Origin of the sequence: Phycicoccus sp. Soil802, from assembly GCF_001429605.1 — a bacterium.
Classification (GTDB): Bacteria; Actinomycetota; Actinomycetes; order Actinomycetales; family Dermatophilaceae; genus Pedococcus.
Genome location: NZ_LMSS01000007.1, coordinates 454,311 through 509,091 on the forward strand (window position 1 = coordinate 454,311; position 54,781 = coordinate 509,091).

Genomic DNA, 54,781 nt, shown 5'->3' on the forward strand with positions numbered 1-54,781 from the left:
CTCGCGAAGCTATGTCCACTCCGGCCGTCGGGTTGTCCAGCACGAGCAGCTTCGGTCGCGAGGCCAGCGCCCGGCCGAGCACGACCTTCTGCTGGTTTCCCCCGCTCAGGCTGGCGACCTGCTGGGCGGGAGAGGACGCCACGACATCGAGCTCGGCGGTGATGGCCGACACCATCTGGTTGCGCCGACGTTCGTCCACGAAGCCGAAGCGGCTCACCCTCTTCAACACAGCCATCGCCAGGTTGTCGGTGATGCTCATGCCCGGAACGAACCCGTCGAAGTGACGGTCCCCGGATATGTAACCCACGCCGGCGTCAAGCATGGTGCGTACCTTCGTCGCGTTGACCGGCTTCCCCTCGATCTGGATGACTCCCGATCTGGGTGGCGCCAGACCGGCCAGCACTTTCCCCACCTCTTGGTTGCCGCTGCCCTTGAGCCCCGCCAGCCCAACACACTCACCGGGACGGATCGCGAAGCTGACTCGGTCGAGCAGTGAGGTGGTCAGGTCGCGAACCTGCAGGACGTCTCGAGGGGCGCCGTTCGTGCGCCCACGCGTTCCATCGATGACACCGGCGAAGGAGACGGCGCCGCCACTCATCGCTTCCGTCAGGTCAGGAACCGTGATGTCGCTGGCTGCACGAGTCCACACGTTCTTGCCGTTACGCACCACCGTCACCGTGTCGCATACCTCCAGCACCTCGTTGAGGTGATGGGAGACGTAGACGAACGAGATGCCTCGAGAGCGAAGGAGCCGAATGTGCTCCATCAACACGATGGCTTCTGCCCGTCCGAGCTTGGCCGTCGGCTCGTCGAGCACGATCACCTTGGGGCCCAACATCATGATCCGCAGGATCTCGAGCAGCTGTTGCTGTCCGATGGTGAGGCGACCTGCCGCTGCATCCAGGTCGACTGCTATCCCCCATTCCTGCAAAGCGGACGTTGCTCGCTCTCGCATTGCCGACCAGTCCACGACGCCGGCCCCTCGAACGATGGGCGCCCCGAGGAAGAGGTTCTCGAGGACCGAGAGTTCGCGGGCGATCATCGGCTTCTGGAAGACAGTGCCGATGTGGGTGCGCCAGGCTCCCACGTGGCCGGCCTTCGGGGCGACGTCCTCCGAGAAGCGGACCTCACCACTGTGGGGATGCAGGAGTCCGCTGATGACCGAGACCAAGGTCGACTTGCCGGCGCCGTTGCGTCCGATGAGCCCATGCACCTCGCCCGGCTGGACGGACAGCGTGGCACCATCCAGCGCCACGGTCTTGCCAAAGCGCACCGAGACTCCAGTCGCCTGCAAGGCAGGCGGCCCAGAGAGGTCAACGTGGGTCACGGCTACTCCTATGCGCCTGGGTGGTTCTTGTTCGTGGAGCCTGGCCTCCCTCGGCGCACCTGGTGGATCGATGCGCCGAGGGAAGTGTGGTTGAGGCGTCCGTGTGCGGATTCCGCCACGGGCTGAGAGGGTGCCTCAGTTGCCGGCCGCCAGATTGCCCCAAAGGTTGGGGTCGCCGACGTTGTCCTTCGTGACCGTGTCACTGGGGACGAAGTTGGTGAAGAGCCCATTGACGTTCTTGACCGGCCCGTGGTCGGTGTCGCCCTCCTTCTGCTTGACGCCGGCCAGGGCGTCCTTGATGTACGCAGCTCCGTACTTGGCGTACTTGTCCAGAGGCTGGGAGATGGAGACGTCGAGCTTTCCGTCCTTGATGCCCTGCAGACCTGTCGGCGAGCCATCGATGCTGGCCGTGAAGATGTGGCCGGGCTGACCGGCAGGATGCGCCTTGCCGAGACGGCCGAGCACGGACCAGACGGGCGTCAGGTAGAGGGTGTCTGTGGCGAGGTAGATGCCATTGATGTCCGGGTGTGCGGTCAGCACGGTCTGCGCGATGCTGGCAGCCTTGGCAGAGTCCCAGTCGGCCACCTCGTTGTAGAGCTTGACGTTTGGGTAGTCCTGCTTCATGCAGTTGGCGAAGCCCTGCTGACGCTGGAGGCCGCTGGAGTTCTTGAGGCTTCCGTTGATCATCAGCACCTCACCCTTGCCGCCGATGCTGGTGCCAAGCTCCTTGCAGGCCCTCGCCGCCATATCGACGTTGTCGGCTTGAACGAGCATGTACACCTCGCCACCTGCCGGCGCGCTGTCGATCGCCACGACGGGGATGTTCTTCTTGTTGGCGAACTCGATCGCCGGGATGATCGCTTTGGTGTCAACGACGTTGATCACGAGGCCCTTGGCGCCAGCTTGGACCATCGACTGCATTCCGGTGAACTGCTTCTGGGAATCCTGGTTCGCATTGTTCTGAATCACCTTGAGCCCTTGACCCTCGGCATCCTTCAGGAACAGCTTGCTGAGGGTCACCTGGAAGGGCTCACTGAGTGAGAGCTGGGAGTAGCCAATCGTCTTGTCCTCGGCCCCTGCAGCACCCGATCCGCCACCACCGCAACCCGACAGCGCCATTGCTGGCACGACCGCTGCGGCGGCTGCCAATGCCCACTGCCGGGCGTTCAGTCGAATCATGTTGGACTCACCTTCTCGTTCGTTTGGCCTGCCGCCGAGGCACCTCGGGGCAGTGGTTCTTGCATCTCTGGCGCCGCCCAGCGGCTGGAACGGTCGTGTGCAGGCCACTTCGGCTGGCCATGAGAGGCAACGAGCGGCAGCCCTACGTGCTGGTTCACGCGCACCCACGGCTCGTGCTGCGCCCTTGGGGGCTTCCCGCGTGCTGCGGCAGGCAACCCAAAGCGTTCGTAATATCGAATGTCGGAACGATATTATAAACGGCACTGGGTGTCAAGAGTTTCTTGCTAAGCCCTCTGGGGAGAGGCGCGACGCGCACGACGACCTCCCGGCACTCGAGGCGGGAGGCCGGCGCCAGAGGCCGCCGGGCAGCAACAAAGGACGACAAACGAGGCTCGCGCCTGGCTCGTCAGCCGCCGCTAGGCCGGACCACTCGTCCGGACCGTGGGTTACTTCGCTCCGGCACCGGCGTCCACGGGCAAGGCCGCACCACTGATGTAGCGCGCCTCGTCACTGGCCAGGAACAGGACTGCGTTGCTGACGTCGATCGGGTCGACCCAAGGAATGGGCATCGCGTTCTGCCCCTTCATCGCTTCCCGAACGTCCGCCTGCGCCGGTTCGTTCACGCCGGGCACGAAGAGGCGCCACAAGGTCGGGTGCTGGATCATCGGCGTGTCGACGTTGGTGGGATTCACGGAGTTGACCCGGATGAAGTGTGGGCCGAGTTCGATCGCGAGAGCACGCATCAGCCCTTGGACCCCATGCTTGGCGGCGACATAGTGCGCGAGGTTCGCAACGCCCTTCTCCGAGGCCAACGAACCCGTGAACACGATTGACCCGCCCTTGCCCGCCTCGATCATGTGGGGCACGCACGCGCGGGCAGTCAGCCACGCCCCCGTCAGGTTGATGTCGATGAGCTCGCGCCATTGCGCCTCGGCCAGCTCCCACGCGCGTCCGAACTCTGCGATGCCGGCATTCGCCACGACCACATCGAGACCTCCCAGGACCGATATCCCATGCGTGACGGCTGCCTCTAGTGCGCCCAGGTCCCGCACGTCCAGCTGCCGCACCACGACCCGCCGACCGTGCCGGCGCACGGCCTCGGCAGTCTCTTCGAGGTCGGCCAAGGTAGGCGGTTCATAGGAGGTAACCGTGTCGATACGGTCACAGATGTCGACGGCGATGATGTCAGCGCCCTCTTCGGCGAGGCGGATGCAGTGGCTGCGTCCCTGCCCTCGGGCGGCACCCGTGACGAGGGCTACTTTTCCGGCTACTCGTTGCGACATTCGTACTCCCGGGGGTTGGGCGATTCATCCAGATCCGTCAGCATCCTGTTGACCTCTACGGCTTGCCCGCCCCTGGCGCGTCCACCTCGACCGCCTCGATGAATCCAGCAATGTCGTCCACCTTGATCCGCTCGAAGTCGGTGTCGGCGGTCAACAGGAACAACGTGCGGCGATCTGGGCCACCCAGTGCAGGCGCAAGCGCCCATCGCCCGGGGGTGGGGATGCGGTGGGTGATTCGGCCGCCCTCGACGACCCTGACGAACTCGTGCGTGAAGCACGAGCCCATCCACACGCCACCTTCCGCGTCCAAACAGATTCCGTCAGGATTGGTCCCCGGCAGGTGCGCCCATTCCCTGCGAGGTCCGAGAGAACCGTCGTCTCGTCGGTCGAAAGCCGAGATCGCGTCTCCGTAGGTCTCGGCCACCAGGAGGACACCGCCGTCTGGAGTGACCGCCAAGCCGTTGGGCATTTCGAGACCCGTTGCGACGACACGACTTTCGCCTTCAGGTGTCGTGAGGACGATGGCCCCCGGGCCGGGTGGTTCGTTGGCGAGCAGGTCATGGCCCAGCGTGCCCGTGTAGGTGAACCCGTCGTCGGCCGTGACCAGGTCATTCACCCAATAGCGCGAGACGGCCCTGAGGTCCGCAAAGGGCTGCAACGGCTCGTCGCCCTGGGGCAGCTGCCAGATCATGCGAGAGCGCTGTTCCGAGACCAGCCGCCTTCCGTCCGGCAGCTCACCGAGCCCGGAGGGGCCTTGATCCATCTCGACGATGGTGGCGAGCTCGGATCCGTCGGCTTTGACGGTGTGGAGCTTGCCGCCATAGACGTCAGAGAAGTACAGCCTCTCGTCCCACCACCTCGGCGACTCAGGAAACTTTAGCCCGGCCGCGATCCGTTCGGGGTGCAGGTCGTTCACTCGCTCTCCTCGGATCGGGCACACGTGCCTCCTTGGCGGCGGCATTCTCCGCCCGCGCACATGGGCAATCGTCTGCTTTCGTAAATAAGTACGCCTGTACGCTATGGCGAAGAGTGTGTAGGGTCAAGACACGGCCGCCTCATTCCCGGCCGAAGAGCACCTGCGTCCCGGTGATGTAGCTTTCCAGGCCGATGACACCAGCGAGCTGCAGGACCTCAAGGATCTCGCCAGCGGTGGCGCCGTGCCCCAGGGCGTTTCGGATGTGGCGCCGCAGCCCCGGCTCGAAGAGGTGGTTCACGGTGGAGTCGATTCCGATGCACACCAAGGTTCGATCCTTGGGCGACAGCGGCCCGCCCCTCCAGGCCTCAGTGGAGAGGCGGTCGAGCGCCGCTGAGTAGTCGGGGATGAGCTCGGCGATCAGATCGCGACGTTGTTCCCAGAAGCCCCGCGATGCGATGAAAGCGTCCTTGGCCGCTTGGTACGCCGGGCTCGGGGCAGTGCGCTCGGCGACGACTCCCGCCGCCTCGAGCTCTTCGTCCAGGATCGGCACGGACGTGTAGAGAGCGTGGTTGGCCAGTCCGACCACGGTGAAGACCACATCGATGACTTCGTCGTGGGTCGCTCCGGCCTTTAGCGCCCGTTCGATGTGGCGTTCCACACCTGGGGCATGAAGGGACGCTGGCGACGCGTGGATGCCCACGAGGACTAGCTCCCTCATCCGGCGGTCCAGGTGGTGGCCGGTCATGGACGCCCGCCAGTACTCCGAAGCGGCGCTCAGAGCACGCGCACGCCAGGCGCTGGCGCCCAACTGGTCGGCCTCGCAGGTTTCGTACAGCAGCCGCTCGAGCGAGTCGGGCTCTCCTGCTGGTGACACTTCCCTTGCTGCTTCGTGTGCTGACATCGTCCCTTCCCATCCACAACCGACCATGCGGGTCGTTCGCCGCGACGTCGACGTCGCAATTGGTCGCGGTCACACGAGCGTTCGCGCGAACTCTGCCCTGAGTCCGTGAGACCGCGTCTCCGTGTACGAAGCCATGCCTTCGATGCCGGCCTCACGCCCGATCCCGCTGTTCTTGAATCCGCCAACGGGAGCTTGCAGGCCAACAGGGTTGCCGTTGATCTCCACAACGCCGGTCCGCAGCTGAGATGCGACACGAAGCGCTTCCCTCTCGTCCGCTCCGAAGACCGCTCCGCTGAGGCCGTACGCCGAGTCGTTGGCGAGCTGGATCGCCGCGTCAACGCTGTCGTAGGTCAGAATCGCGACGACGGGACCGAAGATCTCCTCTTGGGCGATCCGCATGGTCGAGTCGACCTTCGAGAACACGGTGGGCTCCACGAACCAGCCCGTGTCGAGTCCGACCAACGAGGCACCGCCAGCGACCACCTCGGCCCCTTGGGCGTGTCCGGAGGCGATGAAATCCCTCACGACGGTCTGTTGGCGCCGGGTCACCATCGGGCCGATCTGGGTCTTCGGATCCCTCGGGTCGCCCACCGGCATCGATTCGACAAGGCCCTTCATCCTGTCGACGAACTCGTCGTGTAGCTCGACGGGCACGATGAGGCGAGTCTTCAGGCTGCAGATCTGACCGTTGTTGCGAAATGAACCGAGTCGGAGGGATTCGACTGTGGCGTCAAGGTCGGCGTCCCTCAGGACGATCGCTGCCGACTTGCCTCCCAGCTCGAGCGTGACGCGGGTGAGGTTGTGGCCGCAGATCGACGCGATCCGTCGGCCGGCGAGAGTAGAACCCGTGAAGGCCACTTTGTCGACAGACGGGTGGGCGACGAGGTATTCGCTGACGTCGCGCTCAGCACACACGATGTTCAGCACTCCGCGTGGAAGCCCAGCCGCATGGAAAAGGCCGGCCAGGGCCAAGGTGCTGAGTGGCGTTTCAGGCGCAGGCTTGAAGACCACCGTGCAGCCAGCAAGCAGGGCCGGGGCGAGCTTCTGGATCGCAGCGATCAAGGGAACGTTCCATGGCACTACGGCGGCCACCACCCCGAGCGGCTCCTTCGTCACCAGGGCGCTTCCAGAGTCGGTGATGCGGACGTCGCGGAAGGGAAAGTGGTCCGCCACATCGAGGTACGCATCGATCAACCCCAGGGGGGCTCCGAGCTGGATGGCCTTTGCTTGCGTGATGGGACAGCCCATCTCGTCGGTGATGAGCTCCGCGAAATCGTCCCGAAGGAGTTCGAGCTCGGCGCGGACACGTCGGAGCACCTCGCCTCGTTCCGCCACCGTCATCCGTGGCCACGGGCCCTGGTCGAACGCCACCCTTGCAGCATTCACGGCTCGGTCGACGTCGACCGTCGACGCATGCGGAACCGATCCGAGGACTTCTTCCGTGGTCGGAGAGACCACGTCGATGGAACCACGCCCCGTCGGCTCGACCCACGAACCGTCGATGTAGAGCGACTCGTAGCTTCGTTCCAAGCTCATGTGGTCAGTCTCCTCGGCGCTAACGTTCGAATTTCCGAATGCTTGTACGTTATGAAGAACGCTGATCTCTGTCAAACGACTGCGTCAAGCGCCCCACCAAGGTCGAACCCCACGACCACCCCACGGCGGCCGCATTCAGCCTTCTGCGGCCTACACCTGTGCGTCACGCAGGGCCCGAAGTTCGCCGAGAACCTCGTCCGGCACCTCCACGAATCCTTCGGATCGCGCGCGGTCGCGCCTCTTCGAGCTCTGCTCACCCGGTATGCGTACCGAGGCGGCACCATCCCGGAGGTAGTCGATCAGGAGGTCGAGACGGTCCTGGAACTCTCCGGGTGCGAGAAAGGTGTCGGCCCGTACGAGAACGAAGATGTAGCCGTGGTTCGCCGCCTCGTTGGGCAGGGCGGCCCCACCTGCCAACACACCGAGCGCCGCTACGGCCATGGACAACGCAAAGCCCTTGTGGCCACCCCACGGAAGGATGGCTCCGGCCAGTGCCGCCTGCGGGTCGGAGGTCTCACGGCCGAGCCCGTCGATGGCAGCTCCCGGTGGAAGTTCCTCACCTGTCGCTGCCGCGAGGCGTACCGCACCCTCGGTGATGGCGGCTGTGGAGAAGTCGACAGTCAGCTCGCCTTGGTTGGTGGGAAAGGAGATGCAGAAAGGGTTGGTGCCCAGCACCGGCCGCGTGCCACCCGGCGCTGCCACCGCCGCAGACGAGCTATTCGTGTGGATGACGACGTGTCCCGCTCGGGCTGCTTGTTCTGCGTAGTACCCCAAGCGACCGCTGTAGTAGGCGTTGCACGCACCCACGATGACGACCGGCTGATCGCGCCCCTTGGCGATCCCCAGCTCGATTGCCTTCTGACAAGCGATGTATCCCAGGCTTCCCTTGCCGTCGACCCACGCTGTCGTTGCCGTTTCGCGGATGACCTCGGGGTCCTCGAGCACCCCACCGGTCAGCTCGCCGATGCCCTCCAACAGGGTCGGGATCCGCGGCAGTCCAGCAAATGTGTGGCCGGTGCAGTGCGCGTCGACGAGGTGGGCCGCCACGACCTCCGCACCCTGCCGGGAAAGGCCACCGCCCCTGAGTACCTCTACCGCAAGGTCGAAGGCCTCACTGATGGGCATCTTCATGTTGGTCGCTCAGCGTTCGAGTTCTTCGAGCCACAACAGAGCGCGCGCGACCGGGAAGATGACCGTCGACCCGCCGAGTGGGACCACCACGGCTTGCTTAAGGGCTGCCATCGGCACGTCGGCGTCCAGGAGCCGCTTGGCATGGATCTTGAAGGAGTCCTCGTAGCCGGCGCTGGCCAAGTTGGAGATCATGATCAGCTCGCAGGTGACCCGGTCGAGAGGTCCAGAGTCCAGGAGTGCGTTCCTGAGGGCGCGGAAGGCCTCGCCGGCCTCGGCCGAGACGCTCCCCAGGTACTCAGAGGGGGCCTTGCTCAAAGATTCAGCCATGGTTCCAGATGCCTTCCTGCAGCGGGAGTGCGTTTCTGCGGTCACGCGTGAGACGACCGACTGCTTCACCCATCGAGCAGCTGTCGGGCCGAGGCGGCCGCCAAGCGGGCCCGATCGACCAGAGGAAGCGTGGAGCGGGACAGCGACGGGACTTCAATACTGGCAGGTAGATCAGCAGGAAGGGCGCGGAGCAGCGCATCCAGTGGCAACTGCCCCTCACCGGGGAACAGGCGGTCTTGTCGAGCCTCCGCGACCAGGTCCTCGGGGGGGTCGGCGGGTCCGTCGCACAGCTGGATGCAAGCCAGGCTCCCCGGTTCGAGCGACGCAAGGTCGTCGATCACGCCGCCACTCCTGAAGAAATGCAGGGCATCCAGGGTGATGCTGACGTTCGATGAACCTGATGCGGCGATGACTCGTGCAGCGTCCGCCAGGGTGCGCAGGCCACGAAAGGCCATGAACTCCAGCATCAGACCCATGTCGTACTTCGCAGTGAGCTCCCCGATCTCACCCAGGCGTTCGACCAGCACTGGCTCATCCTCGGGCCGGTAGTCCTCCAGCGATAGAGACGTGGCTGCCAGCCACCGAGCGCCCAGTCCCGCCGCGAACTCGAGGACGGCCTCCACCGACCCGAGATCGATCCCCGGCGAGACCCTGATGACCTCGATGTCGAAGACCTCCAGCCCGGTCTCAGCAACGCGCTTGGAGATCTGGTCCTGCAACGCCCGATCGGCCATCACGTCCACGTCGGTGCTGAGCGAGGGCACCACGCGCAGCCCGGTGGACTCAAATCCCGCTGCCAACGCGGCATCGAGGTGCTCGAGAGGGCTGCACGGCAAGAGGGTCGAGGGAGAGAGTGAGAGTCGGCGCATCATTGCCCTTACTGTCATAGTTCTCTTATACGAACTTGTGAACCGTATTGTGAACAGCTACCGTCGTCAAGCAAGTGCCTGCGTCCTGCGCCAGGCAAGTCGGAGCCCCAAGGAGTGGAGATGCTCGGAGCGGACGCCGCCGTGAGAAACAGGCTGGCCGAGATTGCCCACGCCGCTGATGATGGTCGAACGGACGACTACATCGACATGTTCACTGAGGACGCGGTGTGGCAGGTCCCGTCGGGTACCTACGTCGGCCGCCAGCAGATCCACGAGGTCCTTGCTGCGATCGCGCCCACCAGCGCACAACGTCATGTCGTGGTCAACACCGTCATGCGCGAACATGATGACCACATCGCCACCATCAGTGACTTCGTCTTCCTGACCCATGCCGAGATCGGGTGGACGGTCGCAGCCGTGGGTCGGTACCACGATGAGTTCGTGGCGCAGGACGGCGTATGGAAGCTGAACCGCCGTGTCGTGCGCGACCAGGTGCCCGCCGCATACATGCCCGCGCGTTGACCATGCGCGCCTTCGCGAGGCTCACGTAGTCGCCCGGTCACGGTCGGGCAGGTGGCCTTCAGAGGCGATACGTGGAAGAGGCGGTCCCGGCGAAGAGCTGGCTCCTCTCCGGGCGTGAGTACGGTGCCGCGATCAGCTTGAAGGCGTTCCACAGCGTGACGTAGTCGCACAGGGCGCGGTCGACCGGAAAATTGCTCTCGAACATGCAGCGGTCCGGACCGAACGTGTCGATGCAGAAACGGATGTCATCGGCCCAGTAGTCCGCGATGGCCTGCGCCGACGCGGGCCCGCCATCGAAGAGCTCCGCGCCCGTGAAGGCGCGCATACCCACAGCCCCCAGCTTGATCACGACGTTGCGCTGACGACTTGCGGCGATGATGCCGGCACGCCACTCCTCGCGCACGTCGTTACGCCGGTGCGCGTGTCGACCGGTGACTGCCGGCCCACCGAGGTGGTCCAGTACGACGGTGAGGTCGGGGTGGTGCGCGGCGAAGGTCACCAGCTCCGGCAGTTGGTGGAAGTTGAGCCAGGTGTCGAAGGTGAGCCCCCGCTCGGCGAGCTGGCCCGCACCGGCGAGGAAGGCCTTGTCGAGCAACAAACCGGCGGGGGGGCGGCGATAGGTCGCGAAGACCTCTGGATCGCTGTCCCAGGCCACCGAGTGCCTGATCCCCTTGAACCGCTCACCCCCGACCTCCTGATGCTCGTCGAGGACCTCGCCGACCGCGGAGCCCAGCATCAGATCGGCGAACGCCACGATGCCACTACACAGTCCGTACGGGGACGCCAGACGCGCGACCGCCTCCGTCTCCCCCACAGGTCTCGAGCGCTCCGGCCCCTCGGACCGATAGAACGCCGAGCACTCGACGAAGACTGACCCGACGACCCGGTGCCCGGCTGTCGCATCGGTGGTGAAGTCGGCCAGGGAGTACGCCTGGGAGTCGGGGACGCGGGAGCCCTTCTGCACTTGTTGCCCCGGCCCCGGCTGCAACGAGACCACGGCCCCGGCAGCCGGCCACAGGTGATGGTGGGCATCGACGATCTCGAGGTCGACGTCCAGGACCTCGATCTCGGGCTGAGCCATGTCCACCTCCGGACTACCGTGCGTGACCGGCACGCGAGCCCCGCACTCCCCCGGCCGCCTCACTGGTCTTCTACTTGAGCATGCAGCCTGCGTCGACCGGAAGCGCCACTCCAGTGACGAAGCGGGCCTCGTCCGAGGCCAGCCAGAGCACGGCGTTGGAGATGTCCACGGGGTCCACCCAGGGAATCGGCATCTCGTTGTCGGCCGTGGCGGCCGGAATCATGTCCTCCGCGGTCGGCGCGTCCAGATCCGGACGGAAGAGCCGGTAGAACGTCTCGTTGTGCAACAGGTCCGTGGGCACCGCCGTCGGGTGGACGGTGTTCACGCGGATGAACTCAGTGGCCAGCTCACGTGCGAAGGTGCGGGCGATCCCCACGACCCCGTGCTTTGCGGCCACGTAGTGACCCATGTTGGGAAACGCCTTGAGCCCGCCGATGGAACTGGTGAGGATGATCGAGCCACCGCGCTTTCCGGCGCGGATGTGTGGCAAGGCGGCTCGGACCGTGCGCCAGACGCCCGTGAGGTTGACGTCGAGCATGTCGTTCCACACTTCCTCGGAGAACTCGTCGGCACGCTTGGGGATGGCGCCGATGCCGGCGTTGCCCACGACGATGTCCAACCGGCCGAGCTTCTCGACGCCTTCGTCCACCGCCGCTTTCAAGGCAGCGAAGTCCCGGACGTCGGCCTTCCTCGCGATGATGCGTCGGCCGAGTGCGTCGACCGCCTTCACAGTCTGCTGCAGGTCATCTTCGGTGGCGCCGGGGTACGGCAGGTTCGGCTGATCGGCGCAGGCGTCGATCGCGATGATGTCCGCGCCCTCCTCCGCCAGCCGAATCGCGTGCGACCGGCCCTGGCCGCGCGCCGCTCCGGTGATGAAAGCGACCTTGCCTTCGACACGTCCCATGACGCCTCTCCTCCTGCTTGTGGGGGGGTTCACTGTCCTGCTGCTGCCCGTGTGCTGACCCGATGACCGGCCACTCCAAGGCTCACGCTGAGCCGGGCGACGACTGCGCCCGCTACTTCTACGGCCTGACTGCCGCCTCTGGTGGCTCTTCGAGCGCCGGAAGTCCGGCGTGGATCCGGTTCCCATTGATCGTCTTGAACACGCCGGCTTCCATGCTGTGCCGAGCCCGGTATCCGAAGGCGGCGGTTGCACCGCTGGAGTCCGTCTTCATCTCGAAGTTGAGCGTCGCTCCGGGCGCCAGCGGCAGGTCGTCGTCATTCAGGTCGATCTGCGCTTCCGGCAAGAGGCGTCGTACGAACTCGACTGCCTCCCGGATCGGACGGTGATCACCATCGATGAGGTAGTTGCCGGAGCCCTCGGGCTCCTTGAAGTCCAACGCACTCACCATCGCCGAGACCAGGTCCTCGACGTAGAGGAACCCGAGGCTACGTCTGCCAAATGGCACTTCGACCGGACTCTCTCCGACCGCAGGCTTGTAAAGCAGGTTCGAGAGCCACGAGCTGCCGCCGCCTCGACTGAGCTTCACGTGCTCCCCAAAACCGTACACACGCATGGGTCGAACACCCGTGATGTTCAGGTCGTGCTTGCGAGCGTAGGCGCGCGCCATGCGCTCGCCCATGATCTTGGCGGCGCCGTACGCGTTCGGAGGGTCGTACATGGACTGGTCGCTGACCACTCCGGTCGGACCCGCGGAGCGCGAACCGAACACACTGCTGCTGCTCGCCCAGACCACCTTCTCCATCTCCAGCCGTGCGGCCACCTCGAAAGCGTTGGCCGTCCCCATGACGTTGACGTGGGCGCCCAGCCACGGCTGCGCCTCCGCGGTCCCCGGCAGCATGGAAGCGAAGTGCATGACGGCTCGGGCACCGTTGTCCTCGGCTGCCTTCGTCATCTGCTTGAGGTCGCCCACGTCTCCGACCACGATCTTGACCTTGTCCCGCAGGCCGCCGCCGATGAGGTAGTCCAGGTAATCGACCTCCGGCAGCTCACCCGCGGCGTCGCCGGTTCCTCCGAGGTACCCGAAGAGCACGACGTCCCTCCCCGTGGCAAGGAGCTCCTTGACGGCGTGTCCGCCGACGAATCCGACTCCGGTGACCAGAACCGTCACGTCACTCTCCTTGGGTTGAGGGCGTTCATCACTACGAACAACCGTATGTTATAGCGAACGCAATTGTCGGTCAACCAGTGCGCGCGACCGTCTCGTCAACTGTCGAAAACGATGACGCCCTTGCCGGCGTCCTGCTGCGCGAACCACTCGTAGGCCTCGGCGACCTGCTCCAGTCGCCAGCGATGGGTGAAGAGCCCGTCGATGTCCACGTTTCGAGAGACCACGAACTCGGCGCACTGCCGCTGGGCCATGATCGACATGGAGATGGAGGGAAGGACACTGATCTGCCGGCGGTGCGCCCCCAGCACCGGAAACCGGACTTCGCCCCCCAGCCCGACCAGCGCGATGCGTCCCCAGGGAGCCAAGAGCTCAAGGCCGTCGGCGATTGCTCGTGACGCCCCGGATGTCTCGAGCACCGAGGCCACACCTGCACCGTGGGTAACGTCCTCGACGGCAGTCCGCACGTCGCATTCCTCGGGGTCAAGGGTTGCGTGGGCACCGGCGCGCAACGCGCTGTCGCGTCGGCCGGCGACCGGATCTATGGCGATGACGCGAGCGCCAAGGGCAGTGGCGAGCAAGGTCGCCGAAAGCCCCACCGGGCCTTGGCCGAAGACGGCCACTGTGGTTCCCGCGAGGTCACCCAAGCGATGCAGTCCACCCCAGGCCGTACCCGTACCGCAGGCGATCGCGGCCCCTGCCTCGAACGACAAGGAGTCGTCGAGCGGCACGATCGTGGCGGCCGGCGCACGTAGCAGGGGAGCGTGGGCTCCGTGGATGTGGGTACCGAACACGCGCAGAGCGCGGCGGCACATCTGGGGCCAGCCGGACCGGCAGAGGTCACACACGCTGCAGCCGACGTAGTGGTGCACCATCACCCGGTCGCCGACGGCTGCAACGCCGGGGTCGACACCGGGGCCGACGGCGTGCACGACACCCGCCGGCTCGTGGCCGGCAATGGTGGCGCCTGTGGTGTTGTCCCCGCCCGGAGGGTCACGGTAAAAGCGCAGGTCGCTTCCGCACATACCCGAGGCCCGCACAGCGACGACCACCTCGCCCGGCCCGGGGGTGGGATCGTTGAACTCCAGAAGCTCCACGGTGCGGTCACCGGTGAATACTGCGCCTCGCACTGTCACCCTCCTGGGTCGTCCATCCCCGCTTGTCGGGGACCGTTCGTTGAGTCGTCGGCGCCATGGCCCGCCGAGCATGTCCTGCGTCCGGTCAGGCAGTCCTGCGGGCGCCGATCATGATGGCGACTGCCACGGCATCTCGGTCACTGCGGTTCTGCCAGGTGTGCTTGGTTCCACGCTGTACGAAGGTGTCACCGGGACGCAGGAGCGTCTCCCCCGTCTCCGAGACAGCCCACAGCTCGCCGGAGATGAGCGTCACGATGTCGACGGTGTCGGTCGCATGGAGCCCCGGGATGTCGCCCCTGACGAGCGACTCGCTGGCACCGCCGGCGGCGAGCGCATCGCCATAGCCTTCGTCGTAATCCCAGCTACTGTCCGGGTGGTAGGTCGTGACCATGTACTTGTAGCCGCACGGCGGAGGGAGGATGACCGCAGAGCCGGTCAGCGTGCTCTCCGCCATCACGTCGTTGGGGACACGGTCCGACTCCCACAGGTGGTTCAAGGTCCACGCGGGCGTCACCAGCCGGGTCTCGGTGTAACCGTCCTGCACCACAGTCGAGCGGCCCTGCGCGTCCAACCCCATCACGACACGCCGTGCCCGAACCTCGCGTCGCTCATCCATCGCCGGCTCCACACGAGCGCTGGCCTCCACGCACTGGGACCACATGGACCGGTTGTCGCATCATCGGTTGTTGTAGGCCGCTCGGGTCCCACCGTCCACCGGCAGGACGACACCGTTGACGTACTTCGCGGCGTCGCTGAGCAAGAAGAAGATGACGTCCGCGACGTCGTCAGGCGAGCCGATCCGGCCGAGCGGCGAGGTACCTGACGCGCGATAGCCCGACTCGGCGCCCGCCTTTGTCGCGGCGGCGATCATGGGGGTGTCCGTAGAGCCCGGTGCCACGACGTTGACCGCAATGCCCTGGGGCCCCAGCTCGGCCGCAGCGACCTGGGCCAGGACGTGGGCCGCCGCCTTCGTGGCGCCGTAGATGCCGCCGGAGACCTTCGGCCGGATTCCGCCGATGGACCCGATCACGATCACGCGAGCTGGGTCGTCCGGCGCTGCAGACTCGCGCAACATGGGGATGGCTTCTCGCAGCGTCAGCCAGGGACCCTTGAGGTTGATGTCGAACATGACGTCAGCGTCTTCCAGGGATATGGTCCCGAGCTCGCCGGTGATATTGACCCCGGCGGAGTAGATCAGCGCACGAAGCGAGGAGCATGACTGCCGTATGCGGTCGAACGCCTCACGGATGGCGTCGGCACTCCTGACGTCACACTGCACATAGGTGAGACGTTCCTCATCCGCGACAACAGCGGACAGCCGCTCCCGGCTGCCGAGAGCCCACACTGTCCAGCCTTGCTCTAGCAGACGCTCGACAGCTCTCAAGCCGATGCCCGAGGTTCCGCCCACCACCACAACCGTCTTGTCCACTGGCTCCTCCTCGCTTGTCTGGTCATCACGGTGAGCGCGCTACCGCGGGCGCAACTCGACCTGCATCGTGGAGAACCCGTTGAGGACGTGGTCCACGATCCACTGCGGCTGGTCGGCGTTGGGAATGGAGAAGTGTGGAAACTGGGCCAGGAACTTTGTCAGGAAGACGCCGAGCTCCAGGCGGACAAGGTGCATCCCGAGGCACTTGTGGATGCCCTCACCCAGCGACACATGGCTCTTGCGCTCCCGTTGTATGTCGAACGCATGGGGGTCAGCGAAGACGGTCTCGTCACGGTTCGCTGACGAGAGGAACGGGACGACCCAGTCCCCCGCGCTGATGCGCCGGTCGCCGATCGTGGTGTCGAAGCGTGCAACTCGAAGGCGCGACCTCACGGGAGTGATCCACCTCAGTACCTCCTCGACTGCTTGATCGATGAGGGCCGGTTGTGCGGCCAGAGCAGCGCGTTGAGCGGGGTTCTGGTGTAGGAGCCAGAGGGCCGCGACCGCAGTGTTCCGAGTCGTCGCGATGCCCGCGGCAAGGAGCAACGACAGCCACGCTCCCGTCTCGTGGTCATCGAGCCGCGTGCCGTCGACCACGGTCCTGGCCAGGAGACTGCCGAAGTCATCGGCCGGGTGGCTGCGTTTTGTCCTGGCCAGCTGGGCGCTGTAGTCCGCGATGGCATGGCGGGCGTCACTGACGATCTCCTCGGCGGATCGGCCCTCCACCGCATACTCCGGGTCGTCCGGGGTGAAGATCCTGGACACCTGACTGCGCAACCACTCCCAGTCGTCGCGCGGAACGCCCAAGAAGCGCATAAGCACGTACATCGGCATGTCGGCTGCTGGTCCCTGCATCAGGTCGAACCGGTCGTGCAGTGCGGCCGTGCCCAGCAGTTCGTCGACGACGGCCTCGACGTCCGCACGCATGGTCGAGATGGAGGCCGCTTGAAAGTGCCCCTCCACCGGTTGCCGGTGCAAGGTGTGCAGGGGCGGGTCCAGATGGGTCAGGAAGACGTCAGTGCCGCGCTGGTAGAGCTCGGAGGCAGTCAGCCTCGCGGCCACCCGGGGAGGTTTCGTGTCGCGGTAGTTGCTGAAGTTCCCGGGATCGTTCAGGACGCCGACGACGTGCTCGTACGTGGTGACGGCCCAGAAGGGTCGCCCGTAGTCGGACGGTTGCGCCCAGTGCACCGGGTCTTCTTGACGCAGCAGGGTGAACGCGTCGTGAGGCTCACCGGCGGCGTACCACTCGGGGTTGAGGAGGCCGTCGTCGATGTCCGACCAGCTGGATGCCACCACTCAACCGCCCAGTCCGACCGACTGCCCGCCGTCGACCACCATGGCGCTGCCAGTGGTGAACGCCCCGTCGGTGGAGCTGAGCCAGAGCACGGCAGAGGCGATCTCCTCGGCCTTGCCCAATCGTCCGATCGGCTCCTGGGCGACCATGCTGTCGTACCCGTTCGCGGCCGTCTTGGAGATCCGCTCGATCATCACGGTGTCGATCACGCCGGGGCAGATGGCATTCACACGGATGTTGGCCTTGGCGTGTTCCAAGGCGACGCTCTTGGTGAGGCCGATGACGCCAAACTTCGTGGCGCAATATGCCGCCTGGCCGGCGATGCCGATCACGCCCGCCGTCGACGCAGTGTTCACGATGGACCCTCCGCCGTTGCGCAGCATGACCGGCACGACGAACTTCATCCCCAGGTAGACGCCGCGCAGATTGACCGCGACCAGTCTGTCCCAAGCCTCTTCCGAGACGTCTTCGATCTTGCCGTAGGGCTGTTCGATACCCGCGTTGTTGAAGCAGACGTCGATGCGCCCGAACCTGTCGACAGCGCGGTCAACCGCGGCTTGAACGTCGGCGGCCTTTGTCACGTCAGTGGTGACGGCGAGGACTGCTGCGCCTTCCTTCTCCACGAGCTGCTCAGACTCCGCCAGGCCCTCCGCGTCGATGTCGACCAGCACCAAGTCCGCGCCGGCCCTGGCGAACGCCACTGCCGTCGCACGCCCGATTCCGCTGCCTGCCCCGGTGACGAGGGCTACCTTCCCGGCGAAGCGCTGGTCCTCGGTTTCAGCCATGACATGCTCCTTCGATGTGGGGTGCTGATGGAACGGGGTAGTGACAAACCTGTTTCACGCGTGTGCCGTGGGGCGACATGAGGGCTGATCGCGGTGTGGACACCGGTCACCTGCCCCGGCCGTGGCCGCGTCGTCGCTCAGCCACTGCATAGGAGCCGACAGCCACGATCAGGATGAGCCCATAGGCCGCCTGCTTGGCACCGTTGGGTACGTCCAGCAACGGCGTCGCATTGTCGAGCAGGGAGAGGAAGAGGGCGCCCAGCAGGGCGCCAACGAAGGAACCACGACCTCCGCTGAGTGCTGCACCGCCGAGGAAGACAGCCGCGAAACAGGGCAGTGTATAGCCGCCCCCCACGTCGTTGGTCCCGATTCCCGTCAGGGACGCCACACAGATACCTCCCAGGACAGCACCGAAGGCGCAGACCACCAGCCCGACCGATCGGACGATCACGGCCCGACGCCCTACCCGGTCGCTGGCCTGTGCATCGAAGCCGACGGCCCGAAGCGCCAAGCCACCCCGCCCGCGGTGCAACCACACTTCGAGTGCGACAGCGAGGGCGACGAGCAGCAGGAAGGCCCCGGGGATGAACCCCACGCCCTGGCTGAAGGCGGTGGTCAGCTCCGGAGCGATGAAGCCACCTGGCTCCGGTCGCAGGACGATGGCGACGCCCTGCACGATGCCTGTCGTCGCGATGGTGGCAACGATGGCGTTCACCTTGAGCAGACCGATGAGGACCGCGTTGAAGGCTCCGACGACCAGGGCGATCAGGAGGAAGGCGCCGACGGACCTCAGCAAGGAGAGAGGTCCCAGGTCTGGCAGGGTGATCGACGCGGCCACCACCGTCAGGCTCATCGTCGCCCCGATGGACAGGTCGAACCCACCGGAGAGCATGGTGTACTGCTGGCCAAGCGCGACGAACCCGAGCGGCAACGTCAGCAACAACAGGTTGGCGAGGTTGGGGCCCGTCCAGAAGACATCTGACTGGGAACCTGTGTACAGAGCCATCAAGGTGCACAGTACGGCGAGGGCGACTATCGGGATGCGTGATGAGAGCCCACCGAGGGCGCGGTTGACGAAGGAGGAGACGGCAGCTTGGCCACCTCCGTCCTCCTCCACTCCGGCGGCGCTCACGAAGCTACGGACGATCTCGGCCTCGGTGGTCGGTCCCTCCAGCTCCTGGCTGATCCGCCCTCGCGACATCACGTAGACGCGGTCGCACAGCCCCGCGAGCTCTGAGGAGTCCGAGGAGTTCACGAGCACGGCGACTCCGTGGTCGGCGGCGTCCGCGAGCATCCGGTAGATGTCCATCCGGGCCCGAGCATCGACGCCTTGGGTGGGTTCGTCCACCACAAGGACCTTGGGCTGGCGCAGCGTCGGCCGGGCCAACACGATCTTCTGCTGGTTCCCGCCTGAGAGGGCACTGATCGGCTGGAACGGTGACGCCGCGACTATCCCGAACTGCCGCGAGGCCAGGACGAACATGGCCCGCAGCCGCTGCAGGCGTGCGACACCAAGCGGACCCATCGCCGACCCAGACTGCGCCGTGAGGTTGTCCACGAGTGGCAGGGGGGCAAAGATCGACTCCGCTGCGCGATCTCCACTCTGGAAGCTGATGCCAGCCGCCAGAGCCTTGTCAGGCCGGTTGCGCCTCAGGGGCGCACCGTCGACGAGGATCTCGCCGGCCTCGTGCCCGGCTCCGATGAGGCCCCGGAGGACGGCTCGCTGGCCATTGCCTTCGGCACCGGCGACACCGACGATCTCACCGCCACGGACAGACATTGACAAGGGTCCGTAGCCCGCTCCGGCGAAGTCGCGCACCTCGAGCCGGACGGCCCCCGTGGTGGGGGTCACCCGCGGGGGGAACTCGAGCTCGGTAGGTGCCCCAACCATCAGCTCCACTATGTCGTCGACGTCCCAGGTGTTCGTGTCGTGCGTTCCACGGATGACACCGTCCCGCAGAACCGTGAGACGGTCGGCGAGCCGACGCACCTCCTCCAACCTGTGACTGACGTAGACGATGGCGGTTCCGTCGTTCCGCGCCTCGCGCACCAAGTGCTCGAGATGACCGGCCAACCGCATGTCTAGGGCAGCCGTCGGCTCGTCCAGAAGCAGCACCTTGGGCTGGTGGCTCATGGCTCGCGCGACTTCCAGGAGCTGTCGGGCGCCGGGCCCGAGCGCCGATACCGTGGCGTTGATCGGAAACGGAAGGTCGAAGCGTCGCAGGAGCTTGCGCAGGTCAGGGGGCCTGGGCTCGTCAATGGCGTCGAAGGAGAGTGCCAGGTTCTCCTCGACCGTCAGCTCCGCGACCAGGGCAGTGTCCTGGTATGCCGTCATGAGGCCCAGCTTTCGGGCCTGCTTGATGCTGCCGCGGGCGACCGACTGACCGGCGATCGAGACTGTGCCGGCGTCGGGCGTGAGGACACCGGCTGCGATCTTGATCAAGGTGGATTTCCCGGACCCGTTCTCGCCGACCAGTGCATGCACTTCTCCCGGCCGGCAGTCGAAGTCGACATCCGACAGCGCCTTGACGCCGGGGTAGGACTTGCTGACGCCCCTGAGGACGACACCGGTTTCCACCATCGGCTGGGTCACCACAGTGGTCATGGCCTACAGCTCCATCCGTTCGGGTTTCGAAGGTCGGTGGCCCGCCATTCCAGCGGGGTCTGGTGGGTGAGGTGCCCGGTCGGCCCCCGTAAGAGCCGACCGGGCCTCAACCCAAGCGATGCCGGCTCGGTCTACTGAGCGGCTAGGGCGAGCTTTACCAGCTCGGGCGACAGCAGCGTGGGGATGGGCACGTTCGCAGGCATCCCATCGATCTTCGGCACGTCCGTGAAAGCGACCACAGGAACAGGCGCCATGATCTTGTTGGACACCGTCTTTCCGGACTTTGCCATCACTCCAGCGCTGACCGCCAGCCTCACGTACCAGACGTGTCCGTTGGAGACGTAGCTGACCGGCTTGAGACCCTTGGCCACAGCGCTGTCGTGGATCGGGTAGGCAGAGAACCAGGCGGTGTCGGTGAAGGCGGCCGGGAGAGGCTTACCCGCCTTGATGTAGGGCGACAGGAAGTCGTCCAGGCTGGAGTCGTACAAGATCGCGGACGGGTTCTTGCCTGAGGCGAGCAGCCCGTTAGCGGCCTGCGCCTCGCCCTGAGCCGTCCACTGCGTGTAGCCCGTGGCCACCTTCTTCCATCCGGCTCCCGTCATGGCCTTCTCCACGCACGGCCACCACACCGACGCGATGGCGTTGCCCGGTACACCGGTGTAGAGCGCATAGGTCTTCTCGCCCGTGGTGACACCTGCTGCGATCTTTGCGGCAGCTGCAGTCCCCATGGAGCACAGGTCGTAGGGGAACTGCACCGCGACCGACGACTCGGCCTCTGCCGGAAGCGGAGAGTTGGCGGTCACGAAGGCGATTCCGGCAGCCTTCGCCTGCTTGGCTGCGGGGAGGATCGCAGCGCCGAATACCGGGTCCTCGACGATGACGTCAACCTTCTGGGCAATCAGGCTGCGCAAGTTCGCGAGCACCTCGGAGATCTCACCGCTGGTGGCACTCGTGAAGATGATCTTCTTGACCTGAGGGTAAGCGATCGCTTGGGCCACGGCCTCAGCACGGCGGATGTTCCACCACGGGTTGTTGGTGAAGTCCGCGTTGATCCCGATGGTGAGCGTGCCGCGTCCGGTCTCGCACGAACGCTGCGACAGACACTTCTTGAGCAAGGCCGTCTGCTCGGGCGTCAAGGGCTCTGACGCCACGGCCAATGCATCCGCCACCACAGGGTCGAGGTCGGAGGCAGGAACGCTGTCCAGCGTCGCCCTCTTGATCGCCGCGTCCAACTGGGCGGCAGGGACGTCAGCAGCCGTCACCATTTTTTCACTCGCGGCGGGCGCATCATCTGACGGTCCAGACCCGCCGCCCGTGGTGCTCGAACAGGCCGCGAGCAGCGCGACAAGCGCTGCGACGGCCACTGCGGTCGCCGGTCCCCGATAGCGGACCGACCCCCGTCGCCTAGCCTCGATGGCATTCATGATGTCTCCTTCTGGTGCGTGTCCGGGGTCAGCGACGGAGCGCTGGATTCGTTGTCTTCATTGAGTGCTCGTGGAACGGCGCTTGATGGGCGCAGCCGCGAGAAGGCGAACTGGCTCAGCGTGATCGCCGCTACGGCCAGAACCAATGCGATGCCTCGCACAACCACGCGAGGTCCCGCGGAGAAGCCATGGATTTCCATCGCCTGATCGAGCAGCTGCAGGAACAGGCAGGCGCTCAGGATTCCGGCCACACTGGCCGGCCCCCCGTTGAACGTCGTTCCCGCGATGGCGATCGCCGTGATGGTGAGAAGTTGGTAGGGCTCCCCGATGGAGACGTCCGGCGTACCGACGACGCCCGCCACGAGGATGCCGGCCACGGAGTAGAAGACCCCTGCGCCGGCGAAGGCGGCAAATTCCACCCGGGTGACCCGCATGCCCTGCAGGGTTGCGGCACGCCGGTTGGCCCCGATGGCAGCAACCTGGCGCCCAGCGCGTGTCTTTGACAGGGTCAGGGCCAGAATGAGCCCGCCGGCAACCGCTACCAAGAAGCATGCGCTCACGTTGAGCACCGAGAAGTCACTGAAGTCCTGGATGGCCTGCGGCGCCAGACCGGACTCCGAGAAGGACACCCCGGTCCAGATGCTTATGCCGCCGGTCACCAGCCCCAGCGTGCCCAGGGTGACGATGATGGAGTTGAGCCTGAGCACCGAGATGAAGAGCCAGTTCCACAAACTGATGGCCACGCCGAGAGCCAAGGTCGCCAGGATCACGAGGGGCAGATTGGCCCCCGGTGTGCCGTAGTGCACAACCATGCCCGCCGCGACGATCACGATCGACGAGACGGACAGATCGATGGCCCCGAGCATCACGATGAGCATCTGACCGAAGGAGGCCAGGGCCAGGACCGCCGCCAGGGCGGTCACAATCCTGACGCCGTTCGGCTGGAGGGCGACGGGCACCACGGCGACCACGACGGCGAGGAGGACCCCGAGGGCCCCCCAGCTTGCCAGGTAGCGGGCAGGGAGTCGGTACTTCAGGTCGGTTGCGAACTGACTCATGTCTCAGCCACCTCCGTTCCTCATCACGTCTTTGTGTTCGGGATGCCGTACGGGGAGCAACCTACGACCAAGCAGTGATCGTGTCAATGGCCGATCATGGGCGAAGGCGCAAGCGTGCTCAGACGGTCGCCGCGACAGCCGAGCCACGCAGTGCGCGCGAGAGGGCCACTGCGTCGCCCCATCGGTCGCACCTCGAGCCGCAGGGCCGCAGGGCGCGACGCCCTCACGGCATGTCTGGAAAGGTCGAAGGTGGGTCAGGCCGAGGCGGCCAGCGGGACGTCCACTCGGCACGCCTGCACTGTCCCGGCAGGTGCGTCCCGGTCGGGGTCGTAGTCCCCTGGGGCGGCGCAGAGGAACAGGGTTCTTCCGTCTGCTCCACCAAGGGCGGGGCAGAAACAGTTGAGGTTGCGCGCCGTCGTCACGGTGTCCGCGATCCTGCCTCCAGGCAGCACGCGGATGGCTCGGTCTCCGGTGAAGTCAGCCACCCAGATGGCGCCTTCGGCGTCGGGCTTCGATATGCCGTCACACCCGACCACCATCTGCCCGAACCGTTCTGCCAAGCTTGTCGCGGTGGGCATGGGGCCGAACGTGGCCCAGTCCCTTCGGTTGGTGAGGGCGCCGTCAACACCGACGTCGTACACCGACATGCGGTTGCCGAAGGACTCCGCCACGACCATGGCCTGTCCGCCGTCGAGCAGCGCACAACCGTTCGGGAAGAACGACGGTTCCCCGACCAGGGAGGCATCCCCGTCCGGGCTGACGCGCATGAGGCGAGAGGTGCGGAAGTCGGCGTTGCCGTGGATGTCGAACCCGAAGCATCCGACGATCGCGCTGCCGTCCGGCATGACGATGAGGTCGTTGAGCCTGGAGTCGCATAGGGCCGAGAGGTCGCTGTGGACGACGAAGTTGCCATCGGGTTCTCTGCGCAGCAGCGAGGCTGGCTCCCATTGCGTCACGAGCAAGCGACCATCCGGTAGCCAGTCGATCCCGACCGACACAGCCGGCAGATCCCCTTCGACTCGCAGGTCGGTTCCGTCCTCGAGGACCGACAGCACTCGACGGGCATACATGTCACTGAACCAGACGCGCCCGTCATGCCAGCGCATGCCTTCGGGCAGGGTCAGTCCATCGTGGATGACAGTGGCTTGATCCATGTGTGGCTCCGGTTACGTGACGGGCGGTCCTCGTGTACCTGATCCGTATACAGGAACGCTCGTACGTTATATTGTCCGTCTGTGGCGGGTCAATGGCACCGCCCTGCTCCCCGACCACCGTGTCGCCGGGTCCATGCTGGAGGCCGCGACGGGGTGTCAGGGGCAGCCCCCGACAGGAGTGATGATGGAACTGGATCTGCTGGATCACCACGAGGCAATCTTCATCGGCGGCGCGTGGGTGCCATCGGCTTCCCGCGAGCGGATCGACGTGGTATCGCCCTGGAGCGAGGAAGTCATTGCCTCCGTGCCTTCGGGCTCACGTGCTGACGTGGACCAGGCCGTCTCGGCGGCGCAGCATGCGCTCACCACTGGGCCCTGGCCCGCCATGGCTCTCGAGGCCCGCGTGGCGATCATCCGGCGCTTGCGGGAACAGCTGGTCCAGCACAGCGAGACACTGGCGCGATTGATCACCGAGGAAATGGGCTGCCCGATCGCCCAGAGCCGGGCGATCCAGGTCGTCAATCCGGTACGCATCCTCGATGGCTACCTCGAGGCCGTCGAGACCTACCCGTTCCGCGAGCTGCGGCACACCGTCGCGGGTCATGCCCTGGTGACACGCGCGCCAGTTGGCGTGGTCGCGGCAGTGGTGCCGTGGAACGTGCCCGCGTCCTTGACGATCCAGAAGGTCGTCCCAGCCCTGCTGACGGGTTGCACCGTCGTCCTGAAACCGGCACCGGAGACGCCCCTCGACGCCTACCTGCTGGCGCACATGCTCCGCGAGGCCGGACTCCCCGACGGCGTGGTCAACATCGTGCCCGCCGACCGTGACGTTAGTGAGTACCTCGTGACGCACCCGGGCGTCGCCAAGGTGACCTTCACCGGCTCCAGTGCCGCCGGCAAGCGGATCGCTTCGCTGTGCGGCCAGGATCTGCGGCGAGTCACGCTCGAGCTAGGCGGCAAGTCAGCGGCGGTCATCCTGGACGACGCGGACCTTGACCTGGTCACGTCGTCGTTGCGCATGGGGTCCTTCCGCAACAACGGTCAGGTGTGCAGCCTGAAGACCCGGCTCGTCGTTCCTGAGCACAAGCAGGCTGAACTGGTCGACCGTCTCAACGGGATGATCGACACGATGGCCATAGGCGACCCGCACGACGAGCACACCGAGATCGGCCCTTTGGTGAGCTCACGACAACGTGAGCGGGTCGAGGGCTACATCGCCGCAGGCCGAGCCGGAAACGGACGCCTCGTGCGGGGCGGTGGGCGCCCCGCCGGGCTGGACCGCGGCTGGTTCGTCGAGCCGACGGTGTTCGTCGACGTCGATCCGGACGAGACCATTGCCCAGGAGGAGATCTTCGGGCCCGTCGTCGCGGTCATCCCTTATCGGACGGAGCAGGAAGCGGTCGACATCGCCAACAACTCGACGTACGGCCTGAACGGCTCTGTCTTCACGACGGACATCGAGCGCGGCCTGCGTGTCGCCAGCCGTATCCAGACCGGCACGGTGGAGCTGAACGGCAGCCCGGCTGGGTTCGGTGTGCCGATGGGTGGGGTGAAGTCCAGCGGCTTGGGACGCGAGTTCGGCCCAGAGGGCCTCGAGCCCTTCGTCGAGCTCAAGTCCATCGGGGTCTCGGCCGAGGTCGCGGACAGGCTGCAGACGCCAGCACTCTGAGCAACCTGCCGCGGCCGGGCACTGTGCGGTGCTGACCTCTGCAGGTGGGGTCACCCCTCCCTTCTCGTGTCACCCTTCAAAGGCGGGTCGCGATGGACCATTCGCGGGAGCAGCACGCGAGTCGACCTTCCGCGCACCGCCCCGGCCCAGAGCCCTGCCCCGTAGGCCAGGTCGTCCAACCTGCGACCGGCTGCGTAAGACCCCAGACCGATCTCGCGTCGGTGGCGGCCATGCGAGACGAGGGTGTCGACGACGACGGCGACCGCCACCGCGCGACGCAACCGCCGCGAGAAGGGAAGAGCAGCCGCGGTCAGGGGCCACCAATGACGCAGCATCAGACCAGACTCCTGACGCACCGCCCAGCCCAGTCCCTCCACGGCGAGCCGCACCGCCAGCCGTCCGCGATCGCAACCTGCCGGGAGCTTGCGGTGGACGACCCATGTCGCGTGCGCCAGCGCGGCCGCGACGACAGCTGGAGACCACCGGCGCTGCGCCAAGACAGCCAGCGCCGCCGCGGCATACGTGATCGTGAACGCCGCGGGGGCGACCAGGTCACCGTGCCGGGCTGCGAGCGGCGCACCTCCGGTCCCGTAGTCGAACTTGCGGGCCAGCCAGCTCCTCAGGGAGCTTCGCGCCTGGTGTTCCACCACCTGATCCGGGTCATACCTGGCTCTCCAGCCGCGCTGCACGAGCCGCCAGACGAGGTCCACGTCCTCGCCGATCCGCATGGTCTCGTCGAACCCCCCGATTTCCGCGACCGCCATGGTCCTGGCGATGATGCACGCGCTGGGGACCCAGGCGACCGCGCCACCGGGCCGCACGCCGGACGGCTTTCCACCGAGGTCGAGCGAGGACGCGACTGCGTCGTACCTCTCGAACCACGGGGGGTCGACAGGGCGCGACTGGCCCTTCACCAAGGGCGCCACCAGGCCCAGGTCCGGATCGGCGAAGTGAAGGGCAAGGCGCCGTAGCACCCGAGCGTCTGCTGTGACGTCGGAGTCGACGAACGCCACCAGTGGTGTGTCGACATGAGCGAGGCCAGCATTGCGAGCCCCCGCGGGCCCGAGATTTTCGTGCAACGCCACCAGCTGCGCTCCATGCCTGGCCACGACGGAGGCTAGCGCTGACGGGTCAGTTGAGGCGTCGTCCACGACGAGGCAGCGCAGCTCAGGGCGAAGGCCACCCAAGAGCCGATCCAGCTCACCAGCGCGGTCACGAGCCGGAATGACGACAGTCAGCTCCGACGAGTCGCTGACCGCGCCGTCTGGCAGCAGGGGGACGCCAAGGTCCGTGGCGAGCAGGCGGTCGGCGACCAGCTGTGAGGCACCATCCCGGACCTCGACGATCCCGCAACAGAAGACCTTCATCGCCTCGGCACTGAACCGCAACGCTCTCATCGGCGCGCCACCGACCACTACACGTCCCGAGTCGACGACTCGGACGTCATCGCGCAGCCGCACCCGGAAACCGTCAGGCAGTCCAGCTTTCACGCGTGGAACCCCCCATCAGCGTGCAGCACGCTCCCATTGACCACAGCACCTTCCAGCGAGCAGCAGAATGCGATGGCGGCAGCGACTTCCTCCGGGTCGAGCAGGCGCTTGAGCAGCTGGTGCGCGGCAAGCTGGTCTGGGCTGTTGAGGTCGTAGAGATCGGCCGATGCGCTCAACATCGCGGTCCGCGTGGAACCCGGCGACACGGCCGCCGCCGTGACACCGGTACCGACAAGGTCGGCCGCGAGCCCTTTCACCAGTCCGACCACGGCGTGCTTGGCCATGCCGTACCCACCGAGACGGTAGAGACCGCGCGTTCCCGCGGCGGAGGCGACGGCCACGAATCGACCCCCTGAGGGGTTGGGTCCGCCGAGCATCACGGGGAGGGTCTCCGCAGCGGTGTTCCAGACGCCCCGGACGTCGATGTCCCACAGGAGGTCCAGGTCCTCTTGGCTGCTCTCCCAGAGGGGGCCGCCACCGTTGACGATCGCGGCTGCCGCAACCACACAGTCGAGCCGCCCCCAGCGGTCGAGGGCCTGCGTGACGGCGGCACGCAGTGATGCCCGGTCACGGACGTCCGCGATCGTGAGCTCGAGCTGCCCGGGAAACTCGGCGGCAAGGGCGTTGAGCTCCTCGGGCGTCGCCATCGGATAGCCGATTCCTGGGGGAACGTCCTCACCCACACACCAGTCGAGGGCCAAAACGGCATATCCGTCGCGCGCCAACCGGCGGACGGTGGCGGCGCCGATTCCACGGGCAGCGCCCGTCACGAGAGCGACACGAGCACTCACGTGGGGATCACCTCCGGGACCAAGAACATCCCTCGGTGGTTGACCAGCCCAGCCCTGGTCGCGAGCGCGACGTCGAGTGCCATGTTCTTCAAGAGGCGAAGCCCTTCCCGGGCGGTGGCCCCCGTCGGGTCGCCCAGCACGCCGTTCGGCGAGAGTGGTCGCACGCCGTGCTCGACCAGAGCGGGGAGCAGTTGCGCAATGGGCGTGGTGTTCCCGGCCTGCGCCCGGCGCAAGCGCACGGAGCGCGGCCGGAGGTGCAGCATCAGGGAGGTCTCCGTGAAGCCCGCGTGGGCGTCGACGTGCTCGGTCGCGCAGGGGGACCACCCGACCTCATGGCCCTCACGGCGCAGCTGGATGACAGCCGCCGAAAGCGCGGCGATGTTGCCACCATGGCCGTTGACGAATACCACGCGGTCCGACCAGGTCAGTAGAGACCGTGTCACCTCGACGAGAAGGAGTGTCAGAGCATCGCCGCCGATGGACACGGTGCCCGGGAAGGCTTGGTGCTCACCGCTGGAGCCGTACGCCAGGACAGGCGCGACGTAGACATCGGGCCCCAAGAGGGCCGCCGCCGCCTCACTGACCGCCCTGGCAATCACGGAGTCGGTGTCAAGTGGGAGGTGGGGGCCGTGCTGCTCGAGGGCGCCGACCGGCACCAGGACCGTGGCGCCGTTGGGTACCTCTGGCCAGACTGCTTCGGCCAAGCCGAATGCCGTCGGGGCCTGCGGTCCGGACGTCATGGACGAGTCGAGGGGACGCCCGCTCCCCCAGCGGGTGCCATGCTGTCGCTCACACCGAGAGCGCGGTGGAAGGACTCCGGCACCAGCAGGTGCTCGAGGCCCAGCTCCTGCACCGAGCCGACCCCCAGGCCACGTAGCGCAGAGTCGATTCCTCCCTGGAGGACATCGAGGACGTTCTCCACGCCAGCCTGCCCGTTCGCGGCCAGCCCCCACAGGTAGGCACGTCCGATCATGACGGCCTTGGCGCCCAGAGCGACCGCCTTGACCACGTCGGAGCCTCGGCGGACACCGCCATCCATGACGACATCGATCTGGTCGCCCACAGCGTCGGCGATGGGCTTGACCATGCGGACGGCAGCGGGGGTGCCGTCGAGGTTGTTGCCGCCATGATTGGAGACGCTGATGGCCGTGGCTCCGGCGTCCACCGCGCGAAGCGCGTCGTCGACGCGGCACACGCCCTTGAGCATGAACGGGCCTCCCCACTGCTCGCGCATCCACTCGACGTCGGACCAGGTGGGCGGCGGAGTGGTCATCCACTCGTAGTAGGCCTCAAAGAAAGTCGGCGCATCGCCGCCGGGCGCAGCCAAGTTGGGTGCGGTGAGATCGGGCAAGCCCCCCGCCATGGCGAAGTCGCGCAGCCAACGTGGCCTGCTGATGACCTTGGGAGCAAAGCGCAGCATCGTCCGAAGGTCCACTCGCTCCGGGATCTCAGGACTCCCCCAGTCACGGCCCATCGAGAAGGACCAGTCCAGGGTCGCGATCAGGCCGACTGCGCCCGCCGCGCGGGCTCGCTCCATCCGTTGCACCATGACGTCGCGGTTCCCGGTCCAGTACATCTGGAACAGGGTCGGCGCACCGGTGGCCACGACATCCTCGACCGACCTGCTTGCGAAGTTGGACAGTCCCATCACCGTGCCCCTGGCGGCGGCAGCGCGAGCGACGGCCACCTCCCCATCAGGGTGCACCGCCTGGACTCCCGTGGGGCTGATCATGACCGGCAGGCTGAGCGACTGACCCATGACGGTGGTGGACAGCGTGCGCGAAGCATGCTGGCCAACCACGTGTGGCGCGAACCCGATGTCGGTGAAGGCTCGCTCGTTGTCGTCGATGGTCTGCCCCCGCTCGGAGCCTGCGACCAGCGCGGCGTACACCGGCGCAGGGAGGCGCTTCTTGGCACGCGCCTGAGCCACGGCGACGGACTCGAACCAAGGGTTCTGCTTCCACGGGTTCTGAAGGGCGGCGCGTGACAGCCTGGGCAGCTTGGTCATCGTTGTCCTCTGTCGAGCGGGATGAGTTCGGGTGGACGCTGACCGTCAGCCAGGCGCGGCGTAGCCGGCAAGTGGGCTAGTTGCGCACGCCGAAACCGGTGACGTCGTCGGCCTTCCCCGAGTCAACTGGACGAGGACCGGAGCGTTGCGGGTGGGAATGGTCCGCGAGTGGTCCTGGCTGGGCGCGGGCCGCGTGCGTTCGCTGGCGAGGGCCTGCTCGCCGTAGCCCTGGACGCATTCGGGGTCCGGGCCGTCGAGGGGCAGGCCGGTGAAGAACTTCGCCGCCATGCAGCCACCGCGGCAGGAGTCATAGAAGGAGCACGACGCACACGCACCACCGGTCTGTGGCGACCGCAGACTGAGGAAGAGTTCCGACTCACGCCAGACGGACCCAAAACCTCCGTCGTCAAGCACGTTGCCAGCGAGGAAGGACTCGTGGATGGCGAAGGGGCAGGCATAGACGTCCCCCACCGGGTCGATCAAGCACACCACCCGGCCTGCGCCACACAGGTTCAGTCCGGGCAAGGGCGCACCGAATGCCGACAGGTGGAAAAAGGAGTCGCCAGTCAGCACGTCGTCCCCGTGGGCCACGAGCCAGTCGTAGAGCAGCCGCTGTTGCTCGGGAAGGGGATGCAGTTCGTCCCAGACCTCGGCACCCCGTCCGGAAGGCCGCAGGCGCGTCAGCCGCAACGTCGCGCCGTAGCGCTGCGCCAACGCCTTGAACTCGTCCAGCTGCGTCACGTTCTGCCGAGTCACAACCACGGAGATCTTCGCGTCGCGGAATCCTGCGGCGGCGAGGTTCTCCAAGGCCGAGATCGCGGTGTCGTAGGACCCCGGGCCCCGGACGTAGTCGTTCACCTCGGCGGTGGCCCCGTCCAGCGAGATCTGCACGTCGACATAGTCCGTCGCGGCCAGGAACTCGGCGCGATCCGGCGTGAGTCGGATACCGTTCGTGGAGAACTTGACCCCGACCTGGTGGTCGACGGCGTACTGGAGCAGGTGCCAGAAGTCGGGCCGGATCGTCGGCTCGCCACCGCCGATGTTGACGTAGAAGACCTGCATCCGCTGGAGCTCGTCGATGACCGCTTCGCACTGTGCGGTACTGAGCTCGCGGGGATCGCGGCGTCCACTGCTAGAGAGGCAGTGCGCGCACTCGAGATTGCAGGCGTAGGTCAGCTCCCAGGTAAGGCAGATAGGAGCATCCAGGCCCTTCTCGAACTGGTCGACCAGGCGAGCCGGTGCCGTCGTGGCGGCCGGGCGAGGCTGGGTCTCCACGGTCATGCCGCCGCTTCTTTCGCTCGTCGCTGCACCACGCCCGCGTGCTCAAGCCCGGCCAGCGCTGCTGCATAGGTCGCGTGCTGCTTCGGGTCTACACCCGCAGCGACCATGGCCGAGCGCGCACATGTCTGGTCGGCGAGCAACCGGACGACCTGAACGAGCTGCGGAGTCTTCAGGAAGGTCAGCGTGCGGGTGCCGAAGTGGTACGCCAACGCCCCGAAGGGTTCGGGTCGCAGGGCTACCGACGCACTCAGGGTCCAGGCGTCGTCCAGGATCGTGCCGTCCTCCATCGCTCAGTACACCCCGCACATGCCGTCGATCGAGACCTCCTCGATCAAGTCCTCCGCCACCAGATGGTCGTGCTGGTCGGGTTCGTCTTGGTGCAGTTGCTGCGGGTCATTCACGTCCTCGTGCTGGGACATCGTCGTCCCTCCCATACCTGTAGAGAAGCAGATTTGGCATCAAGTGCCGTTAGCCAGTAGACAGTACTGGCTCGGAGAGGCAGAAGGGAAGGCCAATCGTGCACTTGTTAAGTTCACGGGGTGACGAGCCAGACCCAGGGCCGACCGCCGATCACCAGCCACGCGGCCATCGAAGCCATCGCCTTCGCCATGTTCGAGGAGCACGGCTTCGAGATGACCACGATGGACGACATCGCGGCCGCGGTGGGTGTCGGCCGGCGCACCCTCTTCCGGTACTACCCCTCCAAGAACGACATCCTGTGGGGTCAGTTCGACGACAGCCTCGTCGAGTTTCGTAACAGCTTTCGTGAGGTGTCGCCCGACACACCTCCTTGGGACGCCGTCCGCAGCGCGATCCTCGCCTACAACAGCTACGACGAGGCTGCGCTGCCCCAACACAGACGGCGCATGCGTCTGCTCCTTGGCACCCCGGCACTTCTGGCGCACTCAGAGCTTCGGTATGCCGCCTGGCGCGCCGTCGTGGCGGATTTCGTCGCCGAGAGGACCCACCAACGCGCCGAGGACCTGGTCCCGGTTCTCGCCGGCCGACTCGCACTGGCCGTGGCGATCTCCGCCTACGAGCAGTGGCTCGCTGACGGCGCCACCAGCCTGCTCGACCACATCGCCCGGGCGGCGGACGGAGTGAGCCTCCACTTCACAGAGGACTTCGGCTGAAATCAGCCCGGCTCCGTCGGGTTTTACTGCTGAGGTGCACCCGCCGGCGGGCCGCCTGTCAGCTTGCCCACATCATCATGGCGCCTGGGCGATGAGCCTTGGCCGCCTCGACGTGCTCGGGTGGGATGCCCGTCGCTATAAGGAGGTCGGTGTAGCGCTGCTGGCGGCGGTAGTGCTGGATGGCGGCGGCGGCGTCCAGCCGAGCCGGACTGCCGGCCGCGGCAGCCTCGTTGTCGAGGGCTTGCGTCGCGGAGATCTCGGCGCCGGACGTGGCGAGCACCTTCTTGAGCACCTCATCGACCGAGACAGGGTCGCCGAGGTCGTGTGCTGTATGGGACCTCATCGGCCGGCGAGGTGGGGTGGTTGGCGTCGGCCGGATCCTCGTCGATCTCGTCGAGGTCGACGAGCAGCTGCGGGTCTGGCCGGAAGGCGGCGAGAACCTCTAGCAGGCAGGCAAGGAGGCCCTCTTCGGCGTAGACGGTGCGGAAATTGCCGGCCCTGTCGTCCCACCGGCCGTTGAAACGGCCGCCGGTGGCCCCTTCCGCTTGCCCGGACCACGCCCAGGGGTCAGGCTTGAAGCCGACTCGCCACACACGCTCGGCCGGGGCCGGCACTATCCGGAGTTCGGGCACCCGTCAGGTTCTCAGTTCGCAGCGGCCCAGACGCGTGCGGCCGCGAGGACCGAGGGGCCGACCTCAGCCAGTTCCCCTTCGCGAAGCACCCGGGCCGGGGCGATGTCGTCCAATAGCGGGTTCATCCCTTGGAACCATGCCTGCACCACGGCGGTCGCGTCCTTGCTCCGCAGGAGTGCAGCCACCTGGTAGGCCGCTCGAAGACGAAGCAACACTGCCGCCGAAGGGGCGCGCTCACCCTCAGCAGTCTCCCTTTGGCTGAACGCCGGCGTCCCGGCAACTCAGCTCGCGGAGTGGGCAGGCCACAGCGTGAACGTGCTTCTCCGCGTCTATGCCACGCGCATCTCGGGACAGGACGAGGCGGCACGTCGGCGGATCCAGTCGGCCCTTGCGTCCACCGAGACTCCGTGAACGCCAAGGGCCCGAGACAGGGGCCAGGCCCGAATTTCCCCACCAGTTCCCCACTGGCACCCGTAGAACACCGTTCAGGGCCGCTGTCAGCCGGACACGAGACGGGGCAACGAAGAAGGCCCCAAACCTGCGTTTCCGCTGGTCAGGGGCCCTCTTGTGCACTGGGTGGCAGGTGAAGGATTCGAACCTTCGAAGCTTTCGCGATGGATTTACAGTCCACTCCCATTGGCCGCTCGGGCAACCTGCCTTGGTGCGCGTGGAAGGATAGCAAGGACAACCACGAATGCCGAAACCGGTATCCACCCGACCGGGTGGGAGCCGCGTGACGCCCAGGAAGGACACGCCACCATGGCCGACAGCTCGTTCGACATCGTCAGCAAGATCGACCACCAGGAGGTCGCCAACGCCCTCAACAGCGCAGCGCGCGAGGTGGCCACCCGCTACGACTTCAAGAACGTCGGCGCGTCCATCGAGGCCAGCGGCGAGGACAAGGTCGTCATCAAGGCGAACACCGAGGAGCGCGCCAACGCCGTCCTCGACGTGTTCCAGACCTGGCTGGTCAAGCGAAAGGTCTCCCTCAAGCACCTGGACGTGCCGGAGCGCGGTCCGCAGCTGTCCGGCAAGGAGTACCGCCTCGAGGTCGGCCTGCAGGAGGGCATCTCGCAGGAGAACGCCAAGAAGGTCGGCAAGATCATCCGTGACGAGGGCCCCAAGTCAGTGAAGTCGCAGATTCAGGGCGACGAGCTGCGGGTCACGAGCAAGTCGCGCGACGACCTGCAGGCCGTCCAGGCGCTGCTCAAGGGCCAGGACCTCGACTTCGCGATCCAGTTCACCAACTACCGCTGACCCCGGCCGGGCCCAACCCGGGCAAGGGCAGTTTCACCCCGGAAACATTGCGGGGTGAAGCCGGCGGAAGTCCGTAGACCCGATAAAGGTGTATGCCGCCGTCCCCCAGCCGGGGACGGCGGCATACCTGTGTGTGGGCGTGCGCTACGCGCTGCCGGGCCGGGCGGTGTCCGTGCCGGTCTCCATGGCCATCGTCGGGCCACCCAGGTCGGGGAAGCGGATGACCGAGCCGTCGGTGTCGGGCGAGTCGTCCTCGGCCCAGCTGTCGAGGGCACTGGCCAGGCCCAGGGCGAGGCCGGCCATCTCCTGGTCGCCGAGACCGACCCGGGAGGCGACCTCGCGGGCGTTCGCGGGACGGTCCGCGGGGTCCTTCGCGAGGCAGTCGGCGACCAGCGACGCGAGGTCCTCGGGGACGCCGTCCGGGAGCGGCGGAGGGGGTTCGTTGACGTGGCTCAGCGCGGTCGCGACCGGGGTGCCCCGGTCGAACGGCTTGCGACCGGAGAGCATCTCGTGCGCCACGACGCCCAGCGCGTAGAGGTCGCTCGCGCCGGTCGCCGCCTCGCCGAGGGCTTGTTCGGGACTGATGTAGTCAGGGGTCCCCAGCATCTCGCCGGCCCTCGTGTGGCCGGCGGCGTCAAGGGCGCGCGCGATCCCGAAGTCGGTGAGCTTCACCAGCCCGTCAGGGCGCACCAGCATGTTGGCCGGCTTGACGTCGCGGTGGATCACGCGGGCCTCGTGCGCCACGCCCAGGGCCAGGGCGGCCTGGCCGATCAGGGAGCGCACCTCCGCCGGGTCGAGCGGGCCGCGCCGCTTGAGCAGCAGGGACAGCGGCTCACCCTTGACCAGCTCCATCACCAGGAACGCCAGGCCGTCGTCCTCGCCGTAGTCGAAGACCGTGGCGATGTTCGGGTGCAGGAGGGCAGCCGAGTGCACCGCCTCGTCGCGGAACCGGAGGGCGAAGAGCTCCTCGTGACCGGCGTCGGGCCGCATCACCTTGAGGGCGACCGACCGCTGCAGCACCTCGTCGGTGCCCGCCCAGACGTCGGCCATGCCGCCGGAGGCGATCCGCGCGCCCAGCACGTAGCGTTCGCCGAGGACCAAGCCTTCAGTCAGTCGATTCATCGAGGGATATCCACCCAGACCTCCGTGGACGGAGCTGAACGTCTGCTGACATCCGACGGCCTCGCCGCAGGCAACGATACCCCCAAAATGCGGAAAAACCGCCCGGAGCACCGCGTCGCACGGCCCCCTGACCTGCACAGACGCGGTCCGGGCGGTTCGGCGGACCGAACCCCACGCAGGCTCAGCCGAAGGTGGCCCGGGACCGCAGCGCCTCGCGAAGCTGCGACTCCGCGTCGACCATCGACCGGCGCACCCCGGCGGTGAGCCCGCCTCCGCCCAGCGTGGCCTCGCTGCGCTCCACCGTGGCGTCCTCGACCACCCGACCGGGGTAGGCCAGGGTCGCGACGCGGGCGATGGCGTCCTCACCCACCCAGTCGCTCATGGCCGGCACGTCGGCGAAGTAGCGCTCGGCGTAGGGGCGCACGACGGCGAGGTCGTCGGCCAGCCAGAACCCCTGGGCCAGCGCGTTGAGCTCGTAGTTCGAGCGGGACCGGTTGGTGGTGAGCTCCGCCCACGCCCACGCCTTCGCGTCGGCGCCCGGCATGGCAGCCCGTGCCATGAGGGCGTTGAGCCGGCCCTGGAGGGTGTCGTCGTCGGCCCGGCGACCCTCAACGAAGTCCTCGTCGACCAGCCCCCTCGCGGCCAGGTTGCGCACCGCGATCCAGCCGAAGTCCGAGTCCTCCTCGAGGCCGGCCGGGCGGTCCTTGGCCGCCGCCCAGGCCCGCAGGAGCGTCTCGTCGCCGGACGAGCGGGCGACCGTCCTGGCCGCGACCAGGGCCCGGGTCGAGCCGGGCCGGGCCGCGGCGAGCACCTGCTCGGCCGAGCTCGCCACGACCCCTTCGGCCCACTCGTGCTCGGCAGGCGGCAGGAAGGTGGGGATGATCCGGCCCAGGAGGGCCAGCGCCGTGCGGCTCAGGATCGAGTCGTTGTCCTCGACCGGCCAGGCGTGGCCGAAGGTCCGCACGAGCACCCGCGGGTCCACCGTGCCGAGGCAGACGCCGTCGACCAGCGCGATCCACACGACGGCCCGCGCCTGCACGTCGGGCACGCTGGCCAGGGCGGTCGGCACGGCCGCGACCGACTCGGGGTCGAGGGTCACGGTCGCCCAGGTGAGGTCGGACGCGTTCGGCACGACGAGCTCGGCGGCCGGCCCGTCCCGCAGCGCCGCGACGACGGTACGGTCCTGCGTGATGGTCACCGGCACCCGGAACACCTCGTCGCCGCCGGTGAACCCGGCGACGTCCATCGTGTGCGGCCGGTCGGCCGGGAACCGGCCCGGCACGGTGCGCTCCACGGCACCGTCGGCCCGGTCGACCGAGATCACGTCCACCCCTGCCGTGAGCAGCCACGCCCGGCTCCAGTCGGTCAGCGACTGCCCGCTCGCGTGCTCCATGAAGCCCATGAAGTCGGCCAGCGTGCCGTTGCCGTAGGAGTGCCGGCGCAGGTAGTCGCCGACCCCGGCGATGAAGGCGTCGTCACCGATGTGCGCGATCAGCTGGCGCAGCGTGGCGGCTCCCTTGGCGTAGGAGATGCCGTCGAAGTCCTGCAGCGCCGCCTGGGCGTCGGGCGCAGCCGACCCGGCCACGGGGTGCGTCGAGGGGGTGCGCTCCGCGGCATACCCCCACGCCTTGCGGGCCACGGTCGAGTCGACCCACGCGTCGGTGAACTCGGTCGCCGCGACACAGGTGCGGTGGGCCATGTACTCGGCGAACGACTCGTTGAGCCACAGGTCGTCCCACCACTGCATGGTGACGAGGTCGCCGAACCACATGTGCGCCATCTCGTGCACGATCGTGTTGGTGCGCGCGAGCACCTCGTCGCGGGCCGCGGCACCCCGGAAGACCATGGTGTCGCGGAACGTCACGCAGCCGGGGTTCTCCATCGCGCCGGCGTTGAACTCGGGCACGAAGACCTGGTGGTACTCCCCGAACGGGTACCGGATCCCGAACAGCGCGTGGTAGTAGTCGAAGCTCGCGCGGGTCACCTCGAGCATCTGGCCGGCCTCGCGCTCCAGGTGGGTGCGCAGCGACGCTCGGGCATGGATACCGAGGGGTATGCCGTCGTGCTCGTCGAGCACGGACGCGTAGGGACCGGCGCAGACGGTGACGAAGTAGGTGGCCAGGGGCCGGGTCTCGGCGAGCTCCCAGCGACCGGGCGAGACCCGGGTGGCCGCGCCGTTGCCGAGGACCAGCCACTCCCCGGGGGCGGCCACGGTCACCGAGTAGGGAGCCTTGAGGTCGGGCTGGTCGAAGCAGGCGTAGACCCGGGGGGCCGCGTCGAGGAACAGGTGGCCGTAGACGTAGTGCTCGCCGTCAGCCGGGTCGACCGCCCGGTGCAGACCCTGCCCGTCGCGGCTGTAGGCCATCGTCGCCTCGACCTCGAGGACGTTCTGGGCCTCGAGCCCGACCAGCTCGACCCGGCCGTCCACGAGGGCGGCCACGTCGAGCGCCCGGCCGTTGAGGACGATCGCGGTCAGCTCGACCGGCTGGACGTCGACGAACGTGGTGGCGCCCGGCTCCGCGCAGTCGAAGGAGATCCTCGAGCGGGAGCCGAAGGTCTGCTCGCCCTGGTCGAGGTCGAGGTCCACCGCCATGCTCGTCACGGTCAGGAGCTCGGAACGCCGACGTGCTTCGGCCCGGGTCAGGGAAGGCATGGCACCGATTCAACCAGCCGTGCCGGGGAACGCCGAAGCCCCCGGCCGAGACGGCCGGGGGCTTCGAACTGAAGTTCAGAGGTGGGGCAGGTCAGATGACCGTGACCTTCTCCGCCTGGGGACCCTTCGGGCCCTGCGTGATGTCGAACTCGACGCGCTGCGCCTCGTCGAGCGAGCGGTAGCCGCCGGACTCGATCGCGGAGTAGTGCACGAAGACGTCGGCGCCGCCGCCGTCCTGCTCGATGAAGCCGAAGCCCTTCTCAGCGTTGAACCACTTCACTGTTCCCTGTGCCATGGGATAACTCTTTTCCTAATTGGCCGATGTGGCCGCGGATGCGGACCACCAGCTGCGAAATCACCACGACACGGAATACACCGCTTACGGAAAAGGCCCGCACACTGGCGGGCCCACTCACACGAGGAACTGCAACTGCGCCAACTGTAACGTGAATCCGCCAGACTTTCATTCCCGGGCCCTGGCGAGTCGCCGACAGGCAGTCTGGGGTGGGCCCGGGAAGGGGTCAAATCAGCGCTGGCGGAAGCCGTAGGCCTGCTGCTCGAGCCGGGCGATCCGCTCGGTCATCGGGGGGTGCGTCGAGAAGAACCGCGACACGTCCTGCGGCCGGAACGGGTTGGCGATCATCATGTGGCTGGAGTTCTGGATCGCCGGCGTCGGCTGCAGGGGCGCCTGGGCGACTCCGGCCTCGAGCTTGCGCAGGGCCGACGCGAGCGCCAGCGGGTCGCCGGTGAGCTTGGCGCCGTCCTCGTCCGCGTCGTACTCGCGGGTGCGGCTGATCGCCATCTGGATCATCATCGCGGCGAACGGCGCGAGGAGCGCCATCGCGAGCATCGCCAGCGGGTTGGGGCGGTCCTCGTCGTTGCCCCCACCGCCGAACATGCCTGCGAACATGAGCATCTGGGCCACCGAGGTGATCACGCCGGCCACTGCCGCGGCCACCGAGCCGGTCAGGATGTCGCGGTTGTAGACGTGCATCAGCTCGTGGCCGAGGACCCCGCGCAGCTCACGCTCGTCGAGCAGCCCGAGGATGCCTTCGGTGCAGCAGACGGCGGCGTTCTCGGGGTTGCGGCCGGTCGCGAAGGCGTTGGGTGCGGCGGTGGGGCTGATGAAGAGCTTGGGCATCGGCTTGCCGGCCGCGGTCGAGAGCTCACGGACGATCCGGTACATCGCCGGGGCCTGCGCCTCGCTGACGGGGTAGGCGTGCATCGCCTTGATGGCGAGCTTGTCGGAGTTCCAGTAGCCGAAGGCGGTCATGCCGACGCCGAAGAGGGCGAACAGCCAGATGAACGCCGAGCTGCCGGTCGAGGCCGAGATGACCCCACCGATGCCGAGCAGGAGGGCGAAGATCCCGCCGAAGAGGGCTGCGGTCTTGAGCCCGTTGAAATGGTTGTGCATGTCTGCCTCAACGCTCCCTTCCGTGCTGGCGTTCCCCGTGCAGCCGCCCTGCAGTGCCGCTCAGCCGAGGAGCCCGAGCAGCAGCTGGGGCATCAGGCTGGTGGCCACGAGGGCGGTCCCGCCGAGGACGAGCGCGGCCAGTGCAGACCGGGGGATGCGGCGAATGACGGCGCGCGCCGGCCCCTCGTCGGGGTCCCGGAGCAGCACCGCGAACCAGCGCAGGTAGACCGCCACCCCGATCACGGCGTTGAGCACCGCTACGGCGACGAGCAGCCACTGGCCGGCGCCGACGACCGGACGCAGCGCGACCACCTTCGCCACGAGGCCGATGACCCCCGGCGGCAGACCGGCGAGCGACAGCAGGGCCAGTCCCAGCGCCCCGCCGAGCAGCGGGTGGGCGCGCAGCAGCCCGGTGTATGCCGCGAGCGTGCGCCCCTGGTCGACCACCCCGCGGCGCCGCGGTGTGGCCGTGACCACGTGCACCACCGTGAACGCGACCAGCGTCGCGACCACGTAGGCGAGCAGGTATCCGCCGGAGGCCGCGGCGGAGTCGTCGTCGAGCGCCGAGAGCGGCAGCACCACCCACCCGGCCTGGGCGACGGTGGACCACGCCAGCAGCCGCACCGGGTCGTCCTGGACCAGCGCCAGGACGTTGCCGACGGTCATCGACACGGCGGCCAGGATGCCGATGCCGACCAGCACCGGGGTGCCTGCGCCGACGAGTGGCTGGACCACCACGAGCAAGGCGGCGAGCGCGGCCACCTTCGAGGTCGCGGCGAGGAAGGCGGCAACCGGTTCGGTGGCACCGGCATAGGCCTGCGGTGTCCAGACGTGGAACGGGACGAGGCTGAGCTTGAACCCCAGGCCGGCGAGCAGGAGCAGCGCGCCGAGCAGGAGCACGACCCGGCGCTCCGGGTCGGCGAGCGCGTCCTGCACCCCACCGGCCGCGAAGACGGCTTCGCCGGTGGACAGCAGCCACAGCGCTGCCCCCAGCACGACCATCGCGAACGAGACGAGCGACGTCGTCAGCAGGGCGAGCGCACCCCGTCCGGCCGGAGCGTCACCGCGGAGGGCGACCAGCGCGATCGCCGGCAGGGTGGCCAGCTCGAGGCACACCAGCCACGACCCGAGGTCGTGCGCGGCCGCGACACCCGCGGCACCTGCCGTCGCAGCGAGGACCAGCGACACGATGACCGCCGGGCCGCCGCGCAGGTGGTCGCGGGGGTCGGCCCCGGGCCAGCTGAGCAGGAGGACGAGGAGCGCCGACGCGAGGGCGCCCAGCTGCAAGGCGCTGGCGAGCGGACCCGCTTCGTAGAGGCAGGCGCCGTCGGGAGCAGGCAGGCACAGCGTGCGCAGCGGGTCGTCGGCCGAGCGCAGCGCCCCGGGCACGGCGAGGGCGATGCCGGCCACCAGCGCGAGGACGCCGACGGCGGCATGCAGCCGGACCAGCCGGGGGGCGAGGACGTCGACGACGAGGACGAGCACGGCGCCCAGGGCAGGAACAGCGACGGGGGCCAGGGCCACCCAGTCGAAGGTGACCAGGCTGGTGGCCGTGGGTGCGCTCATCCGGCACCCCCGATCGTGTTGGCGACCAGGTTGGTGGCCGTAAGCGCGCTCATGGCGCGGCTCCGATGATGGTGCTCACCGTGTCGTCGGTGAGGGCGAGCAGCGGCCCGGGTGCGATGCCCAGCAGCAGGACGGCCAGGACCAGCACGGCGATGACGTCCCACTCGCTGTCGCGGCTGTCCTCGATCCGGGGCGCGGTGCGCTCGCCGGCCCAGACCGTCCGCAGGACCCGCAGCGCGTAGGCGGCGGCCAGGACCGTCCCCAGGGCGCCGACGACGGCCAGGGCGCGGAAGAGCCCCTCGGGACGGTCGGCGGCGGGTGACCACGCGGCATACACGCTGAGGAACTCGCCCCAGAAGCCCGCGAGGCCGGGCAGCCCCAGCGAGGCGGCGAGCCCGACGACGAGGGCGAACCCGAGGCGCGGGGTGACCTCCCGCAGGGCGGCCCGCGCCGTCTCCAGGTCGGCACTCCCCCAGCGCTCCTTGAGCCCGCCCACGACGACGAACAGGAGCGCGGAGACCACGCCGTGGGCGACGTTCGCGAACAGCGCGGCCTGCAGGCCGGTGCGGGTGCCGCTGGACAGCCCGAGGACCACGAAGCCCATGTGGGCCACGGACGAGTAGGCGACCAGCCGCTTGAGGTCACGCTCGACCAGGCAGGCCAGGCCTCCCCAGAGGATGCCGACCGCGCCGAGCACCGCGAGGACCGGTGCGACGTGCGCGAAGCCCTCCGGCAGCGAAGCCAGCGGCAGCCGGACCAGACCGTAGGTGCCCATCTTGAGGAGCACGGCGGCCAGCAGCACCGAGCCGGCGGTCGGTGCTGTGGTGTGGGCCGGCGGGAGCCAGGTGTGCACCGGGAAGACCGGCACCTTGACGGCCAGCCCGGCCACCAGCAGCGCCGCGACGAGGGTCTGGGTGCCGACGGGTATGCCGTGCCCGCCGCCCTGGGCGAGGACGTCGAGGTCGGACGTGCCGGCCTTGGCGACGAGGGCGAGGATGCCGACGAGCATCAGGGTCGAGCCGAAGGCCGTGTAGAGGACGAACCGTCCTCCGGCGTCGGCCCGCGCCGCCGCGTCGTGGGGGTCGCCGAACCGGGTGATGAGCACCCACATCGGCACGAGGACCAGCTCGAACGCCACGAAGAAGAGCACCGCGTCACGCGCGTAGAAGGTGGCCAGCGCGCCGAACTCGACCAGGAGCAGGCAGGCGTGGAAGGCAGCCGTGGTGCCACCCTGCGGCGGCCGGTCGAGGGTGTGCAGGACCACCCCGACGCCGAGGATCGCGGTGAGCAGCAGGAGCGGCGCGCTGATCCCGTCGACCGCCAGCTGCCAGCGCAGCCCGAGCGACGGCACCCACGCGCGGTCGACGGTGGGACGGGTGATCACGGCGAACAGCACGCCGGCGAGCGTCACCACGCTGGCCGCGCTGGCGAGCAGGTTGGCGGTGCGGTGGGAGACGCCGCGGCCACCGGTGAGCAGCCAGACGGCGACGGCGGCCGGGACCACGAGGCTGACCAGGATCACCACGGCGTCACCTTCACCACGGTCTGTTGGTTCACCACGGTCTGTTGGTTCACCACGGTCTGTTGGTTCACCACGGTCTGTTGGTTCACCACAGCGCCACCCCTGCGAGGGCGACCGCCACGACCCCGGCCACGACCCAGGCCAGCCCGGAGGCGGCCACCTCGCCCCGGTGGGCCCGCTGGCCGCCGGTGCCACCGAACCGGGTCGCCGCAGCCGCCCCGCGGACGTAGGCGTCGACGACCTCCCGGTCGAGGAACACGACGAGGTGCGCCAGCGCCAGCACGGGTCGTGCGACCAGCGCGACGTAGAGCCGGTCCACCCCGAGCCCGGCGTCGAACGACGGCATCCGCGCGCCGACGACCCGGACGGCCGGGTCCTTCCCCGCGGCGACCGAGCGCACGGCCAGACCGGCACCGACGATGAGCAGGATGCTGAGCAACGCGACGAGCCAGCCGATGTGGCCGCCGAGGTCGAGCAACGGGGTCACGACGACGAGGCCGCCGACGACGGTGAGGACGGTCAGGACCGTGACCGCCGTGCGGACGCCGACGGTCGCGGTGTCGGCGTCGTGGCGCTCGATGTCGGCGGAGCCCAGGTCGTCGAGCACGATCCAGGCGCGCATGCAGTAGGCCGCGGTGAGGGCGACCGTCAGCAGCCCGGCCAGGAGCACCAGCCAGGCGCGGGCCTCGCCTGCGCCGATGCCGGCCTCCGCTGCGTCAAGCACGTGCTCCTTGGAGACGAACCCGACCAGCGGCGGGACCCCGGCGAGCGAGAGCAGCCCGACGAACATCGCCGGCCGGATGAAGAGGTGGCCCCGCACCCCTCCGCGCATCGTGGCCGCGGCGGTGCCGCCGACCGTGACGCTGAGCCAGCCGATCGCGAGGAACAGCAACGCCTTGAAGAAGGCGTGGGAGTAGAGGTGGAGGACGCCCGCGCCGGGCCCGTCGTCCGCCGGTGCCACCGCGAGCGCGGACAGCATGAGGGCGACCTGGCTCAGGGTCGAGTAGGCGAGCAGCCGCTTGAGGTCGCTCTGCCCGAAGGCCAGCACCGCGGCATACACCATCGTCACGGCGGTGCTCAGCGCGAGCAGCCAGCGGGCACCGTCGGCGGCGGCGAGGACGTCGAAGAGCTGGGCGAGCACGAAGGTGCCGGCGGCGACCATCGTCGCGGCGTGGATCAGGGCCGAGGCGGGCGTCGGGCCCTCCATGGCGTCGGGGAGCCAGTCGTGGAAGGGCACCATGCCCGACTTGCCGAGGATGCCGATGACGAGCAGCACCATGGCCGCGTTGAGGAGGGTGGTGCTGGGGCCGGTGCAGGCTCCCGCGTCGTTGCAGCCGGTGCCGGCCCAGGACTGCACGACCCGCCGGTATGCCGTGGAGCCGGCTCCCGCGGCCAGGATCACCACCCCGAGGACGAAGCCGACGTCCGCGAGGCGGGTGACGAGGAAGGCCTTGAGCGCGGCGCGGCGAGCGGTCTCCTTGCGGCTCCAGTGGCCGATCAGGAGGTACGAGCACCAGCCCATCACCTCCCAGCCGACGAGGGTGAGGACGAGGTCGGCGGACTGGACCACGAGGAGCATGGCGGCGGTGAAGAGCGAGACGGTGGCGGCGAAGATGCCGTAGCGGTCGTCGTCCTTCAGGTACCACCCCGCGAAGACCTGTACCGCCCAGCCGACGACGGCGACCACCAGCGCGATCGTCGCGGTGGCCGTGGTCGCCTGCAGCTGCAACGGGATCCGCAGCTCCCCTGCCGCGAGCGCGGGGATCGACGAGACCGTGCGCGCGCCGGACGAGCCGTGGACGCCGACCACCTCGGCCAGGGCGAAGAGCACGGCGAGGACGGCGGCGCCGACGGCCAGGAGCCGGGCCGCGCGGACGTCGGCCCGACGCGCCACCAGCAGGCCGAGGAGGGCCGCCACGACCGGGACGAGGACGACGAGCCGGGTGGCGGTGCCGCTCACGACCGCACCTCGTCGGCCTCGCCGATGACTGGCTCGCTGACCGGTTCGCTGGCCGGTTCGCTGAGGTCGACGGCGCCGCGCAACCGGAAGACGGCCAGCACCACGGCCAGCGCAACCACCACCTCGGCCGCGGCGATGGTGATGACGAACAGCGTGAGGACGTTGCCGGCGGCCCAGCGGTCGCCGCCGCTCGCGCCCACGGAGACGAGCAGGAGGTTCGCGGCGTTGAGGACCAGCTCGACGCCGATGAGCACCAGCACGGCGTTGCGCCGGGCGAGCACGCCGTAGGTGCCGAGCCCGGCAAGGACCGCGGCGAGCAGGTAGGGACCCGTGAGGTGGATCATGCGACGCCGTCCTCACCGGTCACCGCGGGCTCGGCGGCGACCGACGGACGCGTCATGCGCGACACCGCCATCGCGGCCACCAGCGCGACCAGCAGGAGGACGGACAGGACCTCGAAGGGCCAGACCCAGGTGCCGAACAGCTGCTCGGCGAGCTGGGTAGTGGACGTGTCACGACGCTCGACGGCCGGGCCGGCCAGTGGCAGCAGCGCGGCGGCGAGCAGCGCGGTCACTCCTGCGCCCAGGACGCCGGCCAGCACGCGGTGCAGGCGGCCGGTGCTGATGTCGGGGTTCGCGCCGATCGGCGCGCGGGTCAGCATGAGGGCGAAGAGGACCAGCACGACGATCGCGCCAACGTAGACGAGCAGCTGCACGAGCGCGACGAACTCCGCCCCGAGCACCAGGTAGCAACCCGCCACCGCGCCGAGGCAGACCACCAGCCAGAGCGCGGCGTGCACCACGTGGCGGGTGGTCACGGCGAGCAGCCCGCTCGCGGCCGTGACGAGGCCGACCGCGGCGAAGGCGACGTCGAGAGCCGTCATTCCCCGGGCTCCGGGGCTGGCTCCGATGCGGTCGGGGGCGGCGGCTCCTGGCCAGACGCGGGCGGCGGCTCCTGGCCGGACGGGGTGGCCCGGGTCGGTGCCGGACGGGCCGGGGTCGTGCGGACCAGGCGTCCGGGTCGGGTGGTCGCGCCGATCTCGGCGGCCTCGGCGGAGTGCTCGTCGAGCGCCGAGGGCGGCGGCACCGTGGGCATCCATTGGCCGAGCCGGTCCTTCTCGTGCAGGAGGTCGCGGATGTCGAGCTCGGAGTACTCGAACTCGGGGCTCCAGTGCAGCGCGTCGAACGGGCAGACCTCGATGCAGATGCCGCAGTACATGCAGAGGCTGAAGTCGATCGCGAACCGGTCGAGGACGTTGCGCTGCCGCTCGCGTCCACCCGGGGTCGTCGCGGGGATCGTCTCCTTGTGGGAGTCGATGTAGATGCACCAGTCAGGGCACTCGCGGGCGCAGAGCATGCAGGAGGTGCAGTTCTCCTCGAGCAGCGCGATCACCCCACGGCTGCGCGGTGGCAGGTGCGGTTGCGCGTGGGGGTACTCCGCAGTGTGGGTCGGCTTGGCCATGGTCCGCGCCGTCGTGGCCAGCCCCTTGAGGATCCCGGGTATGCCGATGGCTCCCGGCTTCTTCGCCTCTTCAGTCATGCTGCGACCACCACCCAGACTCCGGTCAGGGCCAGCTGGGCCAGCGCCAGGGGCACCAGGACGAGCCAGGCCAGTCGTTGCAGCTGGTCCTCGCGCAGCCGCGGCCAGGCCACCCGGAGCCAGATCACGACCACCGCGATGCAGAAGCCCTTGAGCAGGGTCCACAGCCAGCCGAGCTGGTCGCTGGCCAGGCCGTGCCAGCCACCGAGGTAGAGGACGGCGAACAGCAGGGACATGACGACGATCCCGGCGTACTCGCTGAGCAGGAAGAACGCGAACCGCAGCCCGGTGTACTCGGTGTAGGCGCCGAACACGATCTCGGAGTCGGCGACCGGCATGTCGAACGGCGGGCGCTGGAGCTCGGCCACGGCGGACACCAGGAACACGATCGCCCCCGGGAGCTGGAGGACCAGCCACCACGGCGACCAGGCGGCGACGATGCCGGACAGCGAGAGGGAGCCTGCGGCGAGGCAGATGCTCGCAACCGCGAGCACCATCGGCAGCTCGTAGGAGAGCAGCTGCGCGGCCGCCCGCATGGCGCCCAGCAGGGAGTACTTGTTGGCGCTCGCCCACCCGGCCATCAGGGTGCCGAGGATGCCGACCGCGGTGACCGCGAGGACAAACACCGCCGACGCGGGCAGGTCGGCCGCGACCACGTCCGGGCTGAGGGGGATGGCGGCCATCGCGACGAGGTAGGGGACGAGGGCGACCGCCGGGGCGAACCGGAAGACCCGCTGGTCGGCAGCCGCCGGGGTGATGTCCTCCTTCTGCACGAACTTGACCCCGTCGGCGACCAGCTGCGCCCACCCGTGGAACCCACCGGCATACATGGGGCCGAGGCGGCCCTGCATGTGGGCCATCACCTTGTGCTCGGTCTGGCCCACCAGCAACGGGAGGACGAGGAAGGCCGCCAGCACGCCGACGGCGCGCAGCGTCACCTCGACGGCGTCGTTCACCGCGGCCCCCACTCGGGGTCGGGCACACCCGGCGCTGAGACGCGGCGCCGACCGGTGGGCTTGGCGTGCTCGGACTCGCCCGGCTCCTTGGCACCCGGCCACGGCTTGGAGGCGCGCGCCGCGAGGACGAACGACTTCCGCAGCGGCGTGCCCTCGAAGCCGTCGGGCAGGAGGAGCGGCCGGAGGCCGAGCCCGGTGCCGTCGTCGAAGCCGTCGAAGTCGAGACCGAACATCTCGTGGGTCTCACGCTCGTGCCACGCCACACCACGGAACACCGGCGTCAGGCTGGCCAGGCTGGACCCGGATGGGACGCGAGTGCGGAAGAGCTTGCGGCGCAACGACTTCGGCGTCGAGCCATCCATCAGGTGGCACACGACGTCGAGCCCGGGAGCCTGCTCGTCGTCGAGCTGGTCGACTGCGGTCAGCCAGTCGAAGAACGTGTAGCCCTCAGCCAGAGCAGCGGAGATCGTCTCGACCCAGTCGGCAGGGTCGACCTCGGCCCGAGTGAGCGCGGTGGGGTCGCTCACGGGGCGGCCTTGGTGGGCGGCGGCACGAGCGGGCGGTTGACCTCGGCCGCCGATGCGATGCGGTGGCCGGCGTACTTCGCACGAATTCCCTTGGTGGTCAACGTCTCTGCGGCGATCTTCTCCTGGAGCTTGAGGATGCCCTGGAGCAGCGACTCCGGACGCGGTGGACACCCGGGCACGTAGACGTCGACGGGGATGATCGTGTCGACGCCCTTGGTGACCGAGTAGGAGTCCCAGTAGGGGCCACCCGAGTTCGAGCAGGCGCCGAACGAGATGACGTACTTGGGCTCGGGCATCTGGTCGTAGAGCCGCCGCACGGCCGGCGCCATCTTGTCGGTGACGGTGCCGGACACGACCATCAGGTCGGCCTGCCGGGGGCCGGGCGCGAAGGGGATCACCCCTAGCCGGATGAAGTCGTGCCGGGCCATCGACGCCGCGATGAACTCGATGGCGCAGCAGGCCAGCCCGAAGTTGAAGACCCAGAGGGAGTAGCGGCGTCCCCAGTTGAGGACGACGCGGATCGGCTGGGGTGCCAGGTCCGTCGCCGGACCGACGCGCGGCATCGGTAGCGGCGTGGGCCGGCTCGTCGACCCGGGGGCCGGCTGGGTCGGCTGGGTCGGCTGGGTCGGCTGGGTCGGCTGGGTCGGCTGGGTCGTGGTCATCAGAGCCACCTCAGCAGACCGCGGCGGGCGGCGTGCACCAGTCCGACCAGCAGGATGCCGACGAAGACCGCGATCTCCACGAGCGACGCCACGCCGAGGTTGCTCCGGACGACGAGCGCCCAGGGGAACAGGTAGACCGCGTCGACGGCGAAGATGACGTAGAGGAACGCGTAGACGAAGTAGCGGACCTGGGTCTGCGCCCAGTCCCGCCCGACGGGGTCGACGCCGGACTCGTACGTCGTCAGCTTGGCGCGGGTCGGGGCCTTCGGGGCGAGCAGCGCCCTGGCGCCCATCGCGGCCACGAAGAGCAGCAGGCCGACCGCGACCACAGCGGCGATGACGACGTAGGGCGACACGGTTGGCAGCCTAGTGGGACGGCACCCCGCAGGGGTGGTGCGCCGACCTGGGTGCACCTGCCGAGACCCGGCGTGCGGCTGTGGGCAGCGTCCGGGGTGTTGCCCCGACGTGGTGCCACCTAGCGTGAGGGGCATGGCCCGGCTCCCGCTGTTCCCGCTCGGCACCGTGCTCGTGCCGGGGGCGACGTTGCCGTTGCAGCTCTTCGAACCGCGCTACCTCGAGCTGCTCAGCGACCTCGTCAACGCGATGGACGTGCCCGAGTTCGGGGTGGTCGCGATCCGGCAGGGCCACGAGGTCGGCCCCGAGGCGGTCCGTGACCTGCACGAGGTCGGCTGCGTGGCCCGGGTGCACCAGGCCGCCGCGGTCGGCGACGGTCGCTACCTGGTGGTCTCCACCGGGGTGCGCCGGTTCCGGCTGGACGCGCTCGTGGAGGGTGCCGGCACGGCATACCTGACCGGGGAGGTCACCCTCCTCGAGGAGCGCACCGGCGACGCGGACGCGGTGGCCGACCTGGCCGACCGGTTGCGCGGCGCCCTGCACGACTACGCAGCCACCCTCGGGGCCGAGGAGCCGACGTGGCCCACCGATGCCGGCGAGCTCTCGTATGCCGTGGGCACGGCCGTGCGCCTCGACCTCGGCGACCGGCAGCACCTGCTCGCCGCCGCCGACACCGAGACCCGGTTACGGCTCGGGCTCCGGCTGGTGCGGCGCGAGCGCCAGCTGGCCGCCACGCTCGGCGTGGTGCCGCCGACGCCCGAGCACGGGTTCAACCCCAACTAGCGGCCGACCCAGTTCCTCCGACCCAGCATCACCGGCCACCGGACAATCCGCTGGCGCCCGACAATCCGCTGGCGCCCGGCCGGTCGGTGCGACAGGGTCGGCCCATGACGCGAACCGACAAACCCGAGGCCTGGGACGAGCGCACCACCCTGCTCACCATGCTCCAGTACACGCGAGACACCGCTGCCGAGAAGTGCCGCGACCTCGCCGACGAACACGTGGGGGCGGCGCCCCTGCCGGGGTCGCCGCTGATGAGCCTGGGCGGCGTGGTCAACCACCTGCGCTGGGTCGAGCACTCGTGGATCGAGAACCGGTTCGTCGGCGGTCCCGACCTCGGCCCGTGGACCGACAAGGAGCCCGACCGCGAGTTCAGCCTCGGTGCGACGACTCCGCTGGCCCAGACCTTGGCGGAGTATGCCGAGCAGGCCGAGCGCACCGACGCGATCATCGCCGGGCTCGACCTCGACGACCGCTCGCAGACACCGTTCCGGTCGGGCGAGCACCCCACGCTGCGGTGGGTGGTCCTGCACCTGATCGAGGAGAACTCACGCCACAACGGCCACCTCGACATCCTGCGCGAGCTGGCCGACGGCCGGACCGGCGACTGAGGGTGCCCGGCATGCCTGGGCTCGGGAACGGGGACCGCCTCACCATCGGGGTGGTGTCACCCGGTGCCATGGGGTCGGCCCTCGCTCGCGCCTGGCAGGCCGGTGGGGTGCGCGTGCTGGCGACGGTCGCCGGCCGCAGCGAACGCACGCGGACCCTGGCCGACGGGCTGGAGCTCATCGCCGACCTCGACGCCGTGGTGGCCGGCAGCGACGTGGTTGTCAGCGTGGTGCCACCTGGTGGTGCCGTGGCCACGATGAGCGACCTCGTGGCCGCCTGCCGCCGCACCGGGGCGAGGCCGCTCCTGGCCGACCTCAACGCGATCTCGCCCGCGACCGTCCGCGAGCTCGCTGCCCTGGCCGGGTCGCAGGGCCTCGACTTCGTCGACGGGGCGATCAGCGGCGGCCCACCCGCGCCCGGGGGCGACACCATGCTCTACCTGTCCGGCGGCGCGGCGGCCGCCCTGGCGGAGCTCGCCACGGACGGCCTGCGCACGCGGGTCGTGGGCTCCGACCCGGGGTCGGCGTCGGCGGTGAAGATGTGCACCGCGTCGGTCTACAAGGGCAGCACCGCCCTGTGGGCCCAGGCGCTCCAGACGGCGCAGGCGCACGGCGTGCTCGACGTCGTGCTGGCCGACCTGGCCGAGGAGTTCCCGGGCGCGGCCGCCACGGCCGGTCGCCGGATCGCGGTGGCGACCAGCAAGAGCGCGCGGTTCGTCGGCGAGATGGAGCAGATCGCGCAGACCCAGGGCGCGGCCGGGGCCAGCCCGGAGCTGTTCACCGCCATGGCGGCGGTCTACGCCCGGCTGGCCAGGACGCCGCTCGCGGCGCTGAGCCCCGAGCAGGCGCGCGACCTCACCGACCTCGAGGACGTCCTGCGCCGCCTCTCCTGACCCGCCTCACCTTTATCGGGTCTAGGGACAACGTTGACCCTCACACGACTTCGCTTCCGGTGTGAGGGTCAACGTTCCTGCTAGACCCGATAAAGATGGGACTCGGTCGGGGCTAGCCGTCGAGCCGCTCGAAGGCGGGGGCGTAGCGGAACGCACCGGTGAGTCCGTCGCCCCAGGCGCCGAGGGTCCGCAGCATGAAGACGGCCGGTCCCCAGTCCTGCGGCGGGGTGATGCCGTGGTCGACCGCCGGGCCGAACCCGAACCGCGGGTAGTAGGTGGGATGGCCGAGCAGGACGATCCCGCGCTGGCCCACGGCATCCGCGGCGGCGATGGTCGCGTGCATCAACGCCGAGCCGACCCCCGCGCCCTGGCGCTCCGGCAGGACCCCGAGCGGGCCGAGTGCGGCCAGCGCCCCAGGTCGGTCGTCGAGGAAGGCGCGGCTCATCGCGACGTGACCGACGACGACCCCGTCCGCCACCGCGACGAGGCACAGCGGTGCCAACAGGTCGCCTTCGGCCCGCAGCTCGTCGACGAGGTCAGCCTCGAGCGACCCATCGGTGGCCGGCGCGTCCGGCGTGGCCGGCTTCGCGAACGCGCGGAGGTGCAGCGCACGGATCGCGTCGGCGTCGGACGGCAGCTCCTGGCGGATGAACATGGTCGCGACCCTAGACAGGGAGCGGCGCTCGTCGCCTGCCAATATCCGCGCCGGGCACGGGAGGTATGCCGCGTGGCCGGCTCAGCCACGCGGCATACCTCGGCGTGCTCTGGAGCTGTGCGTGAGCCGGCGACGTCAGCGAGCGACGAGGTAGCCGTCGGCGTCGAGGGTGACGGGGATCGGGTCGATGATGTGGAAGCCGTCGATGCCCTTGGGTTCGAGGTTGCGGAACCCGACGAGCACCCACGACCCGTCGCGCTGCTGCACCAGCGGCGCCGCGAACAGGTCCGGCTCCGCCGCGAACGGGCGGGCCGCGTCGATGTCCCACGGTCCGAGCGGTCCGGGACCCGGCACCGACCAGGTGCAGTACTCCCCGGTGCGCGCGATGCGCTCCGGCGTCATCTCCTGCGGGTGGCAGGTGAAGACGAGCACCCAGCGGCCGTCGATCTGCTTGTTCTGCAGGACTTCGAGCTGGCCGAACCCGGCGCCCGGCTCACAGAGCGGCGGTCCCAGGGTCCAGGTCTCGAGGTCGGGGCTGGTGGCGTGGGCGACCACACCGTCGTCGTTGCGCGCAGCGTCGCAGGCCCGCGCGCTGACGAACATGTGCCAGCCGTCGCCGTCCGGGTCGGCGAAGACCAGGGGGTCGCGCCAGGTCTCGCTGGAGCCCTCGAGGTCAGGGCCTTCGGTGGGCGCCGGGGTGTTGGCCAGGTTCTTGTACCAGCGTCCGTCGACGCCGACGACCGGCTCGGTGCCACTGCGCTCCCAGTGCTGCAGGTCGTCGGAGACCGCCGAGCCGACCCGCTGGTCGTAGACGTGATGGCCGCGTTTCGAGACCGCGGTGTAGTACATCCGCCACCGCTCGCCGTCGTGGACCACCGAACCCGTCCAGATCGCGAGGTCGTCGAAGCGCTCGTTGCCACTGTGGTCGGGCCCGAAGCACTCGCCGAGGTAGGTCCAGTCGACGAGGTCGGGCGAGGTGGCGTGACCCACCGTGGCGGCGGTGTGCCGCTGGCCCGGGTCACCGAGCGAGCGCGGCGCCTGGAGGAAGAACAGGTGGTAGAGGTCGCCGTCGTCAGCCACCCAGGAGTCCCAGACCCAGAGGTCATCCAGCCTCAGCATGAGCAGAGTGTGGCAGCAGGTGGGGCCGGTCACCTGCTGAACCGAGTCGTGGGACGGGCGGGTGCGGCCGTCGTTCCCTGCGCTCCCCTGCCCCCACGCGTGCCGCGGTCCGCGAGACTGGGGTTCATGAAGCCGCCGCTTGCCGAAGCCCTCGACCTCGAGCCACACCCGGAGGGTGGGTGGTACCGGCAGACCTGGGTCTCGCCGGCCACCGTCGAGCTCGCCGACGGACGCACCCGGTCGGCAGCGACCTTGATCTACTTCCTCCTCCCGGCCGGCGCGGAGTCGGCCTGGCACCGGGTCGCCTCCGACGAGCTGTGGCTCGCCCACACGGGGGTGGTGACGCTCGAGCTGGGCGGGTCTGACACGGCCCCGGCGCCGACCGACCAGTGCCAGCGCCGCACCCTGGCGGTCAGCGGTGACGCGCAGGTCCTCGTGCCAGCCGGACACTGGCAGCGGACCGTGGCAACGGACCACGACGCACTGGTCAGCTGTCTGGTGTCGCCAGGGTTCGACTTCGAGGACTTCGAGCTGGCGACCTAGGACGTCGCGGCGGGGTGCTCGATCGTGCCACCCGCGCGCCAGTAGCGGCCGTCGCGGCGCTCGAGGAAACCCTCTTCGACCAGGTAGCGGCGCAGGGCCGCCACGTCGTCGTGCCAGGCGCGCAGGGAGTTGTTGACCTGGGCCTCGTCATAGGTCTGGCCGATCTCGAACGCCTGGGCCATTTCATTGAGGACGACGAGGCGCTTGCGAATACGGGTCGGGATCGCCGAGAGCCTCCCGTCAGGGAGCACGAAGGCACGCAGCACGGCCTGTCGGTCGGTGAGGGCGTCGTCGAGGGCTGGGCGGTCCATGCGTCGAACGTAGCTCGCAATCTCCTTTGGTCCCAACCATTTTCCCCGATGTTGTCTTCTGGCGGCAGTCCGTTCGTTGTCCACAGGCTGCTTCCGGTCAGCGCCTCGGGCTGTCGGTGCCGCCGTGTAGGCTCGAACACATGTTCGAGAGCGTGCAGGACGTGCAGGCGGCCGACCCGGCCGCCCTCGCTGGCGCGCTCTTCGCCCTGACCGACGACGAGGTCGCGGACCTGCCGGCCGAGCAGGCCGAGGCGCTGACCCTGGCGTCGCAGCGGGTGGTCAGTGCGGTGACCGCGCGGCAGCGGTCGGCGATGGAGACCGTGGTCCGGCGGTGCGACGAGCGAATCGACCAGGAGGCAGCGGACGCTGCGCTGGCCGGCTCCCGGCGTCCGCACCTGTCCGGGCAGGCTCTTGCGGCGGGGTCGTTGGCGGCGTTGCTGCACGTGTCGCCGCGGACCATGTCGACGCGCATCGACCAGGCCCGCCGGGCGGTGTGCGCGCTGCCGCAGGTGCAGGCCCTGGCGTGGGCTGGTGACCTCGAGCCGTACCGCGTGGACGCGGTCGTCGCCGAGTCGATGGCTGCACCCGCGGCGCGGCTTCACGAGTTCGAAGCCCGAGTGCTCGAGCGCGACATCACCGAGCTGAGCTGCGCTGCCCTGCGCCGGCGGGCCCGCCGCGCGGCCGACCGGTGCGCCCCCGACGACGCCGACCACCACGCCGCCCTGGCGCGAGGCCGCAGTGACGTGCGCGTGCGCCCGGGTGAGTCCACCGGGATGAGCCGGTTGGAGGCCGACCTGCCGACCCCCGTCGCGATGCGCATCTGGGGTGCGGTGGACGGGCTCGCGGCCGAGTACGCCCGCGCCCAGCCCGGCCTGCGGATGGGCGCCGCAAGGGCCGACGCACTCACCGACCTCGTCGAGGCCAACGCCACGATCAGCACCACCATCGAGCTCGTCGCCCCGATCGACGCCGGCCACCACACCCGTCCGGACCTCGGCGTCTCAGCGCAGTGTGTTGCTCCGGCTCCCGCCGACGAGGCCGCGGAGGAGGCAGGTCCCGTCGGTGCTGGTGTCTACCAAGACCTGGGTGGGTGCGAGGAGGTCGACGACGGGGTCCTGCACGACCACGGCGCCGACCTGTGGTTCGTGTCCTCCCACACCGAGGTGCCGCTGCTCGGGTCGCTGCTCCCCGCCGACATCGTCGACCTGCTCCACGACCCGGACGTCACCATCCGCCTGGCCCGCAGCGACTCGGTCACCGGCGCGACCCGCTGGCAGGACCCGACCACCTACCGCCCCGGCGCCAGGACC

Annotated in this window: 55 protein-coding genes and 1 tRNA gene (1 of these 56 running past the window's edge); 9 read left to right on the top strand and 47 right to left on the bottom strand. The window is 68.6% G+C overall.

Annotated features, from left to right (window positions below; genetic code table 11):
* The 9 genes from ASG91_RS19005 to ASG91_RS19045 form a co-directional block, all read right to left on the bottom strand.
* Nucleotides 1-1,327: the 5' portion of a sugar ABC transporter ATP-binding protein gene (locus ASG91_RS19005; protein ID WP_082594330.1), read on the bottom strand. Its footprint begins 188 nt before the window's first position; the window shows 1,327 of its 1,515 coding nt (coding positions 1-1,327); it begins with the start codon at nucleotides 1,325-1,327; its stop codon lies off the left edge, out of view.
* Between the two features lie 135 nt (nucleotides 1,328-1,462).
* Complete coding sequence (locus tag ASG91_RS19010) at nucleotides 1,463-2,506, bottom strand: sugar ABC transporter substrate-binding protein (RefSeq protein ID WP_082594331.1); 1,044 nt, start codon at nucleotides 2,504-2,506, stop codon at nucleotides 1,463-1,465.
* A gap of 446 nt (nucleotides 2,507-2,952) precedes the next feature.
* On the bottom strand, nucleotides 2,953-3,789 hold the full coding sequence (locus ASG91_RS19015; protein WP_056924182.1) for a mycofactocin-coupled SDR family oxidoreductase: 837 nt from the start codon (nucleotides 3,787-3,789) through the stop codon (nucleotides 2,953-2,955).
* A gap of 55 nt (nucleotides 3,790-3,844) precedes the next feature.
* Nucleotides 3,845-4,705, bottom strand: a complete 861-nt coding sequence (locus ASG91_RS19020) for an SMP-30/gluconolactonase/LRE family protein (protein WP_056924183.1) — start codon at nucleotides 4,703-4,705, stop codon at nucleotides 3,845-3,847.
* 139 nt (nucleotides 4,706-4,844) lie between these two features.
* Nucleotides 4,845-5,363: a carboxymuconolactone decarboxylase family protein gene (locus ASG91_RS19025; protein WP_162257557.1), complete on the bottom strand. Its 519-nt coding sequence runs from the start codon at nucleotides 5,361-5,363 to the stop codon at nucleotides 4,845-4,847.
* A gap of 312 nt (nucleotides 5,364-5,675) precedes the next feature.
* Complete coding sequence (locus ASG91_RS19030) at nucleotides 5,676-7,142, bottom strand: aldehyde dehydrogenase (protein ID WP_056924185.1); 1,467 nt, start codon at nucleotides 7,140-7,142, stop codon at nucleotides 5,676-5,678.
* A gap of 150 nt (nucleotides 7,143-7,292) precedes the next feature.
* On the bottom strand, nucleotides 7,293-8,273 hold the full coding sequence (locus ASG91_RS19035) for an Ldh family oxidoreductase (RefSeq protein ID WP_056924186.1): 981 nt from the start codon (nucleotides 8,271-8,273) through the stop codon (nucleotides 7,293-7,295).
* A 9-nt stretch (nucleotides 8,274-8,282) separates the two neighbouring features.
* Nucleotides 8,283-8,588 carry a carboxymuconolactone decarboxylase family protein gene (locus ASG91_RS19040; RefSeq protein ID WP_157606430.1) on the bottom strand — a complete coding sequence of 102 codons (306 nt, stop codon included), beginning with the start codon at nucleotides 8,586-8,588 and terminating at the stop codon, nucleotides 8,283-8,285.
* 77 nt (nucleotides 8,589-8,665) lie between these two features.
* Entirely contained in the window at nucleotides 8,666-9,472 is an 807-nt protein-coding gene (locus tag ASG91_RS19045) for a sugar phosphate isomerase/epimerase (protein WP_056924188.1), read from the bottom strand.
* Between the two features lie 117 nt (nucleotides 9,473-9,589).
* Here ASG91_RS19045 and ASG91_RS19050 point away from each other — a divergent pair, with 117 nt between their 5' ends.
* Complete coding sequence (locus tag ASG91_RS19050; RefSeq protein ID WP_056924189.1) at nucleotides 9,590-9,991, top strand: nuclear transport factor 2 family protein; 402 nt, start codon at nucleotides 9,590-9,592, stop codon at nucleotides 9,989-9,991.
* Nucleotides 9,992-10,049: 58 nt separating this feature from the next.
* Here the strand turns inward: ASG91_RS19050 and ASG91_RS19055 are convergent, their stop codons facing one another.
* The 12 genes from ASG91_RS19055 to ASG91_RS19110 all read right to left on the bottom strand — a co-directional run bounded on the left by ASG91_RS19055 (nucleotide 10,050) and on the right by ASG91_RS19110 (nucleotide 24,026).
* Nucleotides 10,050-11,072 (bottom strand): amidohydrolase, encoded by a 1,023-nt coding sequence (locus ASG91_RS19055; protein ID WP_056924190.1) that lies wholly within the window; start codon nucleotides 11,070-11,072, stop codon nucleotides 10,050-10,052.
* A 70-nt stretch (nucleotides 11,073-11,142) separates the two neighbouring features.
* Nucleotides 11,143-11,976, bottom strand: a complete 834-nt coding sequence (locus ASG91_RS19060; RefSeq protein ID WP_056924191.1) for a mycofactocin-coupled SDR family oxidoreductase — start codon at nucleotides 11,974-11,976, stop codon at nucleotides 11,143-11,145.
* 118 nt (nucleotides 11,977-12,094) lie between these two features.
* On the bottom strand, nucleotides 12,095-13,144 hold the full coding sequence (locus ASG91_RS19065) for an NAD(P)-dependent oxidoreductase (protein ID WP_056924192.1): 1,050 nt from the start codon (nucleotides 13,142-13,144) through the stop codon (nucleotides 12,095-12,097).
* A 95-nt stretch (nucleotides 13,145-13,239) separates the two neighbouring features.
* A complete protein-coding gene (locus ASG91_RS19070) occupies nucleotides 13,240-14,238 on the bottom strand; it encodes a zinc-binding dehydrogenase (protein WP_200961363.1) in 999 nt (332 codons plus the stop codon).
* A 124-nt stretch (nucleotides 14,239-14,362) separates the two neighbouring features.
* Complete coding sequence (locus tag ASG91_RS19075; protein WP_056924285.1) at nucleotides 14,363-14,893, bottom strand: hypothetical protein; 531 nt, start codon at nucleotides 14,891-14,893, stop codon at nucleotides 14,363-14,365.
* A 60-nt stretch (nucleotides 14,894-14,953) separates the two neighbouring features.
* On the bottom strand, nucleotides 14,954-15,706 hold the full coding sequence (locus tag ASG91_RS19080; protein WP_082594335.1) for an SDR family NAD(P)-dependent oxidoreductase: 753 nt from the start codon (nucleotides 15,704-15,706) through the stop codon (nucleotides 14,954-14,956).
* A gap of 39 nt (nucleotides 15,707-15,745) precedes the next feature.
* Nucleotides 15,746-16,768 (bottom strand): cytochrome P450, encoded by a 1,023-nt coding sequence (locus ASG91_RS19085; protein WP_157606431.1) that lies wholly within the window; start codon nucleotides 16,766-16,768, stop codon nucleotides 15,746-15,748.
* A 234-nt stretch (nucleotides 16,769-17,002) separates the two neighbouring features.
* Nucleotides 17,003-17,785 (bottom strand): SDR family NAD(P)-dependent oxidoreductase, encoded by a 783-nt coding sequence (locus ASG91_RS19090; RefSeq protein WP_056924196.1) that lies wholly within the window; start codon nucleotides 17,783-17,785, stop codon nucleotides 17,003-17,005.
* Between the two features lie 106 nt (nucleotides 17,786-17,891).
* Complete coding sequence (locus ASG91_RS19095) at nucleotides 17,892-20,390, bottom strand: ATP-binding cassette domain-containing protein (RefSeq protein ID WP_056924197.1); 2,499 nt, start codon at nucleotides 20,388-20,390, stop codon at nucleotides 17,892-17,894.
* Between the two features lie 131 nt (nucleotides 20,391-20,521).
* Nucleotides 20,522-21,814 carry a substrate-binding domain-containing protein gene (locus ASG91_RS19100; RefSeq protein WP_082594336.1) on the bottom strand — a complete coding sequence of 431 codons (1,293 nt, stop codon included), beginning with the start codon at nucleotides 21,812-21,814 and terminating at the stop codon, nucleotides 20,522-20,524.
* Complete coding sequence (locus ASG91_RS19105) at nucleotides 21,811-22,872, bottom strand: ABC transporter permease (RefSeq protein ID WP_056924199.1); 1,062 nt, start codon at nucleotides 22,870-22,872, stop codon at nucleotides 21,811-21,813. Before ASG91_RS19105 ends, ASG91_RS19100 begins: the two co-directional genes overlap by 4 nt.
* A 254-nt stretch (nucleotides 22,873-23,126) precedes the next feature.
* Nucleotides 23,127-24,026 carry an SMP-30/gluconolactonase/LRE family protein gene (locus tag ASG91_RS19110; RefSeq protein ID WP_056924200.1) on the bottom strand — a complete coding sequence of 300 codons (900 nt, stop codon included), beginning with the start codon at nucleotides 24,024-24,026 and terminating at the stop codon, nucleotides 23,127-23,129.
* 184 nt (nucleotides 24,027-24,210) lie between these two features.
* On the opposite strand from ASG91_RS19110, the gene ASG91_RS19115 reads away from it, so the two are divergent.
* Entirely contained in the window at nucleotides 24,211-25,695 is a 1,485-nt protein-coding gene (locus ASG91_RS19115; RefSeq protein WP_056924286.1) for an aldehyde dehydrogenase, read from the top strand.
* Between the two features lie 50 nt (nucleotides 25,696-25,745).
* Here the strand turns inward: ASG91_RS19115 and mftF are convergent, their stop codons facing one another.
* The 7 genes from mftF to mftA are packed head-to-tail and all read right to left on the bottom strand — an operon-like array spanning nucleotide 25,746 to nucleotide 31,684.
* On the bottom strand, nucleotides 25,746-27,185 hold the full coding sequence (gene mftF / locus ASG91_RS19120) for a mycofactocin biosynthesis glycosyltransferase MftF (RefSeq protein ID WP_056924201.1): 1,440 nt from the start codon (nucleotides 27,183-27,185) through the stop codon (nucleotides 25,746-25,748).
* The gene (locus ASG91_RS19125) at nucleotides 27,182-27,955 is read right to left on the bottom strand and encodes a mycofactocin-coupled SDR family oxidoreductase (protein ID WP_235545783.1); all 774 of its coding nucleotides are present in this window, start codon (nucleotides 27,953-27,955) and stop codon (nucleotides 27,182-27,184) included. The genes mftF and ASG91_RS19125 overlap by 4 nt, the downstream gene beginning before the upstream one ends.
* A gap of 17 nt (nucleotides 27,956-27,972) precedes the next feature.
* Entirely contained in the window at nucleotides 27,973-28,716 is a 744-nt protein-coding gene (gene mftE, locus ASG91_RS19130) for a mycofactocin biosynthesis peptidyl-dipeptidase MftE (protein WP_056924203.1), read from the bottom strand.
* Nucleotides 28,713-29,984 carry a pre-mycofactocin synthase MftD gene (mftD, locus tag ASG91_RS19135; protein WP_056924204.1) on the bottom strand — a complete coding sequence of 424 codons (1,272 nt, stop codon included), beginning with the start codon at nucleotides 29,982-29,984 and terminating at the stop codon, nucleotides 28,713-28,715. Before mftD ends, mftE begins: the two co-directional genes overlap by 4 nt.
* Nucleotides 29,985-30,029: 45 nt before the next feature.
* Complete coding sequence (mftC, locus tag ASG91_RS19140; protein ID WP_056924205.1) at nucleotides 30,030-31,265, bottom strand: mycofactocin radical SAM maturase; 1,236 nt, start codon at nucleotides 31,263-31,265, stop codon at nucleotides 30,030-30,032.
* Nucleotides 31,262-31,552 (bottom strand): mycofactocin biosynthesis chaperone MftB, encoded by a 291-nt coding sequence (gene mftB / locus ASG91_RS19145; protein WP_056924206.1) that lies wholly within the window; start codon nucleotides 31,550-31,552, stop codon nucleotides 31,262-31,264. Before mftB ends, mftC begins: the two co-directional genes overlap by 4 nt.
* A gap of 3 nt (nucleotides 31,553-31,555) precedes the next feature.
* Complete coding sequence (gene mftA / locus ASG91_RS20425) at nucleotides 31,556-31,684, bottom strand: mycofactocin precursor MftA (protein ID WP_157606432.1); 129 nt, start codon at nucleotides 31,682-31,684, stop codon at nucleotides 31,556-31,558.
* A gap of 120 nt (nucleotides 31,685-31,804) precedes the next feature.
* Here mftA and mftR point away from each other — a divergent pair, with 120 nt between their 5' ends.
* Nucleotides 31,805-32,398 carry a mycofactocin system transcriptional regulator gene (gene mftR / locus ASG91_RS19150; RefSeq protein WP_056924207.1) on the top strand — a complete coding sequence of 198 codons (594 nt, stop codon included), beginning with the start codon at nucleotides 31,805-31,807 and terminating at the stop codon, nucleotides 32,396-32,398.
* A gap of 58 nt (nucleotides 32,399-32,456) precedes the next feature.
* Here the strand turns inward: mftR and ASG91_RS19155 are convergent, their stop codons facing one another.
* Both ASG91_RS19155 and ASG91_RS19165 read right to left on the bottom strand, forming a co-directional pair.
* Entirely contained in the window at nucleotides 32,457-32,741 is a 285-nt protein-coding gene (locus ASG91_RS19155; protein WP_056924208.1) for a hypothetical protein, read from the bottom strand.
* A gap of 866 nt (nucleotides 32,742-33,607) precedes the next feature.
* Nucleotides 33,608-33,688, bottom strand: a tRNA-Tyr gene (locus ASG91_RS19165).
* A gap of 101 nt (nucleotides 33,689-33,789) precedes the next feature.
* Between ASG91_RS19165 and ASG91_RS19170 the strand changes: the two genes are divergently transcribed.
* The gene (locus tag ASG91_RS19170) at nucleotides 33,790-34,287 is read left to right on the top strand and encodes a YajQ family cyclic di-GMP-binding protein (protein ID WP_056924209.1); all 498 of its coding nucleotides are present in this window, start codon (nucleotides 33,790-33,792) and stop codon (nucleotides 34,285-34,287) included.
* Nucleotides 34,288-34,431: 144 nt separating this feature from the next.
* Here ASG91_RS19170 and ASG91_RS19175 read toward each other — a convergent pair whose 3' ends face one another.
* The 14 genes from ASG91_RS19175 to ASG91_RS19240 form a co-directional block, all read right to left on the bottom strand.
* The gene (locus tag ASG91_RS19175; protein ID WP_082594340.1) at nucleotides 34,432-35,409 is read right to left on the bottom strand and encodes a serine/threonine-protein kinase; all 978 of its coding nucleotides are present in this window, start codon (nucleotides 35,407-35,409) and stop codon (nucleotides 34,432-34,434) included.
* Nucleotides 35,410-35,590: 181 nt separating this feature from the next.
* Nucleotides 35,591-38,062 (bottom strand): aminopeptidase N, encoded by a 2,472-nt coding sequence (gene pepN, locus ASG91_RS19180; RefSeq protein WP_056924210.1) that lies wholly within the window; start codon nucleotides 38,060-38,062, stop codon nucleotides 35,591-35,593.
* A 91-nt stretch (nucleotides 38,063-38,153) separates the two neighbouring features.
* Nucleotides 38,154-38,357: a cold-shock protein gene (locus ASG91_RS19185; protein WP_056924211.1), complete on the bottom strand. Its 204-nt coding sequence runs from the start codon at nucleotides 38,355-38,357 to the stop codon at nucleotides 38,154-38,156.
* A 231-nt stretch (nucleotides 38,358-38,588) separates the two neighbouring features.
* Complete coding sequence (htpX, locus tag ASG91_RS19190) at nucleotides 38,589-39,476, bottom strand: zinc metalloprotease HtpX (RefSeq protein ID WP_056924212.1); 888 nt, start codon at nucleotides 39,474-39,476, stop codon at nucleotides 38,589-38,591.
* 60 nt (nucleotides 39,477-39,536) lie between these two features.
* Nucleotides 39,537-41,042: a proton-conducting transporter membrane subunit gene (locus ASG91_RS19195; protein WP_056924213.1), complete on the bottom strand. Its 1,506-nt coding sequence runs from the start codon at nucleotides 41,040-41,042 to the stop codon at nucleotides 39,537-39,539.
* A gap of 49 nt (nucleotides 41,043-41,091) precedes the next feature.
* Nucleotides 41,092-42,567, bottom strand: coding sequence for a NuoM family protein (locus ASG91_RS19200; protein WP_056924214.1), 1,476 nt, complete (start codon nucleotides 42,565-42,567; stop codon nucleotides 41,092-41,094).
* 82 nt (nucleotides 42,568-42,649) lie between these two features.
* Nucleotides 42,650-44,524 (bottom strand): NADH-quinone oxidoreductase subunit L, encoded by a 1,875-nt coding sequence (locus ASG91_RS19205; RefSeq protein WP_056924215.1) that lies wholly within the window; start codon nucleotides 44,522-44,524, stop codon nucleotides 42,650-42,652.
* Nucleotides 44,521-44,868 (bottom strand): NADH-quinone oxidoreductase subunit NuoK, encoded by a 348-nt coding sequence (nuoK, locus tag ASG91_RS19210; protein WP_056924216.1) that lies wholly within the window; start codon nucleotides 44,866-44,868, stop codon nucleotides 44,521-44,523. The genes ASG91_RS19205 and nuoK overlap by 4 nt, the downstream gene beginning before the upstream one ends.
* Nucleotides 44,865-45,407 carry an NADH-quinone oxidoreductase subunit J gene (locus ASG91_RS19215; protein ID WP_056924217.1) on the bottom strand — a complete coding sequence of 181 codons (543 nt, stop codon included), beginning with the start codon at nucleotides 45,405-45,407 and terminating at the stop codon, nucleotides 44,865-44,867. The genes nuoK and ASG91_RS19215 overlap by 4 nt, the downstream gene beginning before the upstream one ends.
* Nucleotides 45,404-46,063 carry a 4Fe-4S binding protein gene (locus ASG91_RS19220; RefSeq protein ID WP_056924218.1) on the bottom strand — a complete coding sequence of 220 codons (660 nt, stop codon included), beginning with the start codon at nucleotides 46,061-46,063 and terminating at the stop codon, nucleotides 45,404-45,406. Before ASG91_RS19220 ends, ASG91_RS19215 begins: the two co-directional genes overlap by 4 nt.
* On the bottom strand, nucleotides 46,060-47,019 hold the full coding sequence (gene nuoH / locus ASG91_RS19225) for an NADH-quinone oxidoreductase subunit NuoH (RefSeq protein ID WP_200961364.1): 960 nt from the start codon (nucleotides 47,017-47,019) through the stop codon (nucleotides 46,060-46,062). Before nuoH ends, ASG91_RS19220 begins: the two co-directional genes overlap by 4 nt.
* A complete protein-coding gene (locus tag ASG91_RS19230; RefSeq protein ID WP_056924220.1) occupies nucleotides 47,016-47,546 on the bottom strand; it encodes an NADH-quinone oxidoreductase subunit C in 531 nt (176 codons plus the stop codon). Before ASG91_RS19230 ends, nuoH begins: the two co-directional genes overlap by 4 nt.
* Nucleotides 47,543-48,109: an NADH-quinone oxidoreductase subunit B gene (locus tag ASG91_RS19235; protein WP_056924287.1), complete on the bottom strand. Its 567-nt coding sequence runs from the start codon at nucleotides 48,107-48,109 to the stop codon at nucleotides 47,543-47,545. Before ASG91_RS19235 ends, ASG91_RS19230 begins: the two co-directional genes overlap by 4 nt.
* Nucleotides 48,110-48,207: 98 nt before the next feature.
* Nucleotides 48,208-48,564: an NADH-quinone oxidoreductase subunit A gene (locus ASG91_RS19240; RefSeq protein ID WP_056924221.1), complete on the bottom strand. Its 357-nt coding sequence runs from the start codon at nucleotides 48,562-48,564 to the stop codon at nucleotides 48,208-48,210.
* 133 nt (nucleotides 48,565-48,697) lie between these two features.
* On the opposite strand from ASG91_RS19240, the gene ASG91_RS19245 reads away from it, so the two are divergent.
* The 3 genes from ASG91_RS19245 (at nucleotide 48,698) to ASG91_RS19255 (ending at nucleotide 50,843) form a co-directional block, all read left to right on the top strand.
* A complete protein-coding gene (locus ASG91_RS19245; protein ID WP_056924222.1) occupies nucleotides 48,698-49,345 on the top strand; it encodes an LON peptidase substrate-binding domain-containing protein in 648 nt (215 codons plus the stop codon).
* Nucleotides 49,346-49,449: 104 nt separating this feature from the next.
* Nucleotides 49,450-49,953, top strand: coding sequence for a DinB family protein (locus tag ASG91_RS19250; RefSeq protein ID WP_056924223.1), 504 nt, complete (start codon nucleotides 49,450-49,452; stop codon nucleotides 49,951-49,953).
* 11 nt (nucleotides 49,954-49,964) lie between these two features.
* Complete coding sequence (locus tag ASG91_RS19255) at nucleotides 49,965-50,843, top strand: NAD(P)-dependent oxidoreductase (RefSeq protein WP_056924224.1); 879 nt, start codon at nucleotides 49,965-49,967, stop codon at nucleotides 50,841-50,843.
* A 112-nt stretch (nucleotides 50,844-50,955) separates the two neighbouring features.
* Here the strand turns inward: ASG91_RS19255 and ASG91_RS19260 are convergent, their stop codons facing one another.
* Nucleotides 50,956-51,498 carry a GNAT family N-acetyltransferase gene (locus ASG91_RS19260; RefSeq protein WP_056924225.1) on the bottom strand — a complete coding sequence of 181 codons (543 nt, stop codon included), beginning with the start codon at nucleotides 51,496-51,498 and terminating at the stop codon, nucleotides 50,956-50,958.
* Nucleotides 51,499-51,633: 135 nt separating this feature from the next.
* Entirely contained in the window at nucleotides 51,634-52,617 is a 984-nt protein-coding gene (locus ASG91_RS19265) for a glycoside hydrolase family 68 protein (protein WP_056924226.1), read from the bottom strand.
* A gap of 126 nt (nucleotides 52,618-52,743) precedes the next feature.
* Here ASG91_RS19265 and ASG91_RS19270 point away from each other — a divergent pair, with 126 nt between their 5' ends.
* Nucleotides 52,744-53,160, top strand: coding sequence for a cupin domain-containing protein (locus ASG91_RS19270; RefSeq protein WP_056924227.1), 417 nt, complete (start codon nucleotides 52,744-52,746; stop codon nucleotides 53,158-53,160).
* Here ASG91_RS19270 and ASG91_RS19275 read toward each other — a convergent pair.
* The gene (locus ASG91_RS19275; protein WP_056924228.1) at nucleotides 53,157-53,471 is read right to left on the bottom strand and encodes a DUF2087 domain-containing protein; all 315 of its coding nucleotides are present in this window, start codon (nucleotides 53,469-53,471) and stop codon (nucleotides 53,157-53,159) included. The genes ASG91_RS19270 and ASG91_RS19275 overlap by 4 nt on opposite strands.
* A gap of 140 nt (nucleotides 53,472-53,611) precedes the next feature.
* Between ASG91_RS19275 and ASG91_RS19280 the strand changes: the two genes are divergently transcribed.
* On the top strand, nucleotides 53,612-54,781 hold a 1,170-nt coding region (locus ASG91_RS19280), incomplete at its 3' end, for a hypothetical protein (protein ID WP_157606433.1).

Coding starts and splice junctions, on each gene's coding strand:
- ASG91_RS19175 (WP_082594340.1), bottom strand. CDS start 35,409: ATGAATCGACTGACTGAAGGCTTGGTCCTCGGCGAACGCTACGTGCTG.
- mftB (WP_056924206.1), bottom strand. CDS start 31,552: ATGGAGGACGGCACGATCCTGGACGACGCCTGGACCCTGAGTGCGTCG.
- mftD (WP_056924204.1), bottom strand. CDS start 29,984: ATGACCAAGCTGCCCAGGCTGTCACGCGCCGCCCTTCAGAACCCGTGG.
- mftA (WP_157606432.1), bottom strand. CDS start 31,684: ATGTCCCAGCACGAGGACGTGAATGACCCGCAGCAACTGCACCAAGAC.
- ASG91_RS19100 (WP_082594336.1), bottom strand. CDS start 21,814: ATGAATGCCATCGAGGCTAGGCGACGGGGGTCGGTCCGCTATCGGGGA.
- ASG91_RS19250 (WP_056924223.1), top strand. CDS start 49,450: ATGACGCGAACCGACAAACCCGAGGCCTGGGACGAGCGCACCACCCTG.
- ASG91_RS19055 (WP_056924190.1), bottom strand. CDS start 11,072: ATGGCTCAGCCCGAGATCGAGGTCCTGGACGTCGACCTCGAGATCGTC.
- ASG91_RS19265 (WP_056924226.1), bottom strand. CDS start 52,617: ATGCTGAGGCTGGATGACCTCTGGGTCTGGGACTCCTGGGTGGCTGAC.
- ASG91_RS19235 (WP_056924287.1), bottom strand. CDS start 48,109: ATGCCGCGCGTCGGTCCGGCGACGGACCTGGCACCCCAGCCGATCCGC.
- ASG91_RS19245 (WP_056924222.1), top strand. CDS start 48,698: ATGGCCCGGCTCCCGCTGTTCCCGCTCGGCACCGTGCTCGTGCCGGGG.
- ASG91_RS19220 (WP_056924218.1), bottom strand. CDS start 46,063: ATGACTGAAGAGGCGAAGAAGCCGGGAGCCATCGGCATACCCGGGATC.
- ASG91_RS19050 (WP_056924189.1), top strand. CDS start 9,590: ATGCTCGGAGCGGACGCCGCCGTGAGAAACAGGCTGGCCGAGATTGCC.
- ASG91_RS19275 (WP_056924228.1), bottom strand. CDS start 53,471: ATGGACCGCCCAGCCCTCGACGACGCCCTCACCGACCGACAGGCCGTG.
- ASG91_RS19045 (WP_056924188.1), bottom strand. CDS start 9,472: ATGATGCGCCGACTCTCACTCTCTCCCTCGACCCTCTTGCCGTGCAGC.
- ASG91_RS19155 (WP_056924208.1), bottom strand. CDS start 32,741: ATGAGGTCCCATACAGCACACGACCTCGGCGACCCTGTCTCGGTCGAT.
- nuoK (WP_056924216.1), bottom strand. CDS start 44,868: ATGATCCACCTCACGGGTCCCTACCTGCTCGCCGCGGTCCTTGCCGGG.
- ASG91_RS19255 (WP_056924224.1), top strand. CDS start 49,965: ATGCCTGGGCTCGGGAACGGGGACCGCCTCACCATCGGGGTGGTGTCA.
- ASG91_RS19185 (WP_056924211.1), bottom strand. CDS start 38,357: ATGGCACAGGGAACAGTGAAGTGGTTCAACGCTGAGAAGGGCTTCGGC.
- ASG91_RS19105 (WP_056924199.1), bottom strand. CDS start 22,872: ATGAGTCAGTTCGCAACCGACCTGAAGTACCGACTCCCTGCCCGCTAC.
- mftC (WP_056924205.1), bottom strand. CDS start 31,265: ATGACCGTGGAGACCCAGCCTCGCCCGGCCGCCACGACGGCACCGGCT.
- ASG91_RS19170 (WP_056924209.1), top strand. CDS start 33,790: ATGGCCGACAGCTCGTTCGACATCGTCAGCAAGATCGACCACCAGGAG.
- ASG91_RS19075 (WP_056924285.1), bottom strand. CDS start 14,893: ATGGATGAGCGACGCGAGGTTCGGGCACGGCGTGTCGTGATGGGGTTG.
- ASG91_RS19090 (WP_056924196.1), bottom strand. CDS start 17,785: ATGGCTGAAACCGAGGACCAGCGCTTCGCCGGGAAGGTAGCCCTCGTC.
- ASG91_RS19010 (WP_082594331.1), bottom strand. CDS start 2,506: ATGATTCGACTGAACGCCCGGCAGTGGGCATTGGCAGCCGCCGCAGCG.
- ASG91_RS19110 (WP_056924200.1), bottom strand. CDS start 24,026: ATGGATCAAGCCACTGTCATCCACGATGGACTGACCCTGCCCGAAGGC.
- ASG91_RS19270 (WP_056924227.1), top strand. CDS start 52,744: ATGAAGCCGCCGCTTGCCGAAGCCCTCGACCTCGAGCCACACCCGGAG.
- ASG91_RS19030 (WP_056924185.1), bottom strand. CDS start 7,142: ATGAGCTTGGAACGAAGCTACGAGTCGCTCTACATCGACGGTTCGTGG.
- mftE (WP_056924203.1), bottom strand. CDS start 28,716: ATGACGTCCGGACCGCAGGCCCCGACGGCATTCGGCTTGGCCGAAGCA.
- ASG91_RS19215 (WP_056924217.1), bottom strand. CDS start 45,407: ATGACGGCTCTCGACGTCGCCTTCGCCGCGGTCGGCCTCGTCACGGCC.
- pepN (WP_056924210.1), bottom strand. CDS start 38,062: ATGCCTTCCCTGACCCGGGCCGAAGCACGTCGGCGTTCCGAGCTCCTG.
- ASG91_RS19015 (WP_056924182.1), bottom strand. CDS start 3,789: ATGTCGCAACGAGTAGCCGGAAAAGTAGCCCTCGTCACGGGTGCCGCC.
- ASG91_RS19115 (WP_056924286.1), top strand. CDS start 24,211: ATGGAACTGGATCTGCTGGATCACCACGAGGCAATCTTCATCGGCGGC.
- ASG91_RS19195 (WP_056924213.1), bottom strand. CDS start 41,042: ATGAGCGCACCCACGGCCACCAGCCTGGTCACCTTCGACTGGGTGGCC.
- ASG91_RS19035 (WP_056924186.1), bottom strand. CDS start 8,273: ATGAAGATGCCCATCAGTGAGGCCTTCGACCTTGCGGTAGAGGTACTC.
- htpX (WP_056924212.1), bottom strand. CDS start 39,476: ATGCACAACCATTTCAACGGGCTCAAGACCGCAGCCCTCTTCGGCGGG.
- ASG91_RS19095 (WP_056924197.1), bottom strand. CDS start 20,390: ATGACCACTGTGGTGACCCAGCCGATGGTGGAAACCGGTGTCGTCCTC.
- ASG91_RS19060 (WP_056924191.1), bottom strand. CDS start 11,976: ATGGGACGTGTCGAAGGCAAGGTCGCTTTCATCACCGGAGCGGCGCGC.
- ASG91_RS19260 (WP_056924225.1), bottom strand. CDS start 51,498: ATGTTCATCCGCCAGGAGCTGCCGTCCGACGCCGACGCGATCCGTGCG.